Raw genomic sequence first — 56,621 nt, 5'->3', positions numbered from 1 at the left:
GCTTGTGCCGCATCACCGTCAAGGAAGCCCAGCATGGCGAACGGGTGCTGCCGGGCCACGCCTACATCGCGCCGGGTGGCTTTCACTTGTCGCTGGCGCGCAGCGGCGCCAACTATGTTGCACATCTGGATGAAGAACCGCCGGTCAACCGGCATCGGCCGTCGATCGACGTGCTGTTTGATTCGGTCGCCAAACATGCGGGCAAGAATGCCATTGGCGTGATCTTGACCGGCATGGGACGCGATGGCGCAGCCGGTTTGTTGCGCATGCGCCAGGCCGGCGCCTACACGCTGGCGCAAGATGAAGCCAGCTGCGTGGTGTTTGGCATGCCGCGCGAGGCGATTGCGATGGGCGCAGCCAGCGAAGTAGCGGGTATCGGCGAGATGAGTCAACGGGTGATGAACCGCCTGATGTCCTTCGGCGAGCGTTCGAATCGCGTGTAATTGCCGTCTTACCCTGCTTTTTTCATTTGTTCTGCCGTTAATACGACAGAGATGCAGGTTTTTGAAATTTCAAGTTGGCCAATCGGCAACGATAGCGAATGGCCGCTAATCATAGTGTGGAGCAATCATGGTTGATAAAAGCATAAAAATTTTGGTCGTGGACGACTTTCCTACCATGCGGCGGATCGTCAGGAATCTGCTGAAGGAGCTGGATTTCGTCAACGTCGACGAAGCTGAGGATGGCGCCGCAGGCTTGAGCAAGCTTAAGGATGGCAATTTCGGGTTTGTCGTCTCGGACTGGAACATGCCGAATATGGATGGCTTGACCATGCTGCAATCGATCCGCGCCGATCCCGCCTTGGCCAAACTGCCGGTACTGATGGTGACGGCTGAAGCCAAGAAGGAAAACATCATTGCCGCCGCCCAGGCTGGCGCCAACGGCTATGTCGTCAAGCCGTTCACTGCCGCTACGCTGGAGGAGAAGATCGCCAAGATTTTCGAAAAAATCGAGAAAGAGAGTGCCTGATATGAGCGCCCACGCTTTACAGATGCCAGTTGCCGGCGATTCTGCCGAGCAGTTGGTTAACCGGATCGGGCATTTGACGCGTCTGTTGCGCGAAAGCATGCGAGAGCTGGGCCTGGATCAGGAGATCGCCAAGGCGGCGCAAGCCATTCCGGACGCCCGCGATCGTTTGAATTACGTCGCGACGATGACCGAACGCGCTGCCGAGCGTGCCTTGAACGCGATCGACGTCGCCCAGCCGATCCAGGAAAAACTCAGCAAACAAGCGAAGACGCTCAATCAGCGCTGGGACGAATGGTTTGTCAGCCCGGTTGAATTGGACGACGCGCGGGTGCTGGTGCTGGAGACCCGCAACTATCTGAAGGACATCCCGAAGCAGGCTTCGGCGATCAACGAGCAACTGATCGAAATCATGATGGCGCAAGACTTCCAGGACCTGACCGGCCAGGTCATCAAGAAGATGATGGAAGTCGTGCATGAAATGGAAAAGCAGTTGCTGCAAGTATTGATAGACAACACCCCAATCGAAAAACGCCAAGACAACGGCCTGCTAAACGGCCCACAGATGAAAGCAGAAGAGAATCCCGACGCAGTGTCGGACCAGGAGCAGGTGGATGATTTGTTGTCTAGCCTTGGATTCTAGATATTCGACAGATCAAATAGAAAATTGGTGTGGCTGACGAGAGATAGTGGAAAGCATTGGATGCATTGGGTAGGTTAAAGCAACGAGGCTTTTGCAGTTGCAGTTGCAGTTGCAGTTGCAGTTGTAGTTGTAGTTGCCGTTGCCGTTGCTTTTGACTTTTCGCATGCTGACGTTGCCAAATGGGGCGGGTGACAGTCGGGAATAATGGGACACATGTTTGAGCGAAGCGAGTTTGTGTCCCATCCGACTGGCGCGCGGCTCATTTGGGGACCCGCCAACGGCGGGCAACGGCTGTGCGATCGCCTTTCTTTGCTTACTTTCGGGCGCCCGGCTAGGGGCGAAGCAAAGAAAGTGAGTAGCTGCCGGGCTACCCCCGGCTAGCTTCCACGGAGTAGCAACCGTTTTAATTAGAATCAGACGAACAAAGCTGATGCACCACCGCACTCACTCCGTGGCCCGTTAAAAGGGGTCAGAGTAATTTTCGGCAAAACCCCGCCGAAAAAAACTCCGACCCCATTTAACTCCGCTGCAGGTGATCCGCGGCCCGTTTAACTCTGCAGCAGATTGTCTGCAGTTGTTTTAACAGTTTTACTTGTTGTATTGCCATATTGATAAATGGGCGATTTGCACTGATTGCCCAAGCAACACTCTGATCCCAGCCTTGTTTGGCCGATTGCATCCCCCCGCTTGCATCAATAATCCGTATTGATAGGACGATGTTCGTCCCTGCCGGTTCGGAGCATGCATGTCGGAAGAAAGCGATCTTGAAAAAACGGAACCCGGGTCCCCCCGGCGCCTGGAAAAGGCGCGCGAAGAGGGCCAGGTTGCGCGTTCGCGCGAGCTAAGCACCTTCGTCATGCTGACCACCGGCATCGGCGGCCTATGGCTGACCGCAGTGCCGCTGGCCGACCATATCGGCAACGCGCTACGCAACGGCATGCGCTTCGATCGCGCGGCCGGCTTCGACACGTCCTTCATGCTGACCCAGGCCGCAATGGCCGGCAAAGAGGCGCTGGTTGCCCTGCTGCCATTGCTCGCCATGCTCTCGCTGGCCGCGTTGGCCGCGCCATTGCTGCTCGGCGGCTGGCTATTTTCAACGCAGTCGCTGGCGCCAAAATTCTCCAAGCTCAATCCGATCAGCGGCATCGCCCGCCTGTTTTCCAGCCAATCGCTGGCAGAATTGTTCAAGGCTGTCGGCAAGTCGTTCCTGGTGGGCGGCATCGCCTACTGGGTCATTAGCGGCAATGTCGACATCATCATGGGATTGCTGATCGAACCGGTGCATGGCGCCCTGGCGCATACGGTACGGTTGGTCGCCAACTGCTGCGCGCTGATTATCGGCTCGCTGTTGCTGATTGCCGCCATCGACGTTCCATATCAGCTGTGGAGCTACTACCGCAAGCTGCGCATGACACGCGAAGAGCTCAAACAGGAACACAAGGAAAGCGAAGGCGATCCGCACATCAAGGGAATGATCCGGCGCCAGCAGCAACAGATGGCGCGGCGTCGCATGATGTCAGAGGTTGCCGGCGCCGATGTGGTGGTCACCAATCCAACCCATTTTGCCGTGGCGCTCAAGTACCGCGACAAGGAAATGCGCGCGCCGCGGGTCGTGGCCAAAGGCACCGACCTGATCGCCATGCGCATCCGCGCCATCGGCGCCGAACACAAGATCCCAATCCTCGAAGCGCCGCCTTTGACGCGGGCGCTATACCGTCACACCAACCTCGGCGATGAAATCCCGGCCGCACTGTATACCGCGGTGGCTGAAGTGCTGGCCTGGGTTTACCAATTGCAGCGCTGGCGCAGTGAAGGCGGCATTGCTCCACGCACGCCGGAAGAATTGCCGGTTCCAGATTCACTCGACCCGTTAGGGAGTCCGGCATGAAGCCGTCAAGTCCAAATACAGCGTTTTCCTTCAGTTCCATGCAGGGCATGATCTCGACGATCCTGGCCGGCAACAGCGTCAAGGGCATGGCAGGTCCGGTGCTGATCATCATGATCCTCGGCATGATGATCTTGCCGCTGCCGCCGTTTTTGCTCGACTTGCTGTTTACTTTCAATATCGCGCTGTCGGTGATGGTGCTGCTGGTTAGCATGTACACGATGAAGGCGCTGGATTTTGCCGCCTTTCCTGCGGTGCTGCTGTTTTCCACGCTGCTGCGTCTGTCGCTCAACGTTGCTTCGACCCGGGTGGTGCTGCTGGAGGGCCATACCGGTCCGGACGCCGCCGGCAAGGTGATCGAGGCTTTCGGCCATTTCCTGGTCGGTGGAAATTTTGCCGTCGGTATTGTGGTGTTCGTGATCCTGGTGGTCATCAACTTCATGGTCATCACCAAAGGTGCGGGCCGGATTGCCGAGGTCGGTGCGCGCTTTACACTGGACGCCATGCCAGGCAAGCAGATGGCGATCGACGCCGATCTCAACGCCGGCCTCATTGGCGAAGATGTGGCGCGCAAGCGGCGTGCCGAAGTGGCGCAGGAGGCCGACTTCTACGGCTCCATGGATGGTGCCAGCAAGTTCGTGCGCGGCGACGCGGTGGCCGGCCTGCTGATCATGGCGATCAACGTGGTCGGCGGCCTGATCGTCGGCGTCGCCCAGCATGGGCTGGATATTTCGACCGCTGCCAAAAACTACACGCTGCTGACCATCGGCGACGGCCTGGTGGCGCAGATCCCGGCGCTGGTAATTTCCACTGCCGCCGGCGTGATCGTTTCGCGCGTGACTACCGATGAAGATGTCGGCCAGCAGTTGATGGGCCAACTGTTTTCCAATCCGCAGGTGCTGTTCCTCACCGCCGGCATTATCGGCTTGATGGGGCTGGTGCCGGGCATGCCGCATATTGCCTTCTTGATTATCGCCGGCGGCCTGACGTATCTGGGGCGCCGCTTGCTGCAACGTACGGCGGCCGCTGCCTACGCTGCGAAGGAGCCGCCGGCAGTGGTCTCGCAGGAGCCGGCGGAAGCGAGTTGGGATGACGTGGCACTGGTCGATCCGCTTGGCCTGGAAGTCGGCTATCGCTTGATCTCGCTGGTGGACCGCAGCCAGAACGGCGAGCTGCTGGGTCGCATCAAGAGCATCCGCAAGAAATTTGCGCAAGATATTGGATTCCTGGTGCCGGTAGTGCACATCCGCGACAATCTGGAACTGAAGCCGAACACGTATGTGATTACCTTGAAAGGCGTCGAAATCGCCCAAGGTGAAGCATGGCCGGGGCAATGGATGGCGATTAATCCAGGGCAGGCCAGCGCTACGCTGCCAGGTACGCCAACCGTCGATCCGGCGTTCGGCCTGCCAGCGGTCTGGATCGAAAGCCATATGCGCGAACAAGCGCAGATCTACGGTTATACCGTGGTCGACGCCAGCACGGTGATTGCGACCCATCTGAATCATTTGATCCATGCGCACTCTGCGGAGTTGCTGGGCCGTACGGAAGTGCAGCAATTGCTGGACCGTGTCGGCAAAGAGTCGCCAAAGCTGATCGAAGATGTAGTGCCGAAACTGCTGTCGCTGACAAATCTGCAGAAAGTGTTGCAGAACCTGCTCGACGAAGGCGTATCGATCCGCGACATGCGCACTATCCTCGATGTGCTGGTCGAACATGGCGCCACAGTCAGCGATCCAAACGAATTGACTTCATTGGTGCGCCTGGCGCTGGGACGCGCCATTACGCAACAGTTATTCCCCGGTACCGGCGAGCTGCAGGTGATCGGCCTCGATAGCTCGCTCGACCGCGTATTGCTGCAGGCGCTGACCAACGGCAGCGGGCTGGAGCCTGGTCTTGCCGATAGCCTGTTGACACAGACTCAAGTGGCAATCAGTCGCCAGGAACAGTTCGGTTTGTCGCCGGTTCTGGTTGTGCAGCATCCGCTGCGCGTCCTGCTGGCGCGATTCCTGCGCCGCAGCTTGCCGCAACTGAGGGTGCTGTCGCACGCCGAGATTCCCGATACCCGCACCATTAAAGTAACCGCCACCATTGGAGGCAAGGCTTGAGCATGCACACTAACACCATCACCATCGTTGCTCCATCCAGCCGCGAGGCGTTGCGCCTGGTGCGCGAACAGCTGGGACCGGATGCGATTATTCTTTCCAATCGCGCCACTGCAACCGGCACTGAAATCGTCGCGATGGTGGATGCCATAGAGAGTCAAGTCGCGCAACCGCCAGCGCCGCCGAAAACGGCGCCAGAAGCAGTTTTGCCAGCGGTAACAGCAACTGCCGTCGCGCTGTCTGCACCCGTGCCGCAAGTTGCCGCTGTACCAGCAGCGCCAGCCGCCGCGACGCCGTCTGTGCATGATCAATCTCCTCAGCCTCCGGCGGTGGCGAAACCTGCCTCCGACAAGGACAGCCACGACAGCGTCATCAGTGAAATTCATTCGATGCGCGGCATGATCGAGGAACAGTTGGCAGGCCTGGTGTGGAACGACAAACAGCGCCGCGATCCGGTGCGCGGCCATCTGCTACGCACCTTGCTCGGCGCCGGCTTCAGCGCAAGCCTGGCGAAAGCCATGCTGGACCATTTGCCGACAGGGATGAATTTCGCTTCGGGCCTGGCCTGGGTCAAGGCAGAACTGGCGCGCAACCTGCCGTTGCTGGATAACGAAGACGCCATGATGGACGGCGGCGGCGTCTACGCCCTGATGGGGCCGACCGGAGTCGGCAAGACCACCACCACCGCCAAATTGGCAGCGCGCTGCGTCATGCGCTTCGGCGCCGACAAGCTGGCGCTGCTGACCACCGACAGTTACCGTATCGGCGCCTTTGAACAATTGCGCATCTACGGCCGCATCCTCGGGGTATCGGTGCATGCGGTAAAAGATGCGGCAGACTTGCGGCTGGCGCTGGACGATTTGCGTGACAAGCACATGGTGTTGATCGATACCGTCGGCAAGAGCCAGCGCGATCGCAGCGTCTCTGAACAAGTTGCGATGCTGTGCGGCGCGGGGCGTCCGGTCAAGCGCCTGCTGCTGCTGAACGCCGCCAGCCATGGCGATACGCTCAATGAAGTTGTGCATGCCTACAAGGATGGCGCAGCCGGTAACGAACTGGCCGGCTGCATTTTCACCAAGACTGACGAAGCCACCCATCCTGGCGCCTTGCTGGATACCGTGATTCGTCATCGCTTGCCTGTGCACTACGTGTCGACCGGGCAGAAAGTGCCGGAAAACCTGATGCTAGCCGATCGCCTGCAATTGGTCGACAGCGTGTTTCAATCGGCCAGCCGCAGCGCGTTGTTCGTGCCGGGAGAAGCCGATCTGGGAGAACTGCCGGCCGCACTGAACAATGATGCTGAACTGGCTGCCGCGGCAGCGCAAGTCGCTAGCCAGGCGCAAGCCGCTGAGCGCTTGCGCGTGCAATGCCAGCAATTGATCCGGGTACTGGCGCACGATGCCAAGGAGCTGGCTGTCAACGCCGCTGCGCTGGCCGATGGCAAGATTGATTTCGACGTGGCCCGCACACTGTGGCGCGATCTGGGCGATGACCGGATCGACAGCAAGGCAGTCGGACAACAATTGCTGGCGCACGCGCGTACGGCAACCGCGGCATCCTGCACCGGACACATATTGGCGGTTAGCGGAAAAGCCGATCTGCTGGCCAGCAGCAATGGCGATGCCTATTCGCTGCAAGCCAGCCTGCTGCTGTCGGACGTCGACGGCATGCCGCTGGCTGCGCCACATCAATTGCTGAGTACCGCCACCGCTGCGACGCATGCAGAAAACATGATCGCGGCACCGGCGCAACGCCAGATCGAATGGCTGCAACAACAGGAGTTCGACAAACCGATGGTGCATCTGCTGGAACGGTTGCCACAGTTGCAGCAGATGCAATCTTGGCGAGCTACCGACCTGTCATGGCTGGCGCGCGGGCGCGGCTCGTTGCGCGTCGTGGAAGGCGAAGACGGTAGCACGACGCTGGTCAAGTTAGCCGCGCAGCTGGAATTCGCGGTACCGAAGTCCGTGATCTACAAGGGAAAGCCTGTACAGCAATCGGCGGCTGAAATGATTGTCCGTCTGCGCGTCAAGAACGCCGATGCAGGCGGCGAAATCGCTCCGGCCTTGCGTTGCGTGGTTACCAGGATCGTCGATCCGCACAATGGGAAGCAGTTGGCACAATGGTATTTGCTCAGCAATGTCGAAGCAAGCGTCAGTGCCGATCAACTGGTCGCATGGGCGTGCTGGAAGCAGGCCGTGGAACCTTTCTACAAGTTGCTGCGGCAGGCTGTCCAGCAACTAGGTGGATGTACTGAGCCGGGCGATAGCGACATGCCGAAGCGTTTGCTGATTGCGGCTCAGGCCAGCACCACCGTTTGGCGCCTGGCACACAAGCAGGATACCTGGGCCGGCGCTGCACGTGCGCTGTTGGCGCAACTGGCCGGCCACAGGATTCGTTCCGGCGCAATCACGGTCGCATCAAACACGGCATTGTTCGAAGGCTTCGGAAAACTGATCGCCTTGTTGCAGGCGCTGGAGCTGGACGCTGACGGCGTGCGTAGCGCAAGCGATGTGACCGGACTGGCTGCGCAGCCAGGATGAGGAGACGGCTTTGAACAAAGTGGTGAACGATCAGGCAGATGGTTTGCGGAGCCTGATGGCCCAGCATGCTGGAAACCGGGCGCCACAGGTGATCGCGGTGGTTGGTAGCGGCCCGCAGGTTGGCGCCAGCAGCGTTGTCTTGAATCTGGCGGCTGCGTTGGTTCAACTGGGCCAGGATGTGCTGCTGTTGGATGAGCATGGCGGCTTGCCGCCGGGAGCGATCAACGGCGCCGCTGCTTGGGCCGATGTGATTACGCGCCGCCTGCCGCTGGAAGCAGCGGCGTCGAAACTCTCCTGTGGTGCCTGGTGGCTGCCGGCATCAGGGCTGGATGCGGCGACAGCGGAAAGTGATGCGCGCAGCGCGTTTCATGGACAGGCGATTTTGGTCGATGCGCAACTGGATGGCAGCGGTGCCTTGTCGGCGCTGGCGCGGCAAGCCGACGATGTGGTGGTGGTATTGCGGCCACAGGCAGCTTCGATTACTGCAGCCTATTCCTGTATCAAGCAGTTGCATTACGCCCATGCATTGCAGCAGTTGCGAATCATGATCAATGGCGCGGCAGACGGTCCCGACGCACAACGCGTGGCGCACAACCTGGCCGCGACCGGAAGCCGCTACCTTGGTCTGACTGTGCAGCCGGCTGGTTGCATCGGCCTGGATGCGCGCCTGGCGCAGGCTCAGCGCCTGAAATTGAGTGTGGTGGAGGCGTTCCAGACCAGCGTTGCCGCTGTTGATTTCCGCCGTATCGCCGCACAGTTGCAGCAATGGCCACGGCGCATGGCAGCTCAGCCGCAACTGCCGCCGTTGGCGCAGGAAAGTTCCTGGACTGCACAGCTGCTGCCGTCGTACTAACAGGAACGCTATGTCATTTATTGAAAACCGATTGCTTATTTGAAGAATGCAGGAAGAGGGACCCGTCATGTATACAGCGCAGGGAAGAATCGACAAATCCGATACGCTGGCAAAGTACGCGCCGCTGGTGCGCCGTCTGGCTTTGCAACTGGTTGCCAAGCTGCCGGCCAGTGTCGAATTGGACGACATGATCCAGGCCGGCATGCTGGGCTTGCTGGACGCTGCCAACCGTTATCAGGAGAACCAGGGTGCGCAGTTCGAAACCTATGCCAGCCAACGAATTCGCGGTGCGATGCTGGATGAATTGCGCGCGAATGATTGGCTCTCGCGTGGTTTGCGCCAGTCTTCGCGTAGCGTCGACGCCGCCGTGCAGGCGCTGGAACAAAAGCTGGCGCGGGCGCCGAGCGAGCGCGAGATTGCGCAGGCGATGAACTTGTCCCTGGAGGAGTATCAGCATCTATTGCAGGAAATTCACGGTTCACAACTGGTTTATTACGAGGACCAGGAGAGTGGCAGCAATGAGAATTCTTTCCTTGACCGGCAAGCTTCTGGCAGCGATCGCGCCAACCACAATGATCCGCTGGAACATATGCTGGAAAGCGGCATGCGTCACATGCTGGTTGAAGCGATTGCGCAGATGCCGGATCGCGAGCGCCTGTTACTGAGCCTGTATTACGAGCAAGAGATGAATTTGCGGGAAATTGGCGCTGTGCTGGAAGTCAGCCAATCGCGAGTATGTCAATTGCACAGCCAGGCCATCAGCCGCCTGCGGGTGCGATTGAATGAAAGCCGCTGCAGCGAGGCAGCCTGAGATGGGCGCGCGATCCAGCGCGGTGCTGGCTGTGATGGCTGCGCTGTCCATGTTGCCGCTTGCGGCACAACTTGGTCAGCAGGCGCCGGCGGCGCTCAATCTTGATACTTACTTTGGACGCAGCAATCATCCGCCAACTGGCCAGGGAGCGCTGCAATTGAATAGCGCCGCCGCCACGGTAAGCGGATCGTGGAGCGGCAACGGCTCGACGCCGGCAATTGTTCGTCGTGGAATAGCCTATCAATCGGCGCCGATCGCGCCGGTCGGCAGCGGCGTGACACCCGCCTCGAAGACACGTCGGGTCAGCTGGCAATACGGTTTCCTGAGCGCGCCGCCGGCCGGGGTTCATGCCTATCTTTGCAATTACGCCAGGTGCGTCGGACTCAGCGGCGCCAGCGGCAGCACTACCGCATTTGCCGGCGACAGCGGATTTTCATATTTTTCGTTTGCCTTTGTCATCGATGGACAAGGCGCAATGACGCCGACCTTGCAGGGTTCTGCAAGCAGGGTGATGGTGGATTACGAATAGACAACTGCGATAGATAGCCGCGACAGTTAGTCGCAATAGATAACTGTTGCACGGATTACCCGGCATGGCGTATCGGCTCAGCCCGACGCCAGGCTGTGCCCGTTGCCGAGGCCAACCTTATGCTTGCCGTCCGGGCCATATAGGGATTGGCCGTGGGCGCGCAGGAAGTTGATCGACTGTCGAACGAAATCCAGGTGGGTATGGATCATGATGCCGTTGCGATGATTGTTTTCGCGAGCCTGGGCTGCGCGCGTCAGCAAGTCTTGCCATACCTGTTGCAACTCGCTGCTGCCGGCAGCAGCAAGTGCGTCGCCGCCTTCGCGCGCGGTCGGAAATCCTGCGGCCTGCTGGCTTTGTTCGCGTTCGCGCTCAAGGGCGTTGATGCGGTCCGCGAGTTGCGCCTTTTGCTCCGTAATTATCGGCAATTCGTCGAAACGGCTCTGGACCAAGGCTTCGGCCTCACGGTCGAGAAGTTCGAGAAAGGCGTCCATCACCGCGCGTTCCTGCTGCAGATGGCCGAGTATATGGCTCATGATGGCCTCTTGCCGAGCAGGTCGCGGACCGTATCCAACAGGCCGTCGGCGATTTTTTCCGGATTGACCTGATAACGGCCTTCGCTGATGGCCTGGCGAATTTCCGCCACTTTTGCGGCGTCGAAATCTCCCTCTCCAGGCTGCAGCAACTGGGTCTGCAACTGGCGCACTTGCGCCGCCAGCGAGCTTTGGGCCGCTGGCTGTGAAGGAAGGGCGTTGCTGGCGGCGCCGGTGGCAGCGGCGTCGGTGGAAGCGGCGCGAGGCACGCTATCCTTGTTGGGCGCCACATTACTTTGGTTCGACACACTATTCAGCGACTTTGCGGGTTGATCGATTTTCAAGATATTTCCTCTGTGGGAGCTATTCGGTTTAACGGCAGTCTGCGCTGAAACTTTAGCGTTTCGACTGGAAAATGTCGAAATTGTTAATAAATTTCCGTGTGGAATTGTTTTGATTTTACGCCGGCACTAGTTCGGCAAATCGACCGAACCGTCAAGGCGGGCAATGCCGCTGACCATCTGGCCGGCTTGTGTCTTGACCTGGATTGTCGCACCTGCGGCGGCATTCGTCATCGCCCGGCCATCGGTGCTGACCACAAAACCGGCGCCTTGCGCGAGTACCTTGACGTTTTGTCCTTGCTGGATCACGGTCACGTTGCGCAGCAGTTCCTGGCGTAGTGGCGCACCCAATGCAATGCGGTTGGCGCTGACCATGCCGCTGGCCTGCTGCGGATTGGTGATCACGCCGCGCGGCAACGTGCTCAGGTCCCCCTGACGAACTTCGAAATCGCCCGCGCTCAGCGTTTCGCCAGCATTGATCTGGCGGCTGGCGACGTAATAGTTGGCCACCACGGCGACATAAGCCGGCACATAGCGGGTCCATGACGGCGTGCCTGAACCGTCGCCATTGCAACGTACGCCGACCGAAACCCGTCCCCACAACCGCGCGCCGTTCGGCAAGAACGGTTCCAGGTTGTCGCAGGCCGGCAGCGCGCCTGACATCGGCGTATCGACGCGGATGCTGACCTTGCCCGGCAAACCGTTTGCCTGGTTCATCAGGAATTGTTCAATCACCGGTTTGGCGTTGCCGCTCAGTTCGGCCGGCCGGGCGATTGCGGCCGGGTCTACGACCAGCAATGCCGAGATCCCGACGAGACGCAACAGGTTGCCGGAAAGCCGGCGGATGTTTGCATGCATAGGAAGTGTTCCTTGCCAGGCGCACTTCATTCGTATCTCCAGGATATCGATGAAATGCGCTCCGGATAAATGGTTGTCGCAGTTGTCGCGGAATATCCACGCATATCAGATTCTAGACAAACAAGCCGCATCTGGATGCGTGGAATTGGCTTGCGAATGGCTTGTTGTTTGGGCGATTGGCGCGGTTGCAGCTATTTATAATAAATTTCAGAAATTTACCCTGTCAACGCAAGAGGCCGGCTGATAAACCGGAAACCAAGCAAGGATATCCAATGGCGAATGTGAGCGAATTCAACGAAGAACTGCCGGTCACGCTGGCCGTGTATTTGCGGCAAAGGCGTTTGAAGCAGAGAAGCGAAAACGGACAACGGATTTCGTTGACAGCGATGCATCGCCGCTGCGGCTTATCGGTTCCGGTGTTGAGCAAGCTGGAGACCGGCAGGGTCGTCGATCCGTGCGGCTCCACCATCAAGCGCGTGCTGGCCGGTTATGAGCTGACTTTTGACGATATTGCGCAATACCTGCCGGAAGCGAATCCCGGCTTGCGCGATCGATGAGCGGCGGCGCAATCTCGCGTGCCTCGAAGTGAGGGTGAAAATCCCGCCTGTTCTTGCGATTGCTGCTTGTCTCGGCTACCTATAATCGCTTCCATCAAAAGGTCTGTTGCAAGACGGTCGGAATACTTTATACGGTGGATACAACATGGTTGACAAACTGGATGCAGCACTACGTTTCCAGCAGGAAGCGTTGAATTTGCGGGCGCGGCGGCAAGAGGTGCTGTCGGCAAACATTGCCCATTCCGATACGCCAAACTACAAGGCGCGCGATTTCGATTTCAGCAGCAGCTTGACGCAAGCCATGACGCAGGGGCGGCAGGCGCAGTCGGTATCGATGGCTACGACGTCAGCGCGCCACATCCAGGGCGAATCGACGATCTCCAACGATCCGGAATTGTTGTACCGCGTGCCGACGCAATCGAGCATTGACGGCAACACGGTTGAAATGGATGTCGAACGGGTCAATTTCACCGATAACGCCATTCATTACGAATCCGGCCTGACCATCATCGGCGCCCAAATCAAATCGATGCTGTCCGCGGTGCAGCAATGATCGTTTCAACATAGTCAGCGGGGATTAACGCATGTCTTCCAATGTTTCCATGAATATTTTCGATGTCGCCGGTTCCGCCATGAGCGCGCAATCGCAGCGCATGAACGTCACCGCCAGCAACCTGGCGAATGCCGAGAGCGTGGCCGGGCCGGATGGTCAGCCTTATCGCGCCAAGCAGGTGGTGTTCGCGGTGGCGGCGTCGGGCGATCAGCAGGATCCGTCGGCAACCATCGGCGGTGTCCAGGTGGCCGGCGTGGTCGAGGATCAGTCGCCATTGCGGATGGTGTACAACCCAAAGCATCCGATGGCCAATGCCGACGGTTACGTTGCCATGCCCAACGTCAATGCGGTGGAGGAGATGGTCAACATGATTTCGGCTTCGCGCTCGTACCAGGCGAATGTCGAGGTACTGAATACCGCCAAGACCATGATGCTGAAGACGCTCAGCATCGGTCAGTAAGGCCTGCCGCCAGTCGGCAAGATAAGTTGAGATTTCGAATCGCATCATCAATCCGCGGTCGTCGTACCGTACCAGGAGAAAATCATCATGGCAGTTTCGGGCGTTTCATCAACCGACAACAGTGCAGCAAATGCGCTGGCGGGAGCATCGTCGAGCAGTTCCGATCAGGAGCAGCGCTTTCTCAAATTGCTGGTCACGCAATTGAACAACCAGGATCCGCTGAATCCGATGGATAACGCGGAACTGACTTCGCAGCTGGCGCAAATGAGTACCGTCAGCGGCATCGAAAACCTGAATAGCACACTGACGTCGCTGGTGGCGCAAACCGGCGCCAGCCAGACCCTGCAGGCAGCTTCGTTGATCGGTCATACGGTGCTGACGCCTGGCAGCAGCGTGGCGCTCAAGAGCGGCACGGACACCTCGTTCGGCCTCGACATGCAAGGCGCTGCCGACACGGTCAAGGTAACCATCACTGATGCCGCCGGCAACACCGTGCGCACCATCGATGTCGGCGCACTGCCGCAAGGCACCAAGACCCTGACATGGGATGGCAAGAACGATACTGGCTCAGCCGTGCCGGATGGCGCCTACAAGATTAGCGTAGCGGCATCCGTCAACGGCGGTGCGGTGGCCGCGGGTACGCTCACTTATTCGCAAGTGGCGAGTGTTGCGCAGAGCGCCAATGGCGTCACCTTGAATCTGGGTGCGGCCGGCACGGTGGCCTTGGGCGACGTTAAACAGTTTCTGTAAATTCGGCCTGGTTTCTGCGGACTTGCGGTAGTGCGGGCATGCGGAAACTGCCACAGCTTGATTTTCAAAGGAGAATATTATGAGTTTTCAGCAAGGCGTAAGTGGATTGAACGCAAGTTCCAGCAATCTCGACGTGATCGGCAATAACGTTGCCAACTCGGGTACGGTCGGTTTCAAGGCCGGTAGCGTATTGTTTGCGGACGTGTATGCCGGTTCAAGAGTCGGCCTCGGCACCCAGGTGGCTGGCGTGTCGCAAAACTTTACCCAAGGTGCGTTGCAAAGCAGCTCGCGCGCGCTGGACGTGGCTATCACCAATGGCGATGGCTTTTTCCGCCTGGCCAGCCCATCCGGTGAAGTGTCGTATTCACGCAATGGCCAGTTCACGATTGACAAGGATAACTACATCGTCAATTCCGGCGGCCTGCGCCTGACCGGCTATCAGGTCGGCGCCAACGGCAGCATCGCAGGCGGCAGCCCGACCGCACTGCAATTGCCGGCTACCGCGATGATGCCAAACGCAACCACCAAGATCAACGCCCAATACAATATCGATTCGCGCAGCACGGTGCCGACCACGACACCGTTCAGCGCGACCGATTCGAACAGCTTCAACTACCAGAACGCGGTGACCGGCTACGATTCGCTCGGCAATTCGCATGAGATTACCAATTTCTTTGTCAAGACCGGCGCCAATTCCTGGGATGTCTACCAAACCGTGGATGGCGGCGCCAGCAGCAACATTGGCTCATTGACCTTCGATAGTTCCGGCAAGATGTTGACCCCGGCCAACGGCACACTAACGCCGGCCGCGGTTCCGCTGACCAACGGTGCAGCGAATATGAATTTCTCGATCAACCTGACCGGCACAACCCAGTTCGGCAATGACAATGCTGTGGCCAAGCAGACGCAGGACGGCTATACATCCGGCGTCCTGACCGCGTTTGCCATCAATCCGGACGGCACCGTTACCGGCAAGTATTCGAACGAACAGACCAAGACATTGGGGCAGATCGTGCTGGCATCCTTCGCCAACCCGGACGGCCTGCAATCGAAGGGTGGCAACGTCTGGAGCGAAACCGCTGCATCGGGACAACCGCTGGTCGGCACGCCTGGCGCCGGCAGCAAGGTTGGTGCATTGACCTCGGGCGCGCTGGAATCGTCTAACGTCGACCTGACTGCTGAACTGGTGAACATGATCATTGCGCAACGGACGTATCAAGCCAATGCGCAAACCGTCAAGACGCAAGACCAGGTCATGCAGACCCTGGTGAGCATGCGCTGATGAAGCAGGTCCTCGCAAGCGCCGTCAGCGGCGCTGTCTCAATCACCGCAACGGCAGGAAACGGGGAGTATCCATGGATCGCATGATCTATATCGCCATGAGCGGCGCCAAGCAGGTGATGGAACAACACGCCTCAGTCGCGAACAACATGGCCAACGTTGCGACGCCCGGCTTTCGCGCCCAGCTCAACAACTTCCGCGCAGTGCCGGTGGTCGGCGACGAAGCGCAGACACGCGCCTTTGTGGTTGCTACCACGCCAGGCGCGGATATGCGCAGTGGTCCGCTGACTGAAACCGGGCGGCCGATGGACGTGGCCGTGCGCGGCGACGGCTGGCTGACAGTGCAGACCGCAGACGGTAACGAAGCCTATACCCGGGTCGGCAATCTGCAGGTAGGCGCCGATGGTCAGTTGATGACCATGGATAAATTGCCGGTGATCGGCGATGCCGGACCGATGGCGGTGCCACCCGGCGCGTCGGTGATGATTTCGACCGACGGCCTGGTCAGCGCGATTGGCGCAGGCGATCCGGCCACCAACGTGGCGCAGGTTGGTCGTTTGAAACTGGTCAATCCGGCGAGTGCGGATCTTGTACGCGGCGATGACGGTTTGTTCCGCATGCGCAGCGGAGCGGCAACGCCTGATGCCGATCCCGCCGTCACGTTGCAGACCGGCGCGATAGAAGGCAGCAACGTCAATCCGGTATCGGCGATGGTCGACATGATTGCCAATGCGCGCAGTTTCGAAATGCAGATGAAAGCGGTCAAGAGCGCTGACGAGAACGACCAGCGCGCCAACCAGTTGCTGAGCATGACCAGCTGATCGCAGCTCTAACTGCATTGCTGTCATTTTCGCCGCCATTTTGGCTTATTTTTTAACACCATTGCCAAGCAATATTAACTTGCCGGAGTTTCCACCATGATGCGTTCCCTTTCCATTGCCAAGAGCGGCCTCGATGCGCAACAGCAGCAGCTCGACGTGATTTCGAATAACCTGGCTAACGTCAGCACCACTGGCTTCAAGCGCAGCCGCGCCGTGTTCGAGGATCTGATGTACCAGAACCTGCGCCAGGTAGGCGGCCAGACTTCCGACCAGACCAACCTGCCATCCGGCCTGCAGATCGGCACCGGAACGCGCATGGTGGCGACTGAGCGTATCCACACCCAAGGCAATCCCACCAAAACCGACAACACCAAGGACATCGCGATCAATGGCGACGGCTTTTTCCAGGTGCAGATGCCGGACGGCACCACCGCCTACACCCGCGACGGTTCGTTCCAATCCGATTCGACCGGCCAGTTGGTGACTGCCAGTGGTTATCCGGTACAACCGGCTATCACGATTCCGCAAAATGCCACCAGCATGACCGTCGCCAAGGATGGCACGGTGTCGGTGACCCAGGCCGGCAGCACTGCCAGCGTCCAGGTCGGACAGATCCAGCTGGCGACTTTCCTGAATTCGACCGGCCTGCAAAGCAACGGCGAAAACCTGTACACCGAAACCAACGCCTCCGGCACTGCCAACCAGACCACGCCGGGACAGAATGGCGCCGGCACCTTGAGCCAGGGCTATGTCGAATCGTCGAACGTGAACGTGGTCGAAGAATTGGTCAACATGATCCAGACCCAGCGTTCGTATGAAATCAACAGCAAGGCGGTCACGACCTCGGACCAGATGCTGCAACGCCTGACACAGATGTGATGACGGAGCCGATGTTGAAACAGTGGATTAACTATGTGTTGCTGGCGGCTGTGCTGCTCAGCGGCTGCGCCCAATTGCCGCGCGAGCCGCTGGTGCAGCAGCCGATGACCGCGCGTGCTGAAGTGCGGCCGACGGCGCCTGTGAATGGCGCCATCTATCAATCCGGTTTCAGCAGCCAGGCTTTGTTTGAAGATCGCCGACCGCGCAACGTTGGCGATATTCTGACCATCATCGTCAGCGAAAATGTCAACGCCAGCAAGAATTCGGCGGCAAATGCCAGCCGCAACGGCAGTGCAAGCAGCGGATTGGCAGCGATACCGAAGATTTTCGGCGGCCTGTTCGGCAACCTCGATACCGATGCCAAGGCTTCCAATGCGCTCACCGCCAAGGGCGGCGCCAATGCCGCCAATACCTTTAACGGCATCATTACTGTCACTGTCACTGAAGTGCTCGGCAATGGCAACCTGATCGTCAGCGGCGAGAAGCAGATGATGATCAACCAGGGTACAGAATTCATCCGCTTCTCCGGCGTAGTCAATCCACGCACGGTGAGCGGCAACAACAGCGTAGCCTCGACCCAGGTGGCCGATGCGCGCATTGAATATAGCGCCAAAGGCTATATCGACGAAGCGCAGACCATGGGCTGGCTGCAGCGTTTCTTCCTCAACGTCTTACCGTTCTGACCATGCGATCAATATTCCACCGGTTTTTGCAGCATCCCGACCGCAGCCGCGGCAGTATCGCTCTGTTATGCGGCTTGATGTTTTGCGCAACGCTGTCGGCGCCAGCCGCGCATGCCGAACGGCTCAAGGAGCTGGCCAGCATCCAGGGCGTGCGCGACAACCCGTTAATCGGCTACGGCTTGATGGTTGGCCTGGACGGCAGCGGCGACCAGACCATGCAGACGCCATTCACTACGCAAACCTTGAACAACATGCTGTCGCAACTCGGCATCTCGATGGCGCCCGGCACCAACATGCAATTGAAGAATGTGGCGGCCGTCATGGTGACCGCGACCTTGCCTTCGTTTGCACGCCCGGGACAGAATATCGATGTCACCGTATCGTCGATGGGCAATGCCAAGAGCCTGCGCGGCGGCACATTGCTGATGACGCCGCTTAAAGGCGCCGATGGCATGGTGTACGCGATTGCCCAAGGCAACATGGTGGTCGGCGGCGCCGGTGCTTCGGCCAACGGTAGCAAGGTGCAGATCAACCAGCTCAGTTCCGGCCGGATTCCGGCCGGTGCCATTGTCGAGCGGGCTGTCAGTTCGCCGTTGGGCGACGCCAATACCCTGACCCTGGAATTGAATACCTCGGATTTCGGTACAGCCCAAAAAGCGGTTGACGCGATCAATCGCAGTTTCGGCCCTGGTACTGCCAACGCACTCGATGCGCGGGTGATCCAGGTCAATGCGCCAAGCCAGCCGGAAGCGCGGGTCGGCTTCCTGGCGCGCATGGAAAATCTCGATATCACGCCGTCACAGGCGGTGGCGCGGGTGGTCATCAATGCCCGTACCGGTTCGGTGGTGATGAACCAGACCGTACGCATTCTCGATTGCGCGGTAGCACACGGCAACCTGTCGGTGGTGATCAATACCCAGCCGGTGATCAGCCAGCCGGGGCCGCTTTCCGGTGGCAGCACCGTGGTCACGCAAACCTCGCAAATTCAGTTGAACCAGGCCGGCGGTGCGCTGCAGGTGGTCAAGAACGGCGCTTCGCTGGCGGACGTGGTCAAAGGCTTGAACACGCTCGGCGCCAATCCGCAGGATCTGGTGTCGATCCTGCAGGCGATGAAAGCCGCCGGCGCCTTGCGCGCCGAACTGGAAATTATCTGAGGCCGGCATGAGTGTTTCCGGACCGCTCAACAGCAGCCGCACTGGCGACCTCGATCAGCGATTCGCGCTGGATGTGCAAGGCGTCGACGCCTTGCGCCGTACCACCAGCGCCGCGCCGCAGGAAGGGCTGAAGCAGGTTTCACGCCAGTTCGAAGCCATGTTCATGCAGATGGTATTGAAGAGCATGCGCGAAGCGACTCCGTCTGACGGCATGTTCGATAGCCAGCAGGAAAAGATGTACACCTCGATGCTGGATCAGCAGCTGGCGCAAAGCCTGTCCGGGCGCGGCCTGGGTCTGGCCGAGGCGATGCAGGCGCAGCTCAGCCGCGCAATTGATCCGGCACAGGTGCAGCCTTCGCCGTTGCAAAAGATGCCGGCTTCCGGCCTGCAACCGCTGCAGGCTGCTCCACCTCCGCCGCAGAATGCTGGCAATGTACAAAATCTGACGCTTTATGACGCGGCCGATTATCGCTCCGGCCGTGCCGATGGTCCGCAACCGCATGTCGACCAATTCCTGGCGCGCATGGGCGCTTCGGCGCAGATTGCCAGCCAGGCCAGCGGCGTGCCGTCGCAACTGATCCTGGCGCAGGCCGCGCTGGAGTCTGGTTGGGGCAAGCGTGAAATCAAGGGAGACGACGGCAGCCGCAGCCATAACCTGTTCGGCATCAAGGCTGGCAAGGGTTGGAAGGGGCCGGTAGTGGAAACTGTCACCACCGAATACGTCGACGGCGTGCCGCGTCAGACCCGCGCTGCTTTCCGCGCCTATGCGTCGTATGACGAAGCGTTTTGCGATTACGCGCGCTTCCTGTCAAGCAACCCGCGCTACGCCCAGGTGCTGGCCACGCGCGACCCTTCCGAAGCGGCCTACGGTCTGCAGCGTGCCGGCTATGCCACCGATCCGCAATATGGCAACAAGCTTGTGCGCATTCTCAAACAGATCATCTGAAGTTGAGTTCCATTCCAGGCAAGGTGTGCTTGCCTCGACGCTGCAAAAGACGCACGCACCACACTGAAACTTAATCGCGATATCAGACCAGGACTCATTTCATCTATATGCGTTCGTACTCGCGGATATTTATGAAATGCGTTCCAATTTCCCTCAAATTTCCGGCGCGCCTGCCGTTATATCTTAGGAGAGCGCGGCAGTGACGCCGGGCGTTGCCCTTCTAAAGGACGAATGTATATGTCGAACAGCATGTTTTTCACTGGCCTCAGTGGCCTGAACGCAGCACAGGCCGGGTTGGTGACAACCGGTCACAATACAGCCAATGTGCAAACACCTGGTTACAGCAGGCAAATGGCGCAGGTCGTTTCCGCCGGTGGCACTTATGTGCCGAGCGTGGGTTTTTTTGGCAATGGCGCGCAAGTGACCAATGTGACCCGCAGCTATGATCAGTTCCTGACGACGCAGCTGAACCAGGCGCAGGCAACCAACAACGCGTTGTCTACTTATTCGACCCAGATCAACCAGATTAATAATTTGCTGGCAAACCAGACCACCGGCCTGGCGCCGATGCTGCAGGCGCTGTTCAAGGGCGTGCAGGCGGTCGCCAATACGCCGGCCGATCCGGCCGCACGGCAGCAAATGATCAGCTCCGCGCAGGCCTTGTCGAACCAGTTCCGCACCATGGACCAGGTTTTGACCGGTCTTAATGCGAATGCCAACGCGCAGATTTCCGGCTCGGTCGACCAGATCAATACCTATGCGACGCAGATTGCCAGCATCAACAAGCAGATCGCTTTGCTGAGCAATGCTTCCGGCGGCCAGGCGCCGAACGATTTGCTGGACCAGCGCGATGCCCTGGTCAACAATCTCAGCCAACTGGTGGAAACAAAAGTGGTGGTGCAGGACGGCGGGCAGTACAACGTATTCATCGGCACCGGCCAGACTTTGGTCTTGGGCGACAAGGCATCAACCTTGAAGGCGGTGACTTCATCGGCCGACCCGAGCAAGACTTCGGTGGCGCTGGTCAATGCTGCCGGCGTACCGGTCGAGTTGCAGGATAGCGTGCTCACCGGCGGTTCGCTGGGCGGCTTGCTGCAATTCCGCAACGAGACATTGGGTGATGCCCAGAACGCATTGGGGCGCATAGCGATCGGCCTGTCCGATACGTTCAATGCACAGCACAAGCTCGGGATCGACCTGAACGGCGCCGCCGGCCAGGATTTCTTCACCCAGGCCAGCCCCAGTGTGATTCCGAATGCGCGCAATACCGGCACGCTTGCACTGACGCCATCGTTCAGCGACACCAGTCAATTGACCACCAGCGACTATCGGATCGACGTGGTCAATGTCTCCGGAAGTCCACAATATTCGGTGACGCGCTTGTCCGACAACAAGGTGCTCGGCAGCTACCCAACGTTGCCGGTCACCTTTGACGGCGTTTCGGTACAAGCCGGCAGCGGAACTCCGCAGGTCGGCGATTCGTTCCTGGTGCAGCCGACCCGCGCCGGCGCCCGTGACATGAACGTGCTGGTGACCGATCCCGCCAAGGTGGCGGCGGCGTCGCCGATCATCACCGACAAGACAGCCGGCAACCAGGGCACGGCGACGATCAGCGCCGGCAAGGTGGATGCGACGTATCTGGCGGCGCCGTTGACGGCGCCGGTCAGTCTCAAATACGACAGCACCACGACGCCGCCCAGTTTGTCCGGCTTCCCGGCTACGGCGGCAGTCAAGGTTACCAATCCGGATGGCACGGTAGTCAACTATGCAGCCGGCGCGGCCGTCACCTATACGGCTGGGGCGAGTTATTCATTTGGCGGCATCAGCACTACCATCAGTGGCACACCGGCCAATGGCGATACCTTCACCATCGCTAAAAATACCGGTGGTGTATCCGATGGCAGCAACGCCTTGCTGCTTGGCGGCTTGCAGAGCCAGAAGACCCTGGCCGGCGGCACCGCCAGCTATACCGACGCCTATGGTCAGTTGGTCAGCACCATCGGCAACAAGGCCAGCCAGCTAACCATCGCCAATACCGCGCAGACCAGCCTGGCGTCGCAAATCAAGGCGGCGCAGCAATCTGTTTCCGGGGTCAACCAGGACGAGGAAACTTCCAATCTGCTGATGTATCAGCAAATGTACCAGGCCAATGCCAAGGTGATCCAGACCGCATCGACCATGTTCGACGCGATCCTGGGCATTGCTTCCTGATTCGGCGACATCGCCGCGAAGGCAGCAGGGCTGCCTTCGCTATGGACCTAACAATAGTTGAGGAGTATCAGATGCGTATCAGCACCCAGTCGTTTTATGATCAAAGCATGGCTTCGATGGGATCGCAGCAAACCGGTTTGCTGCGCATACAACAGCAAATCGGTTCGATGACCAAAATCCTGACACCGTCCGACGATCCGCTCGGCGCCACGCGTGCGTTGGCTGCCTCGCAGTCGATCGCGCTCAATGATCAATACTCAACCAGCCGCGCACAGGCGACCCGCACGCTCGGGCTGGAAGACAACGCCCTGCAAAGCGTGACTACGCTACTGCAAAACGTCAAGGGATTGATTGTGCAGGCCGGCAATGGCACCTTGACCGATGTCGACCGCGCTTCTATCGCTACTTCTTTGCAGAGCAACTATGATCAATTGCTGAACCTGGCGAATTCCGACGACGGCAATGGCCAGTTTCTGTTTGCCGGTTTCAGGAGCGGTAGTGCGCCGTTCGTGCAATCGGCCAGCGGCGGTATCCAGTATGTCGGCGACCAGGGTCAGCAGCTGTTGCAGGTCGACGTTTCTCGGCAGATGGCCGGCAGCGATGACGGCCGCAGCATTTTCCAAACCGCGCAGGGCGGGGCGGGATATGTGACAACGTCGTCGGCCGCCAATACCGGCACAGGCGTGTACGGTGCGACTTCGGTGATTGATGCCACCAACGCGGATTTCGGCAAGAGCTTCTCGATCAGTTTCACATCGGCCACGACCTACACCGTCACCAATTCCGACACACCGCCTGTGGTCACGACAGGAACATATACCGCCGGCACACCGATCAAGTTCGGCGGCCTGCAAATCACACTGACCGGCGATCCCGCCGCCGGCGACAGCTTTAACGCCAGCACCGCGCAAAATGCCAATCCCGACATGTTCGGCGCGCTCAAGGATCTGATCGGCGCCCTCAAGACTCCAGTCGACAACGGCACCCCGGCCGCCAAAGCGCAATTGCTCAATTCCCTGAGCACGGCCAACGTCAAGCTCTCGAATTCGCTCGACAACGTCCTGACGGTACGCTCCTCGGTCGGCTCACGTATGCAGGAACTGGATACTCTCAACACCAATGGTGATACGCGCAACCTGTCCGATAAAAGTTATCTGTCAGACATCCAGGATCTCGACTACACCAGCGCCATCACCGAGCTATATCAGCGCCAGATGGCATTGCAGGCGACGCAGCAGACTTTTGTGCAGATTCGCAAGATATCGTTGTTGAATTACTTGTGATTCCCGTATCGCGGCGTGCCTTTGATAAAAGTGCGCCGCGTGGGTTTTGAGAAGGCGATTTACGGCCGCAGCGCCTGCACCAGATGCAGCATATTGGCCAGGCCAAGCGCGAATTGTTGTTCCAGGAAGGGCGCCAGATGCGGCATCAGCTGCTGCAGGATCAGGATGCCGCCGAGCAGTGTCACCGGGAAGCCGACCGCGAAGATGCTCAGTTGCGGCGAGGCGCGATTGAGGATGCCCATCGCCAGGTTCAAGGTCAACACGGCGGCAATCAGCGGCAGCGCCAGCATCAGGCCGGCAGAAAATACGTTGGCGCCGGCCAGTGCCAGGAAATGCCAGCCGTTGGCAGACAGCGGCGCATCTGAAACAGGCAAGATATGAAAGCTTTCGGCGAGTGTACTGATGACCATCAGGTGGCCGTCCACCGCCAGGAAAATCATCATCGCCAGCATATTCAGAAAACTCGACAGCACCATGGTGTTGCCGCCGCTGTTGGCGTCGAAGAATGAGGCGAACGACAAGCCCATCTGTAGGCCGGCATAATCGCCCGCCGCTTGTACTGCGGCAAATATCAGGCGCATCGAAAATCCCATGGCGGCGCCGATCAGGATTTGCTGGATCAGGATCCAGACGCCGGCGGCGGATACCAGCGGCACGTTCGGCATGGTTCCCAGCGTGGGGCCGATGGCAATCGCCAGCAATGCCGCCAGGCCGACTTTGACCTGTCGCATCACTTTTTTTTCGCCGAATACCGGGCTGGTGCTGATCAGCGCCAGCATGCGCACGAACGGCCACATGAATGCCACGATCCAGGCACTCAGTTGCGTCGAGGTGACTGAAAGTACCGGCGACATCAGCCGACCAGTTGCGGGATACTGGAAAACAGCTGGCGCATGTAGTCGAGAATGGAGTTGAGCATCCACGGCCCGGCAATCACCATGGTGGCGCATACCGCCAGCAGCTTGGGAATGAACGACAGCGTCATTTCATTGATCTGGGTGGCGGCCTGGAACAGGCTGATGATCAAGCCGGTGACCAGCGCCACCAGCAGCAACGGCGCGCCCAGCAGGAGCGTCACCTTCATGGCTTGGTAGCCGATCTGCATTACTGATTCAGGAGTCATGGCGTGTACTCAGATATACATCAGGTATAGAAACTTTGGGCAAGTGCGCCGATCAGCAGTTGCCAGCCGTCGACCAGCACGAACAGCATCAGCTTGAAGGGCAGCGATATGGTGGCCGGCGGCACCATCATCATCCCCATCGACATCAACACGCTGGCAACCACCAGGTCGATGATCAGGAAGGGGATGAAGATGGTGAAGCCGATCTGGAACGCGGTCTTCAGTTCGCTGATGACAAATGCCGGCACCAGGATGCGCAGTGGCACTTCCTCCGGACCTTGCATCTGCGGCGTCTGCGCCAGTTTGGCGAACAGCGCCAGGTCGCGTTCGCGGGTCTGCTTCAGCATGAATTGCTTGAATGGCTGGACGCCGCGTTCGAGCGCCTGTTCCGCGCTGATCTTGTTATCTGAAAACGGCTTGTAGGCGTCGCTATAGGCTTTATCGAGTACCGGCGACATGACGAAAAAGGAAAGGAACAGCGCCAGTCCGACCAGGATCTGGTTGGGCGGCGAACTCTGGGCGCCGATGGCGGTGCGCAGCAGACCCAGCACGATGATGATGCGGGTGAAGCTGGTCATCGTCAGCAACAGCGCCGGCAGGAACGACAGCGAAGTCAGCAGCAGCATGGTCTGCACGCTGAGCGACCAGGTCTGGGCGCCGCCCGGGCCGGGCGTGCTGGTAATTCCCGGCAAGGCTTGTGCAGCAGCGATCGCCGGCAACATGCTCAGGACCAGGAAAGCGACCGACAACAGGCCGTGACGCGGTGTACGCTGTGTAAGGATGGATGGAAGACGCATTCTGCCAATCAATATCGGTGAGTATCGTAAAACAACGGCGAGGATTTGCGTCCAGGCCAAACGTGCTTACTTGCAGCGCATTTGCAACTTATTTGCAACTTATTTGCGGCCAAGCGACTCGCGCAATTTTTGGGCAAAGGCGCCGGCGACATTGCCTGCCGCAACCGCTGTATCCCTGAACTGCGGTTCTGCGTTTGCCGGCAGTTCCTGCGCCGGCATTGTGTGCAGCGACTGTATCTGTCCCGGCGTGACGCCAAGCGTCAGCCAGGTGCCGCCGATTTCCACCACGACGATCCGTTCACGCTGGCCGATGGCGCTACTCGCCACGATTTTTATCAGTTTGCCGCTGTTCGGCTTTTGCAAGCCGAGGCGCCGAGCGGCCCAGGCGCACAGGAAAATCAGTCCGATCACGACAGCCAGGCCGAGCACCGCTTGCAGCAGACCGGCGGCGCCCCAGCCAGGAACTGGGGAGGTTGTCGCGGTTGTGGCCACGGCCTGCGGATCGGTATCGATGGCTAGCGCCGGCAGCGCCGGATAAATCAACGCCAGCCATGCCAGGCGCAGCGAGCGAGCGGTTCTCATCGATTCAGCTTGTGGATGCGTTCGGACGGCGTAATGATGTCGGTCAGGCGGATGCCGAATTTGTCATTGACCACCACCACCTCGCCCTGGGCGATCAGGTAGCCGTTGATCAGCACATCCATCGGTTCGCCAGCAAGTCCGTCCAGCTCAACTACCGAGCCTTGCGCCAGTTGCAGCAGGTTCTTGATGGTGATCCTGGTGCGCCCGAGTTCGGCAGTCATCTGCACCGGAATATCGAGGATCATGTCGATATCGGTCTTGGCCACTTCAGCGCTCTCGCCGCTGAGCGGCTGAAACACCTTGGCGGCGCTTTCGGCTGCTGCCGGGGCAGGCTGTGACGCCGCGGTCTGCGCCGCAAGTGCGCTGGCCCAGTCGTCGGCGGCGTCGGTTGATTGATCTGGCGTGTTGTCGTCACTCATGTTCGCTTCCCTTTAACTCACCGTCACGGTGATTGATCATTTTTTCTACACGTAAAGCGTAATGGCCGTTCGACGTGCCGTATCCGCATTCCATCACCGGCACGCCATCTACCTTGGCGATTATCGATTCCGGCATGACGATCGGCAGCACGTCGCCTTTCTTCAGTTTCAGCAGCTGGCCAATAGTCGACGACAGCGTCAGGAAATCGACCTTCAGTTCGACATCGGCGCTTTGCACTTGTTGCGACAGTTGCTTGACCCAACGCTTGTCGACTTCCACTTCGTCCTGCACCGGATTCGACAACAGGTCGCGGATCGGTTCGATCATCGAGTACGGAATACAGACGTGCAGGGCGCCGCCGATCGGTCCGAACTCAATGTGAAAGGTGGTGTTGACCACCACTTCATTGGGCGTCGCTATGTTGGCGAACTTGGTATGCATTTCCGACCGCACGTATTCGAATTCGAGCGGATAGATCGGATTCCAGGCGTTGCCGTAACCGTCCAGCGCCAGATCCAGCAGGCGCTTGATGATGCGCTGCTCGGTCAGGGTGAAGTCACGGCCCTCGACCCGCATGTGAAATCGACCATCGCCGCCGAACAGGTTATCGACCACCAGGAACACCAGGTTCGGATCGAATACGAACAGCGCCGTGCCGCGCAACGGCTTCATGTGCAGCAGATTGATATTGGCCGGCACCGGCAGATGGCGGATGAATTCGCTGTACTTCTGGATATGTACCGAGCCTACCGATATGTCTGGGCTGCGGCGCATGAAGTTGAACAGCGAGCTGCGCAACTGGCGGGCAAAGCGCTCGTTGATGATTTCGAGCGTATGCATGCGCCCGCGCACGATGCGCTCCTGGGTGCCAAGATTGTAGGCTTGCACACCTTCGGGATTCGGCGGCGGCGCGGCGGCGGCATCGGTTTCACCGGTGACGCCTTGCAACAATGCATCTACTTCGTCCTGAGACAGTAGCTGTTCATAAGCCATTGAAGGATCTCATTGATGGTTTCACTGCACCACGAAGGCGGTAAACAACACGTTGGTGACGTGCTGCGGCGGCTGGCTGATGGCCAGGGGCTTGTTGACGACCTTGAGGATTTCGTCAGCCAGCTTGTTCTTGTCGTCCGCGGTGACCAGCGAATTCGGATCGCGATTGGACAGCAGGCCAAGGATGCGGCTGCGCGTCTCCGGCAGGTATTGCACGATCTGCGCCTGGGTCTTGGCATCCGCCACTTTCAGCGTGACGCCGATATGCAGGAAACGATCGCGATCGTCTCCCTGCAGGTTGACCGTGAATGGGTCGAGTGCAAGGAAGATCGGTGTTTCCGGCACTGCTATCGGTGGCGTAGCGGCTTTCGCCGTTTGCATGCTGGTGAAATAATAAGCAGCACCGGCGGCAGCCAGTGCCGCGCTCAGTACGATCAATATCAGCCCAAGCTTGCTTTTCTTGGGGGGTGCCGCTGTGTCATTGGTGATGGTAGCCATGGTTTTCCTGCATCAAAATCCAGCGCTCATTCTTGGCCAAAAGGGCGTCGAACTATCTGGTGATATAAAGGGATAAAGCGCTTCAGATCCGTCATTTGTTGCGCCGGGAAGTTCTGATTTTTTTCTCTTAGGCAAAAGTGTCGACATTGCCGTTGCTGCTGCGCCGGCTGACCGGAGCCGGGGTGCGGTCGGCGACGGTTTGCATATCACTTGGTGCACCGCTGTTGCCGCCGCGATGGAGGTTGCCGCGCGAGCCGTCCTGCGCCCCTTGTTGTTGGGCAAACGCACTTTGCTGTTGTTGCTGCGTATCGGCACTGACCGAGGTGTTGCCGAGGCTGATGCCGTTATCGGCCAGGCTGTTCCTGAGCTGCGGCAGCGCCGCCTCCACTGCAGAACGCACCGATTGATGCGCCGATACAAACATGGCCTGGGCCTGGTTGTCATTGATAGTCAACGTCACTTTCAATGGGCCCAGATCAGGCGGGTTGAGGTGCAACTCGGCCGTCTGGTTGCCGCTGTTGCCCAGCCATACCACTTGTTTGCCGAGCGCGGCGCCCCAACCATCGCTGCCTACCGGAGGCGCCAACGGCAGTTTGAGCGTGGCCGCTGCCGATGTTGTTGTATTGGCTACGATTGCGGCAGTTTGATTGGCGGCGGCCGGAGCATGCAACGGAGCGCCCATATCGACAGTGAATTGTCCGGAAGTGGCAGCGCCGGACTTGGTCGCCGCCGCATCGTGGACAGACGATGTCGAGCTTGCAGCCGTGGTGGCCATATCCGCCCGGCGGGTGTCGGCATCGGTATTTGCCTGGCTGGCCTGGCGATCCTGTTGACCCAGTTTTTCCAATTTGTCTTGACGCGCATCGCGACTGTCGCCGGATGTAGCTTGCTGACCGGCGTTGTTTCCGCCTGCCGATTTAGCAATCAATTGCTCCGGGCCTGGCGTTTGGCCGCCATGGTCAGTGGCGCCCGTTTGTTTGGCGACCTCGCCATGCTGGCCTCGTGGCGTTGCACCGGCCGTTGCTGCTGCGGTATCGAATTGCTCTTGCAGAGGAGCAATGGCGCTCTCTTTTCCGGCAGGTGTGTCGGCGATTTCAGTGGTCGGTACCGCGATCGCGGCGGAGGCGCCGGTCTTGCCGCCGGCAGCGGCAATCGCAGCGTTAAGTTGACTCTCGGCTGCCGATTGCGGTTGCGCCTGACTGCCAAAGCGAGCGCTCGCATCGACAGCTTTGGCGGCAATCTGCGGCAAGGCCATGAATGCCCAATCCGGTGTGGCAGCTGCGTCTTGCTTGTTATCGCTATCGGCCTGTCGTTTGACGCCGCTGCGGCCGCCCGTCTTGAGCGTTTGTTCCGGAGGCGCTTCCGCGCTCTTGTCCTGGTCGGCCAGGGAGCGGTTCAGGACCTGGCCGAAATTGCCGCTATCTCCCGATTGTGGATTGGCATTGTTGCCGGCCACGCTGGCAGCCGGCGATGATGAAACTTGCAGGCTGGCGGTATTGGATGAGACAAGTAATGACATGACGTTTCCTTGATAAATTATTCTGCGGCCGCAATCATGCGAAGCCGGAATTGGCGGGCGGCGTGTTCGTCGCTGGCGCGTTGTTCTCGTTTGTTGACAATCTGCGCCTGTTGCAGCTTGACCCGTTCGGCCAGCGTGTCGAACGAATTCAGGCGACGCTTGTTGTCCTGCCATTCGCTGCGTCCGCGCGCCAGGCGCGTATTGGCTTGCGCCGTAATCGCTCGCTGCTGCTCGATGGCGCCATCGAGGGTGCCGATGAAATGCTGGAAGTTGCGCCAGCGCGACGACGAAACGCCGTTCTGCATCTGGCTTTGCAACTGATCGTAATATTCCTGTCGGTACTGGACCAGCATGTCGAGTTTTTCCGCCGCGCTGAGCTTGGCGCGTTGCAGTTGTCCCAGGCGACGCGTGGCTTCGTCGGTCTTGTTCTGGGCCAGTTCAATCAGCATGGCGAGTGGTAATTTAGACATGGCTTCCTCGAATCTTGATCGTTGCAATGAATGAGTCCGGGCTTATCTTTGGGTTAACGGCCACCAATGAAAAAACTGTAGGAAGCAGCAATAGCCAATAGCTTTACTCCACCTCAAACAACTGTTCCAGTTCGCTTACGGCCTCTGCATAGCCGGCGCGCTCTTCCATTCCTTGTTGCAAAAATGCTTCTATCTTTGGGTACAGCGCGATGGCCTGGTCCAGTTGCAAATCGTGGCCGGCGGCATAGGCGCCGACGCTGATCAGGTCACGGTTGCGCTGGTAGCGCGATAGCATTTGCTTGAAGCGCCGTACCGAATCGAACTGTTCAGGTTCGATCAGTGCGGTCATGGCACGGCTGATCGAGGCTTCGATATCGATCGCCGGGTAATGTCCCGATTCCGCCAGACTGCGCGACAGCACCACGTGGCCGTCCAGGATCGCGCGCGCGGCGTCGGCAATCGGATCCTGCTGGTCGTCGCCTTCGGTCAGCACGGTGTAAAAAGCGGTGATGGCGCCGCCCTTGCCGTTGGCATCGCGGGCGCCGTTGCCGGCACGCTCCACCAGCGCCGGCAACTTGGCGAACACCGATGGCGGATAGCCTTTGGTAGCAGGAGGTTCGCCGACCGCCAGCGCGATCTCGCGTTGCGCCATGGCGTAGCGTGTCAGCGAATCCATGATCAGCAGCACATCCTTGCCCTGGTCGCGGAAAAATTCGGCCAATGAGGTTGCATAGGCTGCCCCTTGCAGGCGCAACAGCGGCGAGGTATCGGCCGGCGCGGCAACCACCACGGCGCGCGCCAAGCCTTCTTCGCCCAGCGTATTCTCAATGAAATCCTTGACTTCGCGGCCGCGCTCGCCGATCAGGCCGACCACGATTACTTCGGCGCTGGTATAGCGCGCCATCATTCCCAACAGCACACTCTTGCCGACGCCGGAGCCGGCGAACAGGCCCATGCGCTGACCGCGGCCGACGGTGAGCAGCGCATTGATCGCACGTACGCCAACATCCAGCACGCTGTCGATCGGCGCGCGCGCCAGTGGGTTGATCGGTGGTGCCGACAGTGGCACTTCGCGGCTGAAATCGAGCGGCCCCAGGCCGTCCAACGGCCGCCCGGCGGCGTCAACCACCCGGCCCAGCATGCCGAAGCCGGCCGGCAGCCTTTTGTTGCCAGGCTCGGCAGGTGGCGCCCCGTTGCCTGTGGCGGCTGTTTCCAGCGGATACACGCGCGCGCCCGGCAGCAATCCGGCGACTTCATTTTGCGGCATCAGGAACAGCCGATCGCCGGCGAAGCCGACCACTTCGGCTTCGGTCGTGCGTTGCGCATAGCCGGGCGGCAGCTCGATCAAGCAATCGCTACCGACTGGCAGCCGCAGGCCGACTGCTTCCAGCACCAGGCCGACCGCACGCGTCAGGCGGCCGTAGGTGCGGATAGGGATGCTGCGGCCGACGCCGATGCGGGCGTTGCCGAGCGCATTGCGCCAGGCCAGAAGATGTGGGTTGTCTTGCAACTGGCCGGCTGCGTTGGGTTGGATGACGTCAGTCATGTGCTGTTGCCGCCGTCTTGGTTGGTTGACGGCCAAGCGCTGCGGCTACCCGCTGCCAACGGGTTTCCAGCGTCGCATCGAGTTCGCCGCTGCTGGCCTCGACCCGGCATCCGCCACGGCTGATGGCCGGATCGCTGCGCAGCAGCCAGCCTGCGGCTTGCAAATCTTCGGACAGGTATTGCTGCACCAGCGGCATGTCGTCCGCGTGTAGCAACAGGCGCGGCGTGCCGCTCAGGGCCGGTTCTGTTTGCAACAGTTCGCGCACGGCTGCCAGGACATGCTGCGGTTCGATCGTCAGTTCCTGACGCACAACCTGCCGCGCAATATCCAGCGCCAGGGCTAGCAGATCGTCGGCCAGTTCCCGTTCAGCGCTGCGCAAGGCAACCGGCAGCGACTGCGCCAGCGCTTGCAGGGCGGCGGCTTCCTGGCGGGCGATCTCCTGTGCCGCAGCATAACCTTCCTGCCATCCGGTGCCGTAGCCTTGCTGATGACCTTCCGTGGCGCCGGCTTGCTGCGCCTCTTGGCGCAACCGTTCGAGTTCGGCTTCGTCTATCAGCAGCTTCGGTTCGAGATGCGTCAGGCTGATATCCATGGCAGGTGGCGGCGGTGGCTCCTCCACCGCCGAAGGCTGGTCGACAGCTGCCATTTCCCAGCGCTGCCATGCCGTCATCTGCGGTTTTGGTGCGCCATCGCGGCGGGGGATCCGGCTTTGCGGGCCGTGGCCGGCTGGTTTAGACATACTCGTCGTTGCCTTGTCCGCCGATCACGATTTCGCCGGAATCCGCCAGTCGCCGTACGATCTGCAGGATGCTCTTCTGCTCGGTTTCGACTTGCGAGACACGTACCGGACCGCGCACTTCGAGATCCTCGCGCAGCATTTCGGCGGCGCGTTGCGACATGTTGCGCAGGAATTTCTCGCGCAACTCCGGCTGCGCACCCTTGAGGGCGACGATCAGCGATTCCGATTCGACTTCCTTGAGCAACAACTGGATGCCGCGGTCTTCGATTTCCAGCAGATTCTCGAACAGGAACATCTCGTCGATGATGCGTTGCGCCAGGTCGCCGTCGTGTTCGCGTACATGCTGGATCACGATCTCTTCCTGCGTACTGCTCATCAGATTCAGGATTTCCGCCGCTGCCCGTACACCGCCCAGGCGGCTGCGCTTGACGCCTTGTCCAGACAACAGGCCGGACAACACATCGGTCAGTTCCGTCAACGCCGCCGGCTGTACGCCGCCAAAGGTGGCCACACGCAGGATGACGTCGTGCCGCAATCGTTCGGTAAACAACTCCAGCACCTCGGAAGCCTTGCTGCGGTCGAGATGCACCAGCAGGGTGGCAATGATCTGCGGATGTTCATCGCGGATGAGTTCAGCCACTTCGTTGGCCTCCAGCCAGTTCAGCGTATCGATGCCGCTGGCAGAGTTGTTGCCGGATTCAAGGATGTCCTCAATCAGGCTGGCAGCGCGGTCGTTGCCCAGCGCCTTGTTGAGGACTGCCCGAATGTAGCTGCTGGAGTCCAGGTTGAGTGCCGAGAATTGTTCAGTTTCAAGGCGGAACTCCTCCATCACTTCAGCGATCTGGTCGCGTGTCACCTGGCGCAGTTTGGACATCGCCATGCCAAGTTTCTGCACTTCCTTTGGCTGCAAATGCTGGAACACGGCAGCGGCGCCGTCTTCACCGAGCGACATCAGCAGGATGGCGCTTTTTCTGATTCCATCGTCATTCATCGTTGCCCATCCAGTTCTTGATTACCATGGCGACCAGACGTGGATCTGTCTCGGCCAGGCTTTGTGCGTGCTGCAGGTTTTCCTTGTGGCGATCGGCCATGCGTTGCTGCGCTTCTTCGCTGAGCTTGGTTTGTTCCGGTGTCGGCGCGGCTGGTGCAACTGCACCTTCGCCACCTTCCGACGCGGCTGCTTGCGGCACTTGCAGATGCTTGCGCAGCAACGGCCGCGCAATGCCGAACCAGGCCCACAATCCAAGCAAGGCGAACAACAGGTACTTGCCGACGGTCTTGGCCAAGTCGATATTGTCCGGCTGGCGCCACACAGGCAGTTCAGGTTCCGGTGTTTCGCCGGCAAACTGGCTGTTGACGACATTCACCGAATCGCCGCGCTCGGCGCTGAAACCCATTGCCTGCTTGACCAGATTCTTGACCTGCTCCAGCTCAGCCGCCGGCAAAGCCTGTGCGACTGTCTTGCCCTGGGCGTTAGGTGCGCCGCGATAATTCACCACCACCGCCACCGACAACCGTTTGACGCCGCCGGCAGATTGCTGCACGTGGCTGATCGAGCGATCCACTTCGTAGTTGGTAGTGACATCGCGCCGCACGTTGCTGGCGCCGCCGCTGCGTGGCGCAGTGTTGGCGACATTGCTTGCATTGGCAGCGCCGGGCTGGCCGTTTGCCGCCGCGCCCTGATTCGGCTGGGCGGTAGTGATCGGCGCACTTGGATTCAGCGGTGGCTGGTTCGACAGGGCACCAGGCACGCCGCCAGGCGGCGTCGCGCCTTGCTGGTTGGCGTCGCTCGATTGCTGGCTACGGATCGCTGCCTTGCTCGGATCCTGGTTCGGCGCGTATTTCTCGTCGGTGTGTTCGACTGTCGAGAAATCGACGTCTGCCGCTACCTGCGCCCGGACGTTGCTGGCGCCGACGATCGGCTGCAGGATGGCTTCAATGCGGCGGATATAGCTTTGCTCGATTTCCTGGGTGTATTTCAGTTGCGTCGCGTCGAGGCCGCGATTGCCGGTGCTCGGCATCGACAACAGGTTGCCGCTCTGGTCGACGATGGTGACGTTCTTGGCGGTCAGTTCCGGCACGCTGCTCGAAATCATATAGGCGATGGCGCTGACCTGGCCTTCGTCGATCGAGCGGCCGCGATGCAGGGTCAGGATCACCGATGCGCTCGGCTTTTGCTGGTCGCGCACGAACAGCGATGGCTTTGGCAGCGCCAGGTGGACGCGCGCTGCTTCAACCGCCGAGATCGACTCGATCGAGCGCGCCAGTTCGCCTTCCAGCGCACGCTGGTAATTGACCTGTTCGGCAAACTGGCTGACGCCGAATTTCTGATTGTCCATCAGCTCGAAGCCGACCGATCCACCCTTGGGCAAACCTTGCGAAGCCAGTTTCAGCCGCGCCTCGTGCACCTGGTCGGCAGCGACCAATACCGCGCCGCCGCCTTCGGCGAACTTGTACGGGATATTCATCTGTTGCAGCGAACTGATGATGGCGCCGCCATCGCGATCCGACAAGTTGCTGTACAGGACTCGATAATCGGGCGCCCGGCTCCATAACCAGAAAGCGGCGATCGCGGCTACCGCCAGCGAAGCGCCGATCATTGTTGGCAGCTTGGGATTGGCGCGCAGTTGTTCCAGGATCGGCAATTTCTTGCCATCTGCGGCGTTGGCGCCTGCTACGGCAGCATTCATGCAGCGACTCCCGTGGAGGACTGGCGGCCAAGGCTATTGGCATTCACTTCGCGCTTCTGTGCATAGGACATACAGCAAGCTTTCCTTAGAATTGGGTGACAGATGCCGGTCCGGCGAGCCTCCCGGGGAGACAGCCTGTGCCGACAGTAATGATTGTCAACGGAGCGCTGCCATTTCGATCGCTTGAATAGCCGAGGTTTTTGCCATCATTTGCCGCTATGCAAAAAAATCGTTGCTGTTACGCTTTTAACCCTGGCTAAAAGTAATCCGCCGCTTAGCGACAAGCTGGCCGGCAAGCGGTGATGTACGCGGCGAGATTCGTAGAGAAATCAAGTAAGAGAGGATGCAACATGGCGATATCAGCTATTGAATCGGTTTTACAGCAACTGACTGCGACGGCGCAGGTTGCCGGGAATGGCGCGACAGCGGCCAACGGCATCGCCGGCGGCGGCTTTGCTGATGAAATGAAGAAAACGCTGCAACGTATCAGCGATGGACAACAGCATGCGGCAGGCCAGGCAGAGGCATTCGAACTTGGCAAGCCGGGCGTTTCGCTGAACGACGTGATGATCGATCTGCAAAAAGCCAACGTCGGCTTCCAGATGGGATTGCAAGTGCGTAACCGGGTGGTTGCCGCCTACCAGGAAATCATGAACATGTCGGCTTGATGTAGCGCATTGATATCCGAAATCGGTATGGGACGGAGACAATGGATGTGCAGTAGCGGCGCAGTCGAGAGTGTGCAGTTCTGTCGTGCGAGCCAGTCTTTCGGCGGCACAGGCGGCGACTGGTCATGAGTGTTCCGGAAAGTTCGGTGGAAGTCTTGAGTGCGGCCATGATGGAAGAAGTGACTACCTGGTTGTTGCAGGATCCGGTAGATATCGAAAGCATATTACGCGAACTGGAGCGGCAGAGCAGCGCCATGACCATGCGCCCGCTAGACGGCGGCGAGATGGTGGCAACGCGGCTGGTGGCGGTGGCGCTGGCGCATGGCTTGTTCATACATGCCGGCGACCCCGAGCGCAATGCCGCGCAATACCAACCCGGCGAGCTGGTTTGCTTCGAAGGCGCGATTGACGGCGCGGGAATCAGTTTCATCAGCACGGTCGCCAGCAATCGGGTCAGCCCGTGGCCAACGGCCTTGGCGGCCGAACTGCCGGTATGCATTGATTACTATCCGCATTCGAAATTCATCCGGATCGGCATGCAGCCGGTTGAAACCTGCGTGGTGCGCGCCAAACGGCGCGATGGCAACGATTTTGTGCTGAATGTGCATGATTTGACTGCACGCGGCATCGGTTTGCGTTCGACGCATGTGCCCTTGCATGCATTACCGGTTGGGACAGTATTGCCCGCCGCGGTATTGGATTTCCGCTCGTCGGGGCGCCTGCTGGTGGACTTGCGGGTGGTTTTTTGCCGTAGCGTGCAGGGTACGGAAGGGATAGTTAATCATTTTGGCTGCTATTACGTAGACCTGGACCAGGCAAGGCAGAGTTTGGGCTGCTTGCTGACGGCCTGAACACAATGGGTATTTTTTATGGCGAACCCTAAATGTTTTCCGAGCAACTGCCGATAACCTGAATAACGGTGGCTTGCTCAACCAGGTCTTTTGCCAGGAAGCGAGTCCAGCGTTACGGCGGCTTAGCCGGAACCCATAAACTTTAGCAACAGGAGTTATGCCATGTCTGTCATCAATACCAACGTTCTTTCACTGGTTGCACAAAACAACCTCACCAAGTCGGCATCTTCGCTGAGCTCGGCAATCCAGCGCCTGTCTTCCGGCATGCGTATCAACAGCGCCAAGGATGACGCTGCGGGTCAAGCCATTGCTAACCGTTTCACAGCCAACATCACCGGCCTGACACAAGCTTCGCGTAACGCCAATGACGGCATCTCGCTGGCGCAAACTACTGAAGGCGCGTTGACTGAAGTTAACAACAACCTGCAACGTATTCGTGAATTGTCCGTGCAAGCTGGTAACGGCACGAACTCGGCCAGCGATCTGCAATCGATCCAGGACGAAATCACACAACGCCTGAGCGAAATCGACCGCACTTCGTCGCAAACCGACTTCAACGGCGTCAAGGTACTGGCTTCGAACCAGACCCTGAACATCCAGGTTGGCGCCAACGACGGCCAAACCATCGGCATCGGCTTGCAAAAGATCGATTCGACCGCGCTGAAACTGAACACACTGAACCTGGCCGGCCCTTCGGGCACAACGACCACGATGACACCTACAGGTAAAGACAACACCGGTGCTGCTACAGCAGTTAGCGCCGGCGGCTTTACAGCTGTCAACCGTGATGCTGCTGCCGGCTTCACTGCAACAATCGCCAGCCTGGTTACCGATGCCCGTGGCAATACCTATGTCAAGAACGGCGCCAACTACTACGCTGCGACAGTCACCGTTTCCGATGCAACCCAAGGTGGCACTGCAGCTGCACCAACTGCCACCGTGACTTACGATTCGTCGAAGTCATTGACAGCAGCCAGCGGCAGCCCACTGACAGCAATTGACAGCGCCTTGTCGCAAGTTGACAGCCTGCGTAGCTCGCTGGGTGCGGTGCAAAACCGTTTCGCCTCGACTATCGCCAACCTCGGCACCACCGTCACTAACTTGTCGGCTTCGCGTTCCGGTATCCAGGACGCTGACTACTCGACTGAAGTGTCGAACATGACTCGCGCGCAGATTCTGCAACAAGCTGGTACTTCGGTTCTGGCAAAAGCGAACCAATCGACACAAAACGTCCTGTCGTTGCTGCAATAAGCGTCTTGACGATAGCGCCGATGTCGATCCGACGTCGGCGCTGCAAGCGGGCGGCCTGCAATTGGGTGGCCCGCTGTTTCAAATACGTTGTCCAGTCAGGTTTGGCGTGTCAGACCTGAGTGGACAGGGATAGGATGGAAGAGGGTGTAATGGCAAATTCAATTGACGCGATTAGCCCGAGCAAATTGCTGCCGACAGAAGCTGTCGCTGCGCCTGCGTCAAACAAGGCCGGTGCGGCAATTGTCGATGGCGATGCGGCAGCCAGCCACGAACAAGTCAGTGCGTTGGAGCGCGCGGAAATCGAGCAAAAAGTCGAGGATATAAACCGGCAGTTGCAGATCAAGGCGATCAGCGTGCAATTCCAGATAGAACCCGGTTACAAGGATGTGGTGTTGAAAGTGGTGGATCAACAGGATGGCAAGGTGATCTTGCAAATACCAAGCGTCGAAGTAGTGCGCTTTGCCAAGGTCATGGACCAGCTGAAGGGCGTATTGCTTGAGAAAACCGCATGATCGAGTGTGATCAGCGGCACGATTGAACTGAAAGGAAAAAGACATGGCATTAGTGACATCCCTGGGCTCGGCGTCCGGGCTTCCATTGGCGACTTTACTGAGCAGCATCACGGTCTCGGAAAATGCGCCGCTGAACGCAATGACGCAGCAGCAGACTGCCTACAACACCAAATTGTCCGCATACGGCACCATTCAAAATGCATTGAGCACGCTGCAGACAGCGGCGGCGCAGCTGGGCAATCCGTCCCTGTTCCAGAATGTCACCACCACATCGAGCAGCACCAACGTGCTGAGCGCGACCGCAGCCTCTGGCGCCAGCACCGGCAGCGTCTCGGTTAACGTCACTCAACTGGCGCAGTCGCAGTCGCTGGCCGCTAACGGTGTCGCCAGCACTACCGCCGGCATCGGCACCGGCACGATAACTATAGACTTTGGCAGCATCACGGGCGGCAAGCTGGACCCGGTCACCGGGCAATACACCGGCGCCACGTTTGCTGCTGACAGCAGCCGTACGCCAACCACCATCACGATCGATTCCAGCAACAACACGCTGGCCGGAATTCGCGATGCGATCAACAAGAATACCGCGCTCGGCGTGACGGCGAGCATCGTCAACGATGGCGGCACTACGCCAAACCGCCTGGTGCTGACCTCCAACCAGAGCGGCGCCAGTTCCACCATGCGGATTTCGGTGAGCGGCGACTCCGCTTTGTCGAACCTCCTGGCGTATGATCCGGCCGGCACGCAAAACCTGCAGCAGACCGTGACAGGCCAGGATGCCAAGTTGACCGTGAATGGCATCGCCGTCACTAGCGCCAGCAATACCGTCAAGGAAGCGGTGCAGGGCGTCACCATGAACCTCAGTGCAATCGGCAGCACCACCTTGTCGCTGCAAAGCAATACCGCGACGGTGCAAGCCGCGATCACCAATTTCGTCACAGCCTACAACAGCCTGCAAAGCATAGCGAAGCAACTGACGGCGTTCAATACCACTGCGCAAACGCAATCGCCGCTGACCGGCGACTCCACCTTGCGCAATATCCAGACCCGTCTGCGCGATGCATTGAATACACCGCAACCAGCCAGCGGCAGCGGCGCACCGTTGACGATGCTGGCCCAGATCGGTGTGGCGTTCCAATCCGACGGCACCATCGCGGTTGATGCGACCAAGCTGACGGCCGCCTTGAGCACCAACCTGAGCGGCGTGCAAAACCTGTTTTCCAGCACTAGCGGCGCCACTGGTTTCGGCTCGCAGCTGTCGACACTGATTACCGGATTTTCGGCAACCAACGGCCCGCTGAAAGCGGCCACCGACGGCTTGAACACCACACTGAAGACGCTGGCGACACAGATGACCAGCACCCAGGCCCTGATCAGTACGACGATTGCCCGCTATACCACGCAATTTACCCAGCTCGATACGCTAATCGCCGGCATGAACCAAACCAGCAGTTATCTGACCCAGCAATTCGCAGCGCTTGATGGCAGTTCTTCCAAGTAAGGCGAGGACCATGTACACATCTTCCGTATTCACTCCAGCCGTCAATCCTGGCGCCCAGGCCTATGCCCGGGTAGGGATTGAAAGCGCGGTCATGAGCGCCTCGCCGCAGCAATTGGTGACGATGCTGTTCGATGGCGCCAAAGCCGCCATCAGCATGGCACGGCACCATATGGCGAATGGCGACATCGCCGCCAAGGGCAATGCCATTTCGAAGGCCGTCAGCATCATCGACAGCGGGCTCAAGGCTAGCCTGGATCACAGCAGCGGCGGCCCTGCCGAGGCTGAACTCGCGGCCAACCTGTCGGCCTTGTACGACTACATCAACCAGCGTCTCATGTATGCACATCTGAAGAACGATCCGGCCTTGCTGGAAGAGGCAGATCGGCTTCTGGAAAATATTGCATCGGCCTGGCGCGAGCTCGATGGTCGAACCAGGAACGTCGAGCCGGTAGGTAGCGTCGCTGGCCATTTGTCGTTAAGGGGATGATATTGACCGCTCAAGAGGAGATTATCCACTGCTACGAGCAGATTGCACCGTTGAGCAGCCGCATGCTGGAATTTGCACGCACGGGCAACTGGGACGGGCTGTCGCATCTGGGACGGCAATTTCGCGGCTACATCGATCGCCTCAAAGAGATTCAGCTGGAATTCCCGCTGGATCCTTCTCAACTGGCGCGCAAGCATGTGCTGTTGAGCAAGATACTGGCGGACGACGCCGCAATTCGTGACATCGTCACGCCAGAACTGGCGCAACTGAGCAACCTGCTGGGCAATATGCATCGGCAGCAGCACCTTAACCACGCCTACGGCCAGTAGCGTCGTCGCCAATGAACGGCGGCACGCCTCTTATCGACAAGTTGCTGGCGACGCCGGCAATGCAACGCTCGGACCTGGTGCCGCTGAAGGGGCAGCTGGCGTTGCTGCAACCTGATGCCGTCACCGATATCGAAGCTGGGGCCAACGATACCCGCCTGCCTTCGCGGGCGGGGATTGACCGCCAGCTTGGGGTCGATCCTGGCAATCCGACGCAAGCGGTCACTCAGCGGCCAGCGGCTACCAGCGAGCGCGGCGCCACGCTGAGTCCGGCCGCGCGCGTCATTAGCGAAATTCTCGGCGCCGCGCCGGCGCGTGTCGATCCGGTACGCGCCAGCGTACCGTTATGGACTGGCTCTGCGCCGCCCTTGCCGCCGCAATTGGCCGCGGCACTGTTGCAAGCAGTGGGCGACAGCGGCCTGTTTTACGAATCCCATTTATTGCAATTCGCCAGCGGCGAGCGCTCACTGGCGCAGTTGACGCAAGAGCCTCAGGCCGCTCTTGGCCAAGCCGCGCCGCAACGCAGCGGTGGCAGCACCGAGACTGTGCCGCAGCGGGGTAACCCGTTGCAGCCAATCGAGGAACAGGTGCTCAGATCCGACGAACCCATTGTTGCGGCAGGCAAGGTTGCTTTGCCGCTTCAAGCGGGGTCGCCGACGACAGTACAGCAGATTCCGGCATTCGCTAACGTAGCCGGGGCGCAGGCCAAGGAACCGCCATCATTGCCGGTGCAGTCAGGAGCACCGCAGCCGAACGACGAAACAGCGTCGACCAATCCGCGCGTGCAGGCAGGCGCCATCGATATCGCCGCGGCTTATCGCGTCGCCACCGGTGGCGACATGGGGGCTGCCATCGCGGCACGCATCCAGGAGCGAGCGGCTGCAGCGCCAGTCGCCAATAACGATCCACCGCCATCAAACACAACAGCGGCAAGCATGGTGCATCCAGAAGCAGTGCAACTGGTGCGCCAGCAATTGGAGCTGATGGCGCTATCGCAATTCCGTTGGAGCGGCGAAGCCTGGCCCCAGGCCAAAACTGAATGGGAAATTCAAGAACATGACCGGCGCCAGGAAAGTCCGGACGGCGCCGACGCTGCTCCGCGCCGCTGGAGTACCCGCCTCGCCATGACATTGCCGCGATTGGGCGCCATCGAATTGCGCCTCAGTATGCTGGGCGACAGCTGGCACGCCCATCTGGCAGTCGCGGACGAAGCTAGCCTGGCCTCCATGCGCGCCGACGGCGATCAATTGCGACAGCGTTTCCTTGCCGCAGGCATGCAGTTGAGCGGATTGCAACTGGCGAAAATGTCAGTGTCGACCAACGACAACACAAGCCAGGAAAAAAAATGATGACAATAATTAACAATTATATTAGGGTGATATTTGTTGCTCGGACAATAAAATTCGTCGAAGAATTATTGTTTGTGCAATCCGTGTGTAATCGGCGGCAAGATGAGTAGCAACGATATTGGGCGTCCGATTCGTCAAGGCGTGGTAGCGCTATCGCACGCGGATAAGGAAAAGGCGCCGTTGGTGGTAGCAAAGGGCTATGGAATGGTTGCCGATGCTATTATCCAGCGGGCACGTGAAAACGGTTTGTATGTGCACGCATCTCCGGATCTGGTGAATCTGTTGATGCATGTCGATCTGGATCAGCAAATCCCGCCGCAGCTATATGTGGCTGTCGCGGAGCTGCTGGCCTGGATCTATCGCCTGGAACACGGGTTGGAGCCTGGTTCTGCCTGAAACAGGCGCTTGAAGTTTGGAATTCGATGATTGTTTATTTGTTACTAAAACCCTTTCGGTAAATAGCCGCCAGTTTGAACGCATCGTGCGGATATTGATGAAATGAGGTCTGTTTGCCTGCATCACAGCAAAATGTGTGTATTTTGTAGATATTATTTGCTTTTCATATTGTGCGCGCTTGATCGTGGATCGATAATGCGCAGCCCCGAGTTGAGATTGTTCAAAGAGTCATGGATATGAAAGCTGCATCACCGATTCGGGTATTGATCGCAGATGATCATCGTATTGTCAGGCGAGGGCTGGAGCATATTCTGAATGCCAGCCCGGGTATTACCGTCATTGGAGAAGCCAGCGATTACGGCGGCATCACCGATATATTGAGAGAGCAGCAGTGCGATGTGCTGCTGTTGGATATATCCATGCCGGGCAAGGACGGCATCGAAATCCTGCATTTGCTCAAGAAGCGCGAACCGATGCTGCGCATCATGGTGCTCAGCAGCCATGCCCCTGAACAATTTGCGGTACGCGCCCTGAAGGCCGGCGCAGCCTCTTACCTGACCAAGGATGGCGCTCCGGATGAGCTGGTGGAAGCGGTGCGTGTTGTTGCACGCGGCCGCAAGTACATCAGCAAGAGTTTGGCGGAGTCGCTGGCCAACCACGTCATCGAAGAAGATGACCAGATGCCGCACGAACAACTTTCCAACCGCGAGTTCCAGACCGTCCGCATGATTGCCTCCGGCCAGACGCGGACCGAGATCGCCAAAAGCCTGTCCATCAGTCCCAAAACCGTCAGCGTCTATCGCTCGCGGGTGTTTGAAAAAATGGGGGTGCGGACCAATGCCGAACTAACCCACTACGCCATCAAACACGGCCTACTCGAATGAGGGATTCTCCAAACCTACTGCGCGACTCACTGTCAGGTCTGCGATGCTCGCTGTACTTCAGTACAGCTGCGCTTCTCGACCAGACAGTAAGCCGCTCGCTACGGTTTTGAGAACCCCTCGGGACTTCTGTGGGACACATTCATTCCGTTTATTTGTATTGTGATGCTCGCTGCGCTTTGCGCAGCTTTGCTTGACTGTCATTTTTCGCGTGAATGCTTTGCATGACGATTTGCACTGCGCTGTTTTCATGTGCTGAATAGAAGGGTGTTTCATGCCCTTTTTGCGGCATCGCTTGGACCTGCTTCTGTTTATATTGATTTACTTCACGTGCTTCGTCTGAGGCCAAATTTTGGGGTAGAGCCCAGTGTTTGGCGCGCAAGCAAGTGCACTTCAATTTATCAAGGATCAAGTTCATGACGCTTGCTGCTCAAACGCCTACACCGATGCATCGGCCATCTACCCATAGCGATGTCGCCGGACACGAATTCCTGACCTTCACGCTGGGCAAGGAAGAGTACGGGATCGATATTCTCAAAGTGCAGGAATTACGCGGCTACGACAGTGTGACGCAGATTGCTAACGCGCCCGATTTTCTGAAAGGCGTGGTCAATCTGCGAGGCGTCATCACGCCCATCATCGACATGCGTATCAAGTTCAAACTGGATGCCGCCAGCTACGACCAGTTCACCGTTGTCATCATCCTTCATCTCGGTCAGCGCACCGTCGGCATGGTGGTCGATGGCGTCTCCGATGTGATCACGCTATCGACAGAACAAATCAAGCCGGCGCCGGAAATGGGCACGGTATTCAATACCGACTACCTGATCGGTTTGGGGACGCTGGACGACCGCATGCTGATCCTGCTCGATATCGACAAACTGATGTCGAGCGAGGAAATCGGGCTGATCGACAAGCTGGCAGCCTGATATCGCAATGCGCGGCTGCACCGCGCCTGCTAACGAAGGACCGGGACGGAGTGCTCGGCAGAATCTTTGGGATTGGGGAGACAAGATGGCGTTGGCAAATACAAGAATAGGGGTAAGGCTCGCAATGGGCTTTACGTTGATATTGCTGTTGGTGGTGGTAATTACCGGTATCGGCATCTGGCGTTTGCAGCAGACCGGCGCGGCGGTCGAGACCATGGTGTCGAAATTTCTGGTGCGTGAAAGACTTGCTTCGGATTGGCAGGATGCGGTGACTGTCAATGCGGTACGGACGATGGCCGTGGTGCGTAGCGACGACAAAAAAGCGCAACAGACATTTCAGGCGGAAATGGCGGCTACCTCCGAACTGGCATCGCAATTGCAGACCAAGCTGCACGAACTATCCAACGAAAGAGGTCGCCAGGCGCTGGGGGAAATCGCCGCCGCCCGTGCCGCCTATATCGAACTGCGGGAAAGCGTGCTGACCACGCGCCAGTATGGCAGCGCCGAAGCCGCCAGCGCGATGGTCGAGAAGGATCTGGATCCGGCACGCAAGGAATACATGACAAAGCTGCAGAAATTTGTCGATATCCAGCGCAAGGCGATCGACGATGAGGCGCTGCAAATCGAAGCCAACTATCGCTCCGGCAGAATCCTGCTGATAGCGTTTGGCGGCCTGGCGATCATTCTTGGAGCTTTGCTTTCCTGGCGCCTTACCGCAGGCATCGTCCTGCCTTTGCAGGCGGCAGTCGCAGTGGCGCGGCGGGTGGCCGCAGGCGATTTGAGCTCCACGATAGAGGTCACGTCGAGCGACGAAACTGGCCAGCTGTTGCAGGGCATTAAAGACATGAACCTGGCATTGCAAGATACTGTCAGCCGGGTGCGCAACGGCACCGATAGCATCGTGACAGCCTCGCGCCAGATAGCAGCCGGCAATCTCGATTTATCCAGCCGCACTGAACAGCAGGCCGCCAGCCTTGAGCAAACCGCGGCATCGATGGAGCAATTGACCTCCACCGTTAAGCAAAATGCCGACAATGCGCGACAAGCCAATCAACTGGCTGAAAATGCATCGTCGGTAGCGCTCGGCGGCGGTCAGCTGGTGTCGGAGGTGGTCGCCACCATGACCCAGATTAAGGAAAGTTCACACAAGATTAGCGATATTATTGGCGTCATCGACGGCATTGCTTTTCAGACAAATATTCTGGCATTGAACGCTGCTGTGGAAGCCGCCCGCGCCGGCGAACAGGGGCGCGGTTTTGCGGTGGTGGCGGCCGAGGTGCGCAACCTTGCGCAGCGTTCCGCAGTGGCAGCCAAGGACATCAAACAGCTGATTGGCGATTCGGTTGACAAGGTCGATGCCGGCAACAGGCAAGTCGACGCCGCCGGCAAGACCATGAGCGAGATTGTCGCTTCAATTCGGCGCGTGGTTGACATCATGGCGGAAATCTCGGCGGCCAGTGCCGAGCAAAGCAGCGGGATCGAGCAAGTCAACCAGGCTGTGGTGCAAATGGATCAGGCTACACAACAGAACGCTGCCCTGGTGGAAGAAGCTGCTGCGGCTGCGCACAGCTTGCAGGAGCAGGCCGACGAATTATTGCAGGCGGTGCGTATTTTCCGCCTGGCGGATGACATTGAAACACCTCGTCCAGGCAGCACGGAAAAGGAAACTGTCGTATCGTTGCCAACCAATCAGGAGTCGACGGAATCACGATTTGATCATATCAATAAGTCATCGTTACTGGTCGTTGAAAATTGACATCCCGTCTAGCTGAACGATGCGGGATAATAGCAAACACGCTTATGCCGGATTGGCGACAGAACCCATGTCGCTGATCGGCACAAAGTATTGTGGCGGTAACATCCGCCACGGTTTCCAATAGACTGTATGCCCATCGTAATGCAAAGATTTAGCTCTGCCTGGCGTTTGCTGCTAGCCGCTTCAAAGACGGAAAACATCTTCTGTGGCTCGCGCTTCATGCGCCTTGTGTATGCCATGATACTGACGGCCATCCTTGTCATTGCCTACATCTGGCTGTATGCCGGTTATCAAATCGGTTCCGACTACGACCGCGACGTCCGTGCCATCCAGCTCAGCCATACTGTTGCCGTGCGCGATTTCGCGCAGCGCCTGGTGCGCTCAGTCGACGAGCGTGATCGGCTGTTGAAGCTGATGCGCGACGATTACCAGAATAATGGCGGCAAGATTGACCTGCAACGCTACACAAAAATATTCGGGAGCTTGTATAGCCAGTTGAGTGTTGTCGACAGCGACGGGCGGGTGGTTGCCTCCACCAGCCAGGCTGCGCCGGCAGGTTCCGACTGGCATGCGAATGACTTGTATGTGTCCCATCGCGACCATCTGGACGATGGCTTGCGGATTGCCCAACCGCGTAAATTGCCTGGCACCGACCAGTGGGTGATGCGCATGGCGCGGCGTATTTTTTCCGCATCGGGCGACTTTGCCGGAATTGTGGAACTGGTGTTCGCGGTTGACCAGATGCCGGCGATGTATGCGTCGGTCGGCATGACTCAGGCCGGAGAACGATTGTCGGCTGGCGGCGATGGCATCGCCAGCGACGCGTCATCGGTGAAAGGACGCATGATTCTGCGTCGCATCGATGAGACGATCACGGAGCTCGACGACAATGAATTGAGCACAAGCCATCTGTTCGCCGGTTCGCAAGTGATTGACGAACAGCACTTGTGGGTGTCGCGCAAGCTCGAACCTTATCCGCTCCTGCTGTCCGTGAAGCTACCCGATCCGGAGCCGTTGCCGGTCCAGGAAAGACCCAACCTGATTGGTTACATCATGTATGCGGGGGTGCCGTCGCTGCTGATCCTGCTGTTGATTACGCTGACTTACCGCACCATTCGCCGTCAATATGAAGTGGTACGCAAGTATGACTCGCTGCGGCGTCGCGCCAGCGATTCAAATAAGAAAAAATCGCGTTTCCTTGCTACTGTGGTGCATGAATTACGTACTCCCCTGAGTGGCGTCCACGGCTATTCCGAGCTGGTGCGCGACACCAGCAGCGATCCGCAAAGCCGCGAATTCGGCGACCTGATCCATCAAAGCGCGATCTATCTGCACGGCTTGTTGAATACGCTGTTCGACCTGGCTCGCATAGAAGCCGGCCGGGTGGTGATATTCCATGAAAATATCGACACGCTGCATTATTTCGAATATATCGGATCGATGCACAAGATCAATGCCGATAAAAAGGGATTGACCTTCCAGATGCGCTTGGCGCCTGACCTGCCGAGCAATTTCCTGTGCGATCGCGTCAGGCTGTCGCAAATCCTCAATAACATGCTCGATAACGCCATCAAATTTACCGTGACTGGCGGCGTTATCATTGAGGTCACCACCGTGCGCGAAAAACTCAAGATCCGGGTGCTGGATACCGGACCAGGGATATCCAAGAGCGAACTGAAACATCTGTTCGAATATTTCTACCAGACCGAATCGGTAAGGGCCGGACGTGGGCGCGGCTTGGGCCTGGGCTTGTCGCTGGCCAAGGAGTTTACCGACTTGATCCGCGGCAGCATCCGTATTGAATCCGAGGTAGGCGTCGGGACGGTGGTGAATCTGAGCATACCTTTGAATGTTCGCTAAATGCGCGAAATCCAGATTCCAACGCGGCTGACGCCAGATCCGGCTACACTGGATCCCAGTCATGCTACTGTGACGTTTGAACAGGCGACTAGACCTGACGGACTGAACAGCGATCGACGTTGAAGCCAATACAATTTGTCCTGCGGGCTCTTGGTTTTTCCCCGTGTTTTACCATTCTGCAACGACTGATGCCAGGGCAGCCTATCTTCTCCTTGCTTGGGAGGTGGTAATGCGTTCCGCGTTAATTCTTGTGGTCGAGGATCATCCGATCAATCGGCGTCTGTTGCAGGCACAACTGGCGAGCGAGGGTTGGCAGAGCGAACTGGTCGCTACCGGCGCCGAGGCTTTGCTGTGGCTGGAGCATACGAGGCCGATCGCAGTGATTACCGACTATGTGCTGGAAGACATGACGGGCGTCGAACTGCTACACCGCGTCAGGCGTTGGGAAACCGACACACCGGGAGCGCCACCGATCCCGATGATCTTGTACAGCGGCATGCCGCTTGACTATCTGCAGAGCGAATCGCGCGGCCTGGATTGCCGCGCCATCATCACCAAGCCGGTCAGCCGCGCGCAGTTGCGGCAAGCGCTGGCGCCCTTGTTCAGCGTTCCCGAAACCCCGCCATTCACATCATCGATGCCCGACGACTTATTGATCGAGTTACTGCAATTTGGCTATCAACAGCTGCCAGGTCTGCGGCAAAGCCTTGCAAACCGGCAGTTCCAGGAAGCGGCCAGCATCGCGCACGGCCTGCACGGTGCGGCCGCAGTGTTGAAGCAAACGGAAATTGCACAATACGCTGCCGAAATTGAAAATCGCGTACGACAAAATCCATTCGAGTCGCTGGATGCCGTTTTTGCCAGTCTGCAAACCGCGTTGGACCGCTTGGGCCGGCAAATCAAGGCGCGCCAAGGGACGTTGTCGGCCTGACGGTCCTTCCTTCCTTCCTTCCTTCCTTCCTTCCTTCCTTCCTTCCTTCCTTCCTTCCTTCCTTCCTTCCTTCATCTGTGTGATTTGCCTGCGCCCGCAGCACGGCACATGCGTAGGAATAGTTCCTACACCTGAAGCGTCAAATATTTCGTCCATATCGAGAAGATTACCGACTTATTTCCTTTTGGAAATATTCGATAATTGTTCTGCAGTAACACAGAGAAGACAAATATTAAAAGATTGCTCGCCAGTTGCCGTAAACACTCATAGGTAGTTTCAGTTCAGGGAGAAATGCATGAACAGTAATGGATTTGTTAACGAGATAAGCGAAGTAAACTTGTCTTATCTTCTGCTTGCGCAGCGCTTGCTGCGTGAGGACCGGGCAACCGCGATGTTCCGCATGGGACTTAGCAAAGAGCTCGCCGAGCTGCTGGGAAACCTGTCGTTGTCGCAAGTGGTGAAGCTGGCCGCGTCAAGCCTGCTGCTGTGCCGCTTCAGGTTCGATGACCATGCGATTCTTTCCTCACTGACCCATAGCGACAAAGACAATGCGCTGCAACAGGCGCATGCATCGATCCTGCTGGCCGGCCAGCCGCTTGAGGAGCTCAGCTGATGTATTCCTTGCCAGCGCTCGCCGTCATCGGCGTCTTGTTTTCGGATGCGGTGCATCATGGCCACTAGCAAAAGCGTGATCCTGGAAGCCCAGGAAATCCAGTTGGCGATCGATCTCATCAAACTCGGTGCACGCCTGCAATTCCTGGAAGCCGAAACCTCCCTGAGTCGCGATCGCCTGATCAGGCTGTACAAGGAAATCAAAGGAATTTCTCCGCCCAAGGGTTTGCTGCCTTTTTCGACCGATTGGTTCATGACCTGGTTGTCGAATATCCATTCATCGATGTTTTACAACATCTATCGCTTCATGCTGACGCATGGGGACGGCGAGAAGATCGCTGCCGTGATCAAGAGCTATCGCTTGTACCTGGAGCAAGTCGAGCGTCAGGATGGCAAGCCGGTGCTCGATTTCACGCGCGCCTGGACCCTGACCCGTTTCTTCGACAGCGGCATGCTGCAGCTCAGCACCTGCAACCGTTGCCGCGGTCAGTTCGTCGCGCATGCGCACGATCCGCAAAATGGCTTCGTCTGCGTACTGTGCCGGCCGCCATCGCGCGCCGGTAAAACCCGCAAGCTGGCGAATGTAGAGGAAGGGGATTGTCTGCCGCAGGGCGTCGGTCCGCACAACACCACTTATCTGCCGTTGCCGAAACGCAGTGTTGTCATCGCCAAGGGCAGCGCAGCCTGAAGACGGTTTCATTTGCGGCGCCATTGTGTGCCGCCGTTGTGTGTATTTCGTGCACTTGCACAGGATTTATTTCAAGGGGAATTACAAGTGCTAGTTTTTGTTGGCTATATCGTCGTGCTCGCTTCCGTCTTCGGCGGCTATGCCTTGATGGGCGGGCACCTTGGCGTGCTGTTTCAACCGATTGAATTGCTGATGATCGGCGGCGCCGGTGTCGGCGCCTTCGTGGTCGGTAACGACGGCAAGGCCATCATGGCCACGCTCAAGGAATTGCCGAAACTGCTGCGCAGCTCCAAGCACGACAAGGCGCTCTACATGGAGCTGATGGCGCTGCTCTATGTGCTGCTGGCAAAAGCCCGCAAGGATGGCATGCTGGCGCTGGAAGCCGATATCGACGATCCAGCCAACAGCCCGATTTTTGCGCAGTATCCGCTGATCCAGCACGATCCGCGCGTGATCGAATTCCTGACCGATTATCTGCGCCTGATCGTCAGCGGCAACATGGATGCCTTCGAAATCGAGGCATTGATGGACCACGAAATCGAGACGTACAAGCACGAAGCCGAAGTGCCGGCGCACAGCCTGGCCAAGGTCGGCGATGCGCTGCCGGCGTTCGGCATCGTGGCGGCGGTGATGGGGGTGGTGCATGCGCTTGCCAACGCCAATCTGCCGCCCGCAGAAATGGGCGAGTTGATCGCGCATGCGATGGTCGGCACCTTCCTTGGCATCTTGCTGGCATACGGATTCGTGTCGCCGCTGGCGACTTTGATTGAACATCAGGTAGTCGAGTCAACCAAGATGTATCAATGCATCAAGGTGACCTTGCTGGCCAATCTCAACGGCTATGCGCCGCAACTGGCGGTGGAGTTTGGCCGCAAGGTGCTGTTTTCGACCGAGCGCCCCTCGTTTACTGAATTGGATGAACATGTACGTCAAGTCAAGGCTCGCTAGTTTATTCCGCTGCGAGACGGAGGCGGCATGAATAAGGAAAAGTCACGCATCATCGTCAAGCGTGTCGTCGGCGGCAAGCACCAGGCGCACGGCGGCAGCTGGAAGATCGCCTATGCCGATTTCATGACCGCGATGATGGCGTTCTTCCTGGTGATGTGGTTGTTGTCGATTGCTTCGCCCAAGCAGCGCGAAGGCATCGCCGAGTATTTCAACATGCCACTCAAGGTTGCGCTCACCGGCGGTCAGAAAACCAGCACCAGCAGCAGCGTGATTCCTGGTGGCGGAAAAGATCATATGGAAATTGATGGCGAGGTCAAACGCAACAATGCCGACGCCGTCGATACCGAGCGTTTGCGTGATTTGAAGCGGCGGCTGGAGCAGGTGATTGACGCCAATCCAGTGCTCAAGCAGTTCCGGCCGCAGCTATTGATCGATATCACCAGCGAGGGCTTGCGGATCCAGATCGTCGACAGCCGCAACCGGCCGATGTTCGATCTGGCCAGCGCCAAGGTGGAACCCTACATGAGTGTGATCTTGCGCGAGATCGGGCCGGTGTTGAATGAGCTGCCGAACAAGATCACGCTGGCAGGGCATACCGACGCCACGCCTTATGTGCTCGGCGCCAAATCCTACAGCAACTGGGAGCTGTCGGCCGACCGCGCCAATGCTTCGCGGCGTGAATTGATCGCCGGCGGCATGAATGAGGAAAAGACCTTGCGTGTGATGGGAGTGGCGTCAACCATGAACCTGAACAAGGCCGATCCGCTGGACCCGGTCAATCGCCGCATCAGCATCATTGTGCTGAATCGGCGCGCCCAGGCGCAGATCGAACAGGAAAACGCTACTGGCGGCAACACGGGGCTCAAGGTCGACAGCCAGAAGGATGCGGTCAACCAGATCCGCGAGAGCGCGCCAGGTGCCGTTGACGGCAACAAAGTTGGATCCGAAAAACCGCAGGCGGGAAACTGACATGACGACAAAGACGATTCTGGTGGTGGACGATTCGGCGGTGATGCGCAAATTGATTTCGACGGCTTTGGCAGACGAAAATTATCAGGTGCTGCTGGCCGCCGATGGCAAGGCAGCGCTGGAGCAAGCGGCCAAGGCCGACGCCGACCTGGTGCTGACCGACTGGAACATGCCAACCATGGATGGCCATCAACTGATTCGCGCTTTGCGCCAATTGGATAGTTATGCTGCAACGCCGATCCTGGTGCTTACTACCGAGGCCAGCGATGTCGGCAAGGCTGATGCGCGCGCAGCAGGAGCCAGCGGTTGGTTGAGAAAGCCGGTCGAGCCGGCGATGCTGCTTGAAGTAGTAGCCAGTTTGTTGGACGTGGAATAGCGATGTCCAGATAGAGGGCACTGTTGAATCCTCGATCGCACATCAGACAATGCAGCAAGGAGAATACAAACGATATGGATATTACCGAGTTTTATCAGACCTTTTTTGAAGAAGCCGACGAATTGCTGGCGGAGATGGAGCAGCTGTTGCTGGGCCTGGATATCGAGGCGCCGGACAGCGAGCATCTGAACGCGATATTTCGTGCCGCGCATTCGATCAAGGGCGGCGCCGCCACATTCGGCTTTGTCGCGCTGACCGATACCACGCATCTCCTGGAAAATTTACTGGACCGTGCCCGTCACAATGAAATACGACTGCGCAAGGAAATGATCGATGCCTTTTTGGAAACCAAAGACGTGCTACAAGAACAGTTAAGTGCTTATCGGGCAGGTGGCGAGCCAGAACCCGAGATGGTCGCGCGTATTTGCGCGGTATTGCAACAGCTGGCGCAAGAGGAAAGTGGCGGGACGGCCGCGCCGACAGTTGCAGCAGCGCCTGCGGTTGTGGTGGCGCCGGTAGCACCGGCACCGGCTGCTGCCTCGGCCAACCCGCGCCTGCGGGTGCGCTTTTCGAAAGTCTCCGAAAGCGATCGCAAGCTGCTGGCTGCCGAACTGGAAAACCTTGGTGAAGTGGTGGCACAGACGCAAGGAGAAGATAGCCTGACCTTGTGGCTGGAAACCAGCTGCCAGGCCGACGACATCATCGCCGTGTGCTGCTTCATCATCGATATCGACCAGATCGACATCGTCCAGGAAGCGGCTGCGGAAGAACCGTCCGGTGCACCGGCGACAGCTGCAGTGGATACCGCTCCTGAATCAGAGGTAGCGGCTCTTGCCAGCAATGTAGTTCCGATCGTTGCAGCGCCTGCGGCGCAGAAGACTACTCCCGCTACAGCCAGCACAACGGCTGCGGCTGCGGCGCCCAAAGAGTCTAGTTCGATCCGCGTCGATGTCGAAAAGGTCGACCAGATCATCAACCTGGTCGGCGAGCTGGTCATTACTCAATCGATGTTGGCGCAGACCGCATCGATGCTCGATCCGGTGCTGCATGACCGCCTGTTGAACGGCATGGGGCAGTTGGAGCGCAACGCCCGCGATCTGCAGGAATCGGTGATGTCGATCCGCATGATGCAAATGGATTATGTGTTCAGCCGCTTCCCGCGCCTGGTGCGCGACCTGACCGACAAGCTCGGCAAGCAGGTACAGCTGGTGACCTTCGGCAAGGCCACGGAACTGGACAAGAGCCTGATCGAAAGAATTGTCGATCCGCTCACACACTTGGTGCGCAACAGTCTCGATCACGGTATCGAAAAGGCCGAGCAGCGGATAGCCGCAGGCAAGGACCCGGTCGGTCAGCTGTTGCTGTCGGCGCAGCATCAAGGTGGCAACATCGTGATCGAGGTCAGCGACGACGGCGCCGGCCTGAATCGCGAGAGGATCCTGGCCAAGGCGATCCAGCAAGGCATGACGATCAGCGACACGATTACCGACGACGAAGTCTGGCAATTGATTTTCGCGCCGGGATTCTCGACCGCCGAGAAAATCACCGATGTCTCCGGCCGTGGCGTCGGCATGGATGTGGTCAAGCGCAATATCCAGGAAATGGGCGGCCATGTCGAAATTTCCTCGCGCCAGGGCAACGGCACCACCACCAAGATCGTCTTGCCGTTGACGTTGGCGATCCTCGATGGCATGTCCGTCAAGGTCGGTAACGAGGTCTATATCCTGCCGCTCAACTACGTGATTGAATCCCTGCAGCCACGCGCCGAGGATATCCATTCGGTGACCAACGATGAGCAAGTACTGCATGTGCGCGGTGAATATTTGCCGCTGACTGAACTGCATCGCGTTTTCAATGTCACAGATGCGCGCACTGATCCGACACAAGGCATTGTGGTGATCTTGCATGGCGAAGGAAAGCGTTTTGCGTTGCTGGTAGATCAACTGGTTGGCCAGCACCAGGTGGTTGTGAAAAATCTGGAAACCAATTATCGCAAGGTGCCGGGAATTTCCGCTGCGACCATCCTTGGCGACGGTAGCGTTGCCCTGATTGTTGACGTGGCTGCGCTGCAACGTGCAAACCGCGACAAGGCGCCGCTGCTGGCAGCGGCCTGAGCGCCAGGAACACCGAAAGTTTTTATCAAAGTAATTCCGGGCGACGTCGCTGACGCCAGTCAATCGCGCAGCGCTCGCCCGGGAGTTTCTTCAGAGAGAGAATCAAATGTCGAATGATCACAACAAGATGTTGGCTGGGCAAGACGAATCCGAGGGACAAAAATTCCTGGTGTTCACGCTCGGCAGCGAGGAGTACGGGATCGATATCCTGAAAGTGCAGGAAATTCGCGACTACGAGGCAGTCACGCGGATAGCGCACGCGCCGGACTTCATCAAGGGCGTCACCAATCTGCGCGGCATCATCGTGCCGATCGTCGATTTGCGGATCAAGTTCCGGCTTGAAAATATCCAGTACAACCACCAGACAGTGGTGATCATTCTCAACATCGCCGATCGCGTTGTTGGAATACTGGTCGATGGCGTTTCCGACGTATTGACGCTGAACCGCGATGAAATCAAACCGGCGCCGGAATTCGGCTCTGCGTTGTCGGCGGAGTATCTGACCGGCCTCGGCACCGTCGAGCAACGCATGCTGATTTTGATCGATATAGAAAAACTCATGTGCAGCGAAGACATGGCTCTGTTCGAGACAGCCGCCGCATAACGATGTTGCTTGAGGGGACCTCGAAAAACCGTAGCGAACGTTGCAAGGTGACGAATTAAAAATACAGGAACTCAAGATGAAAATTACAGACAGTCAATGGCAAACGCTGGAGCCCCTATTGCTGGGGAAACAGGGGGATCCTGGCGCCAGAGGCAGGGACAATCGCTTGTTTATCGACGCCGTGCTTTGGATCATCAGCAACAAGGCGATCTGGCGCAGTTTGCCGGCTGAGTTCGGCAAATGGAACACCACTTATATGCGTTTCAGACGATGGAACGAATGCGATATCTGGCGGCAGGTGCAGCAAAGCCTGTATGGCGATCCCGAGTTGCTGGCGATGTTTGGTGAAATCGTGGTGCACGGCGATCAGCAGACAGGACGTATCCGGGACCGGATTGCCAGGCGCGCGCAGAAACTGGTTTACAACGCATCGCTGGGAAAGATGGATGGCCGCGGCAAAAAAACACAGCAGTCCGATGACTCCACTTCGCACTGGGTCGGATTAGTGATGCGGGGAGCTGCGCTGTAATAGAAGGCCGGAAATCGTTCGCGATTTTCAAGAAAAAAATCAGAAAAACAGTTCAACAAACTCGATATTTGCGCTTCAAGAAAACCAGGCAGCGTCCGTTAATACAGTAAACGGAGGCCTAGTCGGGTCGAAGATAGACGCAAATATTTTGAGGATGTCATGAACAAGGAACTGTCTGCAAGATACTCGCTGTCAGCGATTGCTGCCGCGGTAATGCTCTTGGTCGCCGGCTGTGGCGGCGGTGGTGGCGGCAGCAGCAATTCGAGCCCGACCGTCCCTGCGGTGCCAACTACGCCGCCGAATACCGAAAGCGGCAACGCCATACCGACCACGCCAGTAGTAAAACCGCCGGTTGCGCCGGCGATGCTGAACGTGACTGATCCGAGTAATGTCAATGCCGCTCGTGCGCAAGGTATCACTGGTGCCGGCGTGACGGTCGGCGTGGTCGACACCGACTTCCAGGTCGACAGCACGCAGTTGGCTGGACGCATTGTCAAGACGGTGTATACGCCAAATGGCGCCAACGGCAATACTCATGGTACTGAGGTCGCTGAAATACTGGCCGGCAGTACGCTTGGCGTCGCCCCAGGGGTTGCCATACAGGCTGCCGCTGCAGGGATCGGCAGCAGCAGTGTGATGCTTAATAGCCAGATCTATCAGGATCTGTTCGCCAAGGGTGTGCGCATCTTCAATCAGTCGAGTGGTATCAGTGCAAATGGCGCCTCGATATCGCAAGCGCAGAGCCTGTATAACTTGTTCCAGCCGTATGTAAGCCAGAAGGGTTTGTTCATTTGGTCTACCGGCAATGAAGGCGGCGCGCAGCCAACCCTGAACGCCAACTTGCCGACACTCTTTCCCGACCTGCAAACCGGCTGGATCGCCGTCACCGCCGTCAACGGCGCCGGCGGCAGCAGTGGCTACGCGGCCAGCGACACCGTGCCAGGTGTGATCTCCAGCTACGCCAACCGCTGCGGCCTGGCCGCCAACTGGTGCCTGGCGGCAGCCGGCGATTTCGTCTCCAATGTCGCCGGCGCACGCGTCTACGGCACCTCGTTTGCCGCCCC

The 56,621-nt window shown here is 58.5% G+C and carries 61 protein-coding genes (1 of these 61 running past the window's edge); 44 read left to right on the top strand and 17 right to left on the bottom strand.

Features of this window, described 5'->3' with window-relative positions:
- The 9 genes from ACIPF8_RS22110 to ACIPF8_RS22070 form a co-directional block, all read left to right on the top strand.
- Positions 1-443: the 3' end of a chemotaxis response regulator protein-glutamate methylesterase gene (locus ACIPF8_RS22110; RefSeq protein ID WP_400425436.1), read on the top strand. The gene continues 646 nt to the left of window position 1, outside the view; only the last 443 of its 1,089 coding nucleotides appear in the window; the start codon falls outside the window, past its left edge; its stop codon occupies positions 441-443.
- A 127-nt stretch (positions 444-570) separates the two neighbouring features.
- A complete protein-coding gene (gene cheY, locus ACIPF8_RS22105) occupies positions 571-969 on the top strand; it encodes a chemotaxis response regulator CheY (protein WP_400425434.1) in 399 nt (132 codons plus the stop codon).
- Between the two features lies 1 nt (position 970).
- Positions 971-1,609, top strand: a complete 639-nt coding sequence (cheZ, locus tag ACIPF8_RS22100; protein ID WP_400425432.1) for a protein phosphatase CheZ — start codon at positions 971-973, stop codon at positions 1,607-1,609.
- A gap of 745 nt (positions 1,610-2,354) precedes the next feature.
- Entirely contained in the window at positions 2,355-3,497 is a 1,143-nt protein-coding gene (gene flhB, locus ACIPF8_RS22095; protein ID WP_400425429.1) for a flagellar biosynthesis protein FlhB, read from the top strand.
- 38 nt (positions 3,498-3,535) lie between these two features.
- Positions 3,536-5,602 (top strand): flagellar biosynthesis protein FlhA, encoded by a 2,067-nt coding sequence (gene flhA, locus ACIPF8_RS22090; RefSeq protein ID WP_400425534.1) that lies wholly within the window; start codon positions 3,536-3,538, stop codon positions 5,600-5,602.
- Positions 5,603-5,604: 2 nt separating this feature from the next.
- A complete protein-coding gene (flhF, locus tag ACIPF8_RS22085; RefSeq protein ID WP_400425532.1) occupies positions 5,605-8,142 on the top strand; it encodes a flagellar biosynthesis protein FlhF in 2,538 nt (845 codons plus the stop codon).
- 10 nt (positions 8,143-8,152) lie between these two features.
- Positions 8,153-8,995 (top strand): MinD/ParA family protein, encoded by an 843-nt coding sequence (locus ACIPF8_RS22080; RefSeq protein ID WP_400425426.1) that lies wholly within the window; start codon positions 8,153-8,155, stop codon positions 8,993-8,995.
- Between the two features lie 67 nt (positions 8,996-9,062).
- Positions 9,063-9,806 (top strand): RNA polymerase sigma factor FliA, encoded by a 744-nt coding sequence (locus ACIPF8_RS22075; RefSeq protein WP_400425423.1) that lies wholly within the window; start codon positions 9,063-9,065, stop codon positions 9,804-9,806.
- Between the two features lies 1 nt (position 9,807).
- Positions 9,808-10,335: a flagellar protein FlhE gene (locus ACIPF8_RS22070; RefSeq protein ID WP_400425420.1), complete on the top strand. Its 528-nt coding sequence runs from the start codon at positions 9,808-9,810 to the stop codon at positions 10,333-10,335.
- A 77-nt stretch (positions 10,336-10,412) separates the two neighbouring features.
- Here ACIPF8_RS22070 and ACIPF8_RS22065 read toward each other — a convergent pair whose 3' ends face one another.
- The 3 genes from ACIPF8_RS22065 to flgA all read right to left on the bottom strand — a co-directional run bounded on the left by ACIPF8_RS22065 (position 10,413) and on the right by flgA (position 12,064).
- Positions 10,413-10,868 (bottom strand): flagella synthesis protein FlgN, encoded by a 456-nt coding sequence (locus ACIPF8_RS22065; RefSeq protein ID WP_400425418.1) that lies wholly within the window; start codon positions 10,866-10,868, stop codon positions 10,413-10,415.
- The gene (gene flgM, locus ACIPF8_RS22060; protein ID WP_400425415.1) at positions 10,865-11,209 is read right to left on the bottom strand and encodes a flagellar biosynthesis anti-sigma factor FlgM; all 345 of its coding nucleotides are present in this window, start codon (positions 11,207-11,209) and stop codon (positions 10,865-10,867) included. Before flgM ends, ACIPF8_RS22065 begins: the two co-directional genes overlap by 4 nt.
- A gap of 126 nt (positions 11,210-11,335) precedes the next feature.
- Entirely contained in the window at positions 11,336-12,064 is a 729-nt protein-coding gene (gene flgA, locus ACIPF8_RS22055) for a flagellar basal body P-ring formation chaperone FlgA (RefSeq protein WP_400425412.1), read from the bottom strand.
- A 272-nt stretch (positions 12,065-12,336) separates the two neighbouring features.
- On the opposite strand from flgA, the gene ACIPF8_RS22050 reads away from it, so the two are divergent.
- The 12 genes from ACIPF8_RS22050 (at position 12,337) to flgL (ending at position 23,642) form a co-directional block, all read left to right on the top strand.
- Complete coding sequence (locus tag ACIPF8_RS22050) at positions 12,337-12,621, top strand: helix-turn-helix domain-containing protein (protein ID WP_400425409.1); 285 nt, start codon at positions 12,337-12,339, stop codon at positions 12,619-12,621.
- 145 nt (positions 12,622-12,766) lie between these two features.
- On the top strand, positions 12,767-13,174 hold the full coding sequence (flgB, locus tag ACIPF8_RS22045; RefSeq protein WP_400425406.1) for a flagellar basal body rod protein FlgB: 408 nt from the start codon (positions 12,767-12,769) through the stop codon (positions 13,172-13,174).
- A 49-nt stretch (positions 13,175-13,223) separates the two neighbouring features.
- On the top strand, positions 13,224-13,634 hold the full coding sequence (gene flgC / locus ACIPF8_RS22040) for a flagellar basal body rod protein FlgC (RefSeq protein WP_400425529.1): 411 nt from the start codon (positions 13,224-13,226) through the stop codon (positions 13,632-13,634).
- 87 nt (positions 13,635-13,721) lie between these two features.
- On the top strand, positions 13,722-14,384 hold the full coding sequence (flgD, locus tag ACIPF8_RS22035) for a flagellar hook assembly protein FlgD (protein WP_400425403.1): 663 nt from the start codon (positions 13,722-13,724) through the stop codon (positions 14,382-14,384).
- A gap of 79 nt (positions 14,385-14,463) precedes the next feature.
- Complete coding sequence (flgE, locus tag ACIPF8_RS22030; RefSeq protein WP_400425401.1) at positions 14,464-15,666, top strand: flagellar hook protein FlgE; 1,203 nt, start codon at positions 14,464-14,466, stop codon at positions 15,664-15,666.
- A gap of 73 nt (positions 15,667-15,739) precedes the next feature.
- A complete protein-coding gene (locus ACIPF8_RS22025) occupies positions 15,740-16,486 on the top strand; it encodes a flagellar basal body rod protein FlgF (RefSeq protein ID WP_400425398.1) in 747 nt (248 codons plus the stop codon).
- A gap of 96 nt (positions 16,487-16,582) precedes the next feature.
- Entirely contained in the window at positions 16,583-17,365 is a 783-nt protein-coding gene (gene flgG, locus ACIPF8_RS22020) for a flagellar basal-body rod protein FlgG (protein ID WP_061532448.1), read from the top strand.
- A 14-nt stretch (positions 17,366-17,379) separates the two neighbouring features.
- Positions 17,380-18,048, top strand: a complete 669-nt coding sequence (locus ACIPF8_RS22015; RefSeq protein ID WP_400425395.1) for a flagellar basal body L-ring protein FlgH — start codon at positions 17,380-17,382, stop codon at positions 18,046-18,048.
- 2 nt (positions 18,049-18,050) lie between these two features.
- Positions 18,051-19,202 (top strand): flagellar basal body P-ring protein FlgI, encoded by a 1,152-nt coding sequence (locus ACIPF8_RS22010; protein ID WP_400425393.1) that lies wholly within the window; start codon positions 18,051-18,053, stop codon positions 19,200-19,202.
- A gap of 7 nt (positions 19,203-19,209) precedes the next feature.
- Positions 19,210-20,148, top strand: a complete 939-nt coding sequence (gene flgJ / locus ACIPF8_RS22005) for a flagellar assembly peptidoglycan hydrolase FlgJ (RefSeq protein WP_400425390.1) — start codon at positions 19,210-19,212, stop codon at positions 20,146-20,148.
- Between the two features lie 237 nt (positions 20,149-20,385).
- Positions 20,386-22,359 (top strand): flagellar hook-associated protein FlgK, encoded by a 1,974-nt coding sequence (gene flgK, locus ACIPF8_RS22000; RefSeq protein WP_400425388.1) that lies wholly within the window; start codon positions 20,386-20,388, stop codon positions 22,357-22,359.
- Between the two features lie 71 nt (positions 22,360-22,430).
- On the top strand, positions 22,431-23,642 hold the full coding sequence (gene flgL, locus ACIPF8_RS21995) for a flagellar hook-associated protein FlgL (protein WP_400425385.1): 1,212 nt from the start codon (positions 22,431-22,433) through the stop codon (positions 23,640-23,642).
- A 59-nt stretch (positions 23,643-23,701) separates the two neighbouring features.
- On the opposite strand, the gene fliR is transcribed toward flgL, so the two are convergent.
- The 13 genes from fliR to fliF form a co-directional block, all read right to left on the bottom strand.
- Positions 23,702-24,496, bottom strand: coding sequence for a flagellar biosynthetic protein FliR (gene fliR / locus ACIPF8_RS21990; RefSeq protein WP_400425382.1), 795 nt, complete (start codon positions 24,494-24,496; stop codon positions 23,702-23,704).
- A complete protein-coding gene (gene fliQ / locus ACIPF8_RS21985; protein WP_400425380.1) occupies positions 24,496-24,765 on the bottom strand; it encodes a flagellar biosynthesis protein FliQ in 270 nt (89 codons plus the stop codon). Before fliQ ends, fliR begins: the two co-directional genes overlap by 1 nt.
- Positions 24,766-24,785: 20 nt before the next feature.
- A complete protein-coding gene (gene fliP, locus ACIPF8_RS21980) occupies positions 24,786-25,487 on the bottom strand; it encodes a flagellar type III secretion system pore protein FliP (RefSeq protein WP_400425526.1) in 702 nt (233 codons plus the stop codon).
- 174 nt (positions 25,488-25,661) lie between these two features.
- Entirely contained in the window at positions 25,662-26,144 is a 483-nt protein-coding gene (gene fliO / locus ACIPF8_RS21975; RefSeq protein ID WP_400425377.1) for a flagellar biosynthetic protein FliO, read from the bottom strand.
- The gene (gene fliN, locus ACIPF8_RS21970; RefSeq protein WP_400425374.1) at positions 26,141-26,563 is read right to left on the bottom strand and encodes a flagellar motor switch protein FliN; all 423 of its coding nucleotides are present in this window, start codon (positions 26,561-26,563) and stop codon (positions 26,141-26,143) included. Before fliN ends, fliO begins: the two co-directional genes overlap by 4 nt.
- Entirely contained in the window at positions 26,556-27,557 is a 1,002-nt protein-coding gene (fliM, locus tag ACIPF8_RS21965; protein ID WP_400425372.1) for a flagellar motor switch protein FliM, read from the bottom strand. Before fliM ends, fliN begins: the two co-directional genes overlap by 8 nt.
- Before the next feature lie 21 nt (positions 27,558-27,578).
- The gene (fliL, locus tag ACIPF8_RS21960) at positions 27,579-28,055 is read right to left on the bottom strand and encodes a flagellar basal body-associated protein FliL (RefSeq protein WP_400425369.1); all 477 of its coding nucleotides are present in this window, start codon (positions 28,053-28,055) and stop codon (positions 27,579-27,581) included.
- A 127-nt stretch (positions 28,056-28,182) separates the two neighbouring features.
- Positions 28,183-29,574: a flagellar hook-length control protein FliK gene (locus tag ACIPF8_RS21955; RefSeq protein ID WP_400425366.1), complete on the bottom strand. Its 1,392-nt coding sequence runs from the start codon at positions 29,572-29,574 to the stop codon at positions 28,183-28,185.
- 17 nt (positions 29,575-29,591) lie between these two features.
- A complete protein-coding gene (fliJ, locus tag ACIPF8_RS21950; RefSeq protein ID WP_400425363.1) occupies positions 29,592-30,044 on the bottom strand; it encodes a flagellar export protein FliJ in 453 nt (150 codons plus the stop codon).
- A gap of 103 nt (positions 30,045-30,147) precedes the next feature.
- Positions 30,148-31,590 carry a flagellar protein export ATPase FliI gene (gene fliI, locus ACIPF8_RS21945; RefSeq protein WP_400425360.1) on the bottom strand — a complete coding sequence of 481 codons (1,443 nt, stop codon included), beginning with the start codon at positions 31,588-31,590 and terminating at the stop codon, positions 30,148-30,150.
- Complete coding sequence (fliH, locus tag ACIPF8_RS21940) at positions 31,583-32,329, bottom strand: flagellar assembly protein FliH (protein ID WP_400425358.1); 747 nt, start codon at positions 32,327-32,329, stop codon at positions 31,583-31,585. Before fliH ends, fliI begins: the two co-directional genes overlap by 8 nt.
- On the bottom strand, positions 32,322-33,320 hold the full coding sequence (gene fliG / locus ACIPF8_RS21935) for a flagellar motor switch protein FliG (RefSeq protein ID WP_400425355.1): 999 nt from the start codon (positions 33,318-33,320) through the stop codon (positions 32,322-32,324). Before fliG ends, fliH begins: the two co-directional genes overlap by 8 nt.
- Positions 33,313-35,019: a flagellar basal-body MS-ring/collar protein FliF gene (gene fliF, locus ACIPF8_RS21930; RefSeq protein ID WP_400425352.1), complete on the bottom strand. Its 1,707-nt coding sequence runs from the start codon at positions 35,017-35,019 to the stop codon at positions 33,313-33,315. The genes fliG and fliF overlap by 8 nt, the downstream gene beginning before the upstream one ends.
- Before the next feature lie 350 nt (positions 35,020-35,369).
- Between fliF and fliE the strand changes: the two genes are divergently transcribed.
- The 10 genes from fliE to ACIPF8_RS21880 all read left to right on the top strand — a co-directional run bounded on the left by fliE (position 35,370) and on the right by ACIPF8_RS21880 (position 43,244).
- Positions 35,370-35,687: a flagellar hook-basal body complex protein FliE gene (gene fliE, locus ACIPF8_RS21925; protein WP_400425350.1), complete on the top strand. Its 318-nt coding sequence runs from the start codon at positions 35,370-35,372 to the stop codon at positions 35,685-35,687.
- A gap of 125 nt (positions 35,688-35,812) precedes the next feature.
- Complete coding sequence (locus tag ACIPF8_RS21920; RefSeq protein WP_400425348.1) at positions 35,813-36,538, top strand: flagellar regulator YcgR PilZN domain-containing protein; 726 nt, start codon at positions 35,813-35,815, stop codon at positions 36,536-36,538.
- A 162-nt stretch (positions 36,539-36,700) separates the two neighbouring features.
- On the top strand, positions 36,701-37,789 hold the full coding sequence (locus tag ACIPF8_RS21915) for a FliC/FljB family flagellin (protein ID WP_400425345.1): 1,089 nt from the start codon (positions 36,701-36,703) through the stop codon (positions 37,787-37,789).
- Positions 37,790-37,938: 149 nt separating this feature from the next.
- Positions 37,939-38,301 carry a flagellar protein FlaG gene (locus tag ACIPF8_RS21910; RefSeq protein WP_400425342.1) on the top strand — a complete coding sequence of 121 codons (363 nt, stop codon included), beginning with the start codon at positions 37,939-37,941 and terminating at the stop codon, positions 38,299-38,301.
- Positions 38,302-38,344: 43 nt separating this feature from the next.
- A complete protein-coding gene (fliD, locus tag ACIPF8_RS21905; RefSeq protein WP_400425340.1) occupies positions 38,345-39,802 on the top strand; it encodes a flagellar filament capping protein FliD in 1,458 nt (485 codons plus the stop codon).
- A 10-nt stretch (positions 39,803-39,812) separates the two neighbouring features.
- Positions 39,813-40,289, top strand: coding sequence for a flagellar export chaperone FliS (fliS, locus tag ACIPF8_RS21900; protein ID WP_400425337.1), 477 nt, complete (start codon positions 39,813-39,815; stop codon positions 40,287-40,289).
- A 2-nt stretch (positions 40,290-40,291) separates the two neighbouring features.
- Positions 40,292-40,618 (top strand): flagellar protein FliT, encoded by a 327-nt coding sequence (locus ACIPF8_RS21895; protein WP_400425334.1) that lies wholly within the window; start codon positions 40,292-40,294, stop codon positions 40,616-40,618.
- 11 nt (positions 40,619-40,629) lie between these two features.
- The gene (locus ACIPF8_RS21890) at positions 40,630-41,964 is read left to right on the top strand and encodes a flagellar hook-length control protein FliK (RefSeq protein WP_400425331.1); all 1,335 of its coding nucleotides are present in this window, start codon (positions 40,630-40,632) and stop codon (positions 41,962-41,964) included.
- Positions 41,965-42,066: 102 nt separating this feature from the next.
- Positions 42,067-42,360: an EscU/YscU/HrcU family type III secretion system export apparatus switch protein gene (locus ACIPF8_RS21885; protein ID WP_400425328.1), complete on the top strand. Its 294-nt coding sequence runs from the start codon at positions 42,067-42,069 to the stop codon at positions 42,358-42,360.
- Positions 42,361-42,596: 236 nt separating this feature from the next.
- Positions 42,597-43,244, top strand: coding sequence for a response regulator (locus ACIPF8_RS21880; protein ID WP_400425325.1), 648 nt, complete (start codon positions 42,597-42,599; stop codon positions 43,242-43,244).
- A 148-nt stretch (positions 43,245-43,392) separates the two neighbouring features.
- Here the strand turns inward: ACIPF8_RS21880 and ACIPF8_RS21875 are convergent, their stop codons facing one another.
- Entirely contained in the window at positions 43,393-43,659 is a 267-nt protein-coding gene (locus tag ACIPF8_RS21875) for a hypothetical protein (RefSeq protein WP_400425323.1), read from the bottom strand.
- On the opposite strand from ACIPF8_RS21875, the gene ACIPF8_RS21870 reads away from it, so the two are divergent.
- The 13 genes from ACIPF8_RS21870 to ACIPF8_RS21810 all read left to right on the top strand — a co-directional run.
- Entirely contained in the window at positions 43,658-44,170 is a 513-nt protein-coding gene (locus ACIPF8_RS21870) for a chemotaxis protein CheW (protein WP_400425320.1), read from the top strand. The genes ACIPF8_RS21875 and ACIPF8_RS21870 overlap by 2 nt on opposite strands.
- A 124-nt stretch (positions 44,171-44,294) precedes the next feature.
- Positions 44,295-45,926, top strand: coding sequence for a methyl-accepting chemotaxis protein (locus tag ACIPF8_RS21865; protein WP_400425317.1), 1,632 nt, complete (start codon positions 44,295-44,297; stop codon positions 45,924-45,926).
- A 237-nt stretch (positions 45,927-46,163) separates the two neighbouring features.
- Positions 46,164-47,786 carry an ATP-binding protein gene (locus tag ACIPF8_RS21860; protein WP_400425314.1) on the top strand — a complete coding sequence of 541 codons (1,623 nt, stop codon included), beginning with the start codon at positions 46,164-46,166 and terminating at the stop codon, positions 47,784-47,786.
- Positions 47,787-48,015: 229 nt separating this feature from the next.
- The gene (locus ACIPF8_RS21855) at positions 48,016-48,717 is read left to right on the top strand and encodes a response regulator (protein ID WP_400425311.1); all 702 of its coding nucleotides are present in this window, start codon (positions 48,016-48,018) and stop codon (positions 48,715-48,717) included.
- A gap of 295 nt (positions 48,718-49,012) precedes the next feature.
- Positions 49,013-49,330 carry a flagellar transcriptional regulator FlhD gene (flhD, locus tag ACIPF8_RS21850; protein WP_400425308.1) on the top strand — a complete coding sequence of 106 codons (318 nt, stop codon included), beginning with the start codon at positions 49,013-49,015 and terminating at the stop codon, positions 49,328-49,330.
- 57 nt (positions 49,331-49,387) lie between these two features.
- A complete protein-coding gene (gene flhC, locus ACIPF8_RS21845) occupies positions 49,388-50,017 on the top strand; it encodes a flagellar transcriptional regulator FlhC (RefSeq protein WP_400425305.1) in 630 nt (209 codons plus the stop codon).
- A gap of 87 nt (positions 50,018-50,104) precedes the next feature.
- Positions 50,105-50,965 carry a flagellar motor stator protein MotA gene (gene motA, locus ACIPF8_RS21840; protein ID WP_400425302.1) on the top strand — a complete coding sequence of 287 codons (861 nt, stop codon included), beginning with the start codon at positions 50,105-50,107 and terminating at the stop codon, positions 50,963-50,965.
- 27 nt (positions 50,966-50,992) lie between these two features.
- The gene (gene motB, locus ACIPF8_RS21835) at positions 50,993-51,934 is read left to right on the top strand and encodes a flagellar motor protein MotB (protein ID WP_400425299.1); all 942 of its coding nucleotides are present in this window, start codon (positions 50,993-50,995) and stop codon (positions 51,932-51,934) included.
- A gap of 1 nt (position 51,935) precedes the next feature.
- Positions 51,936-52,310 (top strand): response regulator, encoded by a 375-nt coding sequence (locus tag ACIPF8_RS21830; RefSeq protein WP_400425296.1) that lies wholly within the window; start codon positions 51,936-51,938, stop codon positions 52,308-52,310.
- Positions 52,311-52,384: 74 nt separating this feature from the next.
- The gene (gene cheA / locus ACIPF8_RS21825; protein WP_400425294.1) at positions 52,385-54,424 is read left to right on the top strand and encodes a chemotaxis protein CheA; all 2,040 of its coding nucleotides are present in this window, start codon (positions 52,385-52,387) and stop codon (positions 54,422-54,424) included.
- Positions 54,425-54,530: 106 nt separating this feature from the next.
- On the top strand, positions 54,531-55,028 hold the full coding sequence (locus tag ACIPF8_RS21820) for a chemotaxis protein CheW (protein ID WP_400425291.1): 498 nt from the start codon (positions 54,531-54,533) through the stop codon (positions 55,026-55,028).
- Positions 55,029-55,068: 40 nt separating this feature from the next.
- Positions 55,069-55,557: a transposase gene (locus ACIPF8_RS21815; RefSeq protein WP_400425288.1), complete on the top strand. Its 489-nt coding sequence runs from the start codon at positions 55,069-55,071 to the stop codon at positions 55,555-55,557.
- Between the two features lie 159 nt (positions 55,558-55,716).
- A partial coding sequence (locus ACIPF8_RS21810) for a S8 family peptidase (RefSeq protein WP_400425285.1) occupies positions 55,717-56,621 on the top strand: 905 nt, incomplete at its 3' end.

Source organism: Collimonas sp. NPDC087041, from assembly GCF_044745265.1.
GTDB lineage: Bacteria > Pseudomonadota > Gammaproteobacteria > Burkholderiales > Burkholderiaceae_D > Collimonas.
Note: the sequence above shows the minus strand (reverse complement) of the source record. Positions and strands in the feature narration are given on the sequence as shown.

Coding starts and splice junctions, on each gene's coding strand:
- cheY (WP_400425434.1), top strand. CDS start 571: ATGGTTGATAAAAGCATAAAAATTTTGGTCGTGGACGACTTTCCTACC.
- cheZ (WP_400425432.1), top strand. CDS start 971: ATGAGCGCCCACGCTTTACAGATGCCAGTTGCCGGCGATTCTGCCGAG.
- flhB (WP_400425429.1), top strand. CDS start 2,355: ATGTCGGAAGAAAGCGATCTTGAAAAAACGGAACCCGGGTCCCCCCGG.
- flhA (WP_400425534.1), top strand. CDS start 3,536: ATGCAGGGCATGATCTCGACGATCCTGGCCGGCAACAGCGTCAAGGGC.
- flhF (WP_400425532.1), top strand. CDS start 5,605: ATGCACACTAACACCATCACCATCGTTGCTCCATCCAGCCGCGAGGCG.
- ACIPF8_RS22075 (WP_400425423.1), top strand. CDS start 9,063: ATGTATACAGCGCAGGGAAGAATCGACAAATCCGATACGCTGGCAAAG.
- ACIPF8_RS22070 (WP_400425420.1), top strand. CDS start 9,808: ATGGGCGCGCGATCCAGCGCGGTGCTGGCTGTGATGGCTGCGCTGTCC.
- ACIPF8_RS22065 (WP_400425418.1), bottom strand. CDS start 10,868: ATGAGCCATATACTCGGCCATCTGCAGCAGGAACGCGCGGTGATGGAC.
- flgA (WP_400425412.1), bottom strand. CDS start 12,064: ATGCATGCAAACATCCGCCGGCTTTCCGGCAACCTGTTGCGTCTCGTC.
- ACIPF8_RS22050 (WP_400425409.1), top strand. CDS start 12,337: ATGGCGAATGTGAGCGAATTCAACGAAGAACTGCCGGTCACGCTGGCC.
- flgB (WP_400425406.1), top strand. CDS start 12,767: ATGGTTGACAAACTGGATGCAGCACTACGTTTCCAGCAGGAAGCGTTG.
- flgC (WP_400425529.1), top strand. CDS start 13,224: ATGAATATTTTCGATGTCGCCGGTTCCGCCATGAGCGCGCAATCGCAG.
- flgD (WP_400425403.1), top strand. CDS start 13,722: ATGGCAGTTTCGGGCGTTTCATCAACCGACAACAGTGCAGCAAATGCG.
- flgE (WP_400425401.1), top strand. CDS start 14,464: ATGAGTTTTCAGCAAGGCGTAAGTGGATTGAACGCAAGTTCCAGCAAT.
- ACIPF8_RS22025 (WP_400425398.1), top strand. CDS start 15,740: ATGGATCGCATGATCTATATCGCCATGAGCGGCGCCAAGCAGGTGATG.
- flgG (WP_061532448.1), top strand. CDS start 16,583: ATGATGCGTTCCCTTTCCATTGCCAAGAGCGGCCTCGATGCGCAACAG.
- ACIPF8_RS22010 (WP_400425393.1), top strand. CDS start 18,051: ATGCGATCAATATTCCACCGGTTTTTGCAGCATCCCGACCGCAGCCGC.
- flgJ (WP_400425390.1), top strand. CDS start 19,210: ATGAGTGTTTCCGGACCGCTCAACAGCAGCCGCACTGGCGACCTCGAT.
- flgK (WP_400425388.1), top strand. CDS start 20,386: ATGTCGAACAGCATGTTTTTCACTGGCCTCAGTGGCCTGAACGCAGCA.
- flgL (WP_400425385.1), top strand. CDS start 22,431: ATGCGTATCAGCACCCAGTCGTTTTATGATCAAAGCATGGCTTCGATG.
- fliR (WP_400425382.1), bottom strand. CDS start 24,496: ATGTCGCCGGTACTTTCAGTCACCTCGACGCAACTGAGTGCCTGGATC.
- fliQ (WP_400425380.1), bottom strand. CDS start 24,765: ATGACTCCTGAATCAGTAATGCAGATCGGCTACCAAGCCATGAAGGTG.
- fliP (WP_400425526.1), bottom strand. CDS start 25,487: ATGTTGCCGGCGATCGCTGCTGCACAAGCCTTGCCGGGAATTACCAGC.
- fliO (WP_400425377.1), bottom strand. CDS start 26,144: ATGAGAACCGCTCGCTCGCTGCGCCTGGCATGGCTGGCGTTGATTTAT.
- fliN (WP_400425374.1), bottom strand. CDS start 26,563: ATGAGTGACGACAACACGCCAGATCAATCAACCGACGCCGCCGACGAC.
- fliM (WP_400425372.1), bottom strand. CDS start 27,557: ATGGCTTATGAACAGCTACTGTCTCAGGACGAAGTAGATGCATTGTTG.
- fliL (WP_400425369.1), bottom strand. CDS start 28,055: ATGGCTACCATCACCAATGACACAGCGGCACCCCCCAAGAAAAGCAAG.
- ACIPF8_RS21955 (WP_400425366.1), bottom strand. CDS start 29,574: ATGTCATTACTTGTCTCATCCAATACCGCCAGCCTGCAAGTTTCATCA.
- fliJ (WP_400425363.1), bottom strand. CDS start 30,044: ATGTCTAAATTACCACTCGCCATGCTGATTGAACTGGCCCAGAACAAG.
- fliI (WP_400425360.1), bottom strand. CDS start 31,590: ATGACTGACGTCATCCAACCCAACGCAGCCGGCCAGTTGCAAGACAAC.
- fliH (WP_400425358.1), bottom strand. CDS start 32,329: ATGTCTAAACCAGCCGGCCACGGCCCGCAAAGCCGGATCCCCCGCCGC.
- fliG (WP_400425355.1), bottom strand. CDS start 33,320: ATGAATGACGATGGAATCAGAAAAAGCGCCATCCTGCTGATGTCGCTC.
- fliF (WP_400425352.1), bottom strand. CDS start 35,019: ATGAATGCTGCCGTAGCAGGCGCCAACGCCGCAGATGGCAAGAAATTG.
- fliE (WP_400425350.1), top strand. CDS start 35,370: ATGGCGATATCAGCTATTGAATCGGTTTTACAGCAACTGACTGCGACG.
- ACIPF8_RS21920 (WP_400425348.1), top strand. CDS start 35,813: ATGAGTGTTCCGGAAAGTTCGGTGGAAGTCTTGAGTGCGGCCATGATG.
- ACIPF8_RS21915 (WP_400425345.1), top strand. CDS start 36,701: ATGTCTGTCATCAATACCAACGTTCTTTCACTGGTTGCACAAAACAAC.
- ACIPF8_RS21910 (WP_400425342.1), top strand. CDS start 37,939: ATGGCAAATTCAATTGACGCGATTAGCCCGAGCAAATTGCTGCCGACA.
- fliD (WP_400425340.1), top strand. CDS start 38,345: ATGGCATTAGTGACATCCCTGGGCTCGGCGTCCGGGCTTCCATTGGCG.
- fliS (WP_400425337.1), top strand. CDS start 39,813: ATGTACACATCTTCCGTATTCACTCCAGCCGTCAATCCTGGCGCCCAG.
- ACIPF8_RS21890 (WP_400425331.1), top strand. CDS start 40,630: ATGAACGGCGGCACGCCTCTTATCGACAAGTTGCTGGCGACGCCGGCA.
- ACIPF8_RS21885 (WP_400425328.1), top strand. CDS start 42,067: ATGAGTAGCAACGATATTGGGCGTCCGATTCGTCAAGGCGTGGTAGCG.
- ACIPF8_RS21880 (WP_400425325.1), top strand. CDS start 42,597: ATGAAAGCTGCATCACCGATTCGGGTATTGATCGCAGATGATCATCGT.
- ACIPF8_RS21870 (WP_400425320.1), top strand. CDS start 43,658: ATGACGCTTGCTGCTCAAACGCCTACACCGATGCATCGGCCATCTACC.
- ACIPF8_RS21875 (WP_400425323.1), bottom strand. CDS start 43,659: ATGAACTTGATCCTTGATAAATTGAAGTGCACTTGCTTGCGCGCCAAA.
- ACIPF8_RS21865 (WP_400425317.1), top strand. CDS start 44,295: ATGGGCTTTACGTTGATATTGCTGTTGGTGGTGGTAATTACCGGTATC.
- ACIPF8_RS21860 (WP_400425314.1), top strand. CDS start 46,164: ATGATACTGACGGCCATCCTTGTCATTGCCTACATCTGGCTGTATGCC.
- ACIPF8_RS21855 (WP_400425311.1), top strand. CDS start 48,016: ATGCGTTCCGCGTTAATTCTTGTGGTCGAGGATCATCCGATCAATCGG.
- flhD (WP_400425308.1), top strand. CDS start 49,013: ATGAACAGTAATGGATTTGTTAACGAGATAAGCGAAGTAAACTTGTCT.
- flhC (WP_400425305.1), top strand. CDS start 49,388: ATGGCCACTAGCAAAAGCGTGATCCTGGAAGCCCAGGAAATCCAGTTG.
- motB (WP_400425299.1), top strand. CDS start 50,993: ATGAATAAGGAAAAGTCACGCATCATCGTCAAGCGTGTCGTCGGCGGC.
- ACIPF8_RS21830 (WP_400425296.1), top strand. CDS start 51,936: ATGACGACAAAGACGATTCTGGTGGTGGACGATTCGGCGGTGATGCGC.
- cheA (WP_400425294.1), top strand. CDS start 52,385: ATGGATATTACCGAGTTTTATCAGACCTTTTTTGAAGAAGCCGACGAA.
- ACIPF8_RS21820 (WP_400425291.1), top strand. CDS start 54,531: ATGTCGAATGATCACAACAAGATGTTGGCTGGGCAAGACGAATCCGAG.